General features: G+C 55.8%; 67 protein-coding genes (1 of these 67 only partly in view). 48 read left to right on the forward strand and 19 right to left on the reverse strand.

Features of this window, described 5'->3' with window-relative positions:
- From WA302_RS00330 to WA302_RS00385, 12 genes are all read left to right on the forward strand, one after another.
- On the forward strand, nucleotides 1-113 hold the end of the coding sequence (locus WA302_RS00330; protein ID WP_336062245.1) for an SAM-dependent methyltransferase. It extends 424 nt beyond the left edge of the window; 113 of the gene's 537 nt are visible here — the last part of the coding sequence; the start codon falls outside the window, past its left edge; its stop codon occupies nucleotides 111-113.
- Nucleotides 100-348, forward strand: coding sequence for a hypothetical protein (locus tag WA302_RS00335; RefSeq protein WP_336062246.1), 249 nt, complete (start codon nucleotides 100-102; stop codon nucleotides 346-348). Before WA302_RS00330 ends, WA302_RS00335 begins: the two co-directional genes overlap by 14 nt.
- A complete protein-coding gene (locus WA302_RS00340; RefSeq protein ID WP_336062247.1) occupies nucleotides 341-667 on the forward strand; it encodes a hypothetical protein in 327 nt (108 codons plus the stop codon). Before WA302_RS00335 ends, WA302_RS00340 begins: the two co-directional genes overlap by 8 nt.
- Nucleotides 660-905 carry a molecular chaperone DnaJ gene (locus WA302_RS00345; protein WP_336062248.1) on the forward strand — a complete coding sequence of 82 codons (246 nt, stop codon included), beginning with the start codon at nucleotides 660-662 and terminating at the stop codon, nucleotides 903-905. Before WA302_RS00340 ends, WA302_RS00345 begins: the two co-directional genes overlap by 8 nt.
- A complete protein-coding gene (locus WA302_RS00350) occupies nucleotides 902-1087 on the forward strand; it encodes a hypothetical protein (protein ID WP_260515173.1) in 186 nt (61 codons plus the stop codon). The genes WA302_RS00345 and WA302_RS00350 overlap by 4 nt, the downstream gene beginning before the upstream one ends.
- Complete coding sequence (locus tag WA302_RS00355; protein ID WP_336062249.1) at nucleotides 1077-1586, forward strand: hypothetical protein; 510 nt, start codon at nucleotides 1077-1079, stop codon at nucleotides 1584-1586. The genes WA302_RS00350 and WA302_RS00355 overlap by 11 nt, the downstream gene beginning before the upstream one ends.
- Before the next feature lies 1 nt (nucleotide 1587).
- Nucleotides 1588-1917 carry a hypothetical protein gene (locus WA302_RS00360; RefSeq protein WP_336062250.1) on the forward strand — a complete coding sequence of 110 codons (330 nt, stop codon included), beginning with the start codon at nucleotides 1588-1590 and terminating at the stop codon, nucleotides 1915-1917.
- A complete protein-coding gene (locus WA302_RS00365; protein WP_336062251.1) occupies nucleotides 1914-2708 on the forward strand; it encodes a hypothetical protein in 795 nt (264 codons plus the stop codon). Before WA302_RS00360 ends, WA302_RS00365 begins: the two co-directional genes overlap by 4 nt.
- Before the next feature lies 1 nt (nucleotide 2709).
- Nucleotides 2710-3018 (forward strand): hypothetical protein, encoded by a 309-nt coding sequence (locus WA302_RS00370; protein ID WP_336062252.1) that lies wholly within the window; start codon nucleotides 2710-2712, stop codon nucleotides 3016-3018.
- Entirely contained in the window at nucleotides 3005-3391 is a 387-nt protein-coding gene (locus tag WA302_RS00375; protein ID WP_336062253.1) for a hypothetical protein, read from the forward strand. Before WA302_RS00370 ends, WA302_RS00375 begins: the two co-directional genes overlap by 14 nt.
- A 108-nt stretch (nucleotides 3392-3499) precedes the next feature.
- On the forward strand, nucleotides 3500-4054 hold the full coding sequence (locus WA302_RS00380) for a terminase small subunit (RefSeq protein ID WP_336062254.1): 555 nt from the start codon (nucleotides 3500-3502) through the stop codon (nucleotides 4052-4054).
- Entirely contained in the window at nucleotides 4051-5523 is a 1473-nt protein-coding gene (locus tag WA302_RS00385) for a terminase (RefSeq protein WP_336062255.1), read from the forward strand. The genes WA302_RS00380 and WA302_RS00385 overlap by 4 nt, the downstream gene beginning before the upstream one ends.
- Before the next feature lie 78 nt (nucleotides 5524-5601).
- On the opposite strand, the gene WA302_RS00390 is transcribed toward WA302_RS00385, so the two are convergent.
- Entirely contained in the window at nucleotides 5602-5790 is a 189-nt protein-coding gene (locus WA302_RS00390) for a hypothetical protein (protein ID WP_336062256.1), read from the reverse strand.
- Between the two features lie 485 nt (nucleotides 5791-6275).
- On the opposite strand from WA302_RS00390, the gene WA302_RS00395 reads away from it, so the two are divergent.
- From WA302_RS00395 to WA302_RS00490, 20 genes are all read left to right on the forward strand, one after another.
- A complete protein-coding gene (locus WA302_RS00395) occupies nucleotides 6276-6605 on the forward strand; it encodes a hypothetical protein (protein WP_336062257.1) in 330 nt (109 codons plus the stop codon).
- Between the two features lie 73 nt (nucleotides 6606-6678).
- On the forward strand, nucleotides 6679-6882 hold the full coding sequence (locus WA302_RS00400) for a hypothetical protein (protein WP_336062258.1): 204 nt from the start codon (nucleotides 6679-6681) through the stop codon (nucleotides 6880-6882).
- 2 nt (nucleotides 6883-6884) lie between these two features.
- The gene (locus WA302_RS00405; protein WP_336062259.1) at nucleotides 6885-8570 is read left to right on the forward strand and encodes a portal protein; all 1686 of its coding nucleotides are present in this window, start codon (nucleotides 6885-6887) and stop codon (nucleotides 8568-8570) included.
- Entirely contained in the window at nucleotides 8567-8866 is a 300-nt protein-coding gene (locus WA302_RS00410; RefSeq protein ID WP_308331999.1) for a Bbp19 family protein, read from the forward strand. Before WA302_RS00405 ends, WA302_RS00410 begins: the two co-directional genes overlap by 4 nt.
- Nucleotides 8832-9098 carry a head fiber protein gene (locus WA302_RS00415; protein ID WP_336062260.1) on the forward strand — a complete coding sequence of 89 codons (267 nt, stop codon included), beginning with the start codon at nucleotides 8832-8834 and terminating at the stop codon, nucleotides 9096-9098. Before WA302_RS00410 ends, WA302_RS00415 begins: the two co-directional genes overlap by 35 nt.
- A gap of 10 nt (nucleotides 9099-9108) precedes the next feature.
- Complete coding sequence (locus WA302_RS00420) at nucleotides 9109-9819, forward strand: peptidase (RefSeq protein WP_336062262.1); 711 nt, start codon at nucleotides 9109-9111, stop codon at nucleotides 9817-9819.
- A gap of 6 nt (nucleotides 9820-9825) precedes the next feature.
- The gene (locus WA302_RS00425; protein WP_049234910.1) at nucleotides 9826-10809 is read left to right on the forward strand and encodes a major capsid protein; all 984 of its coding nucleotides are present in this window, start codon (nucleotides 9826-9828) and stop codon (nucleotides 10807-10809) included.
- A gap of 53 nt (nucleotides 10810-10862) precedes the next feature.
- Nucleotides 10863-11309: a Bbp16 family capsid cement protein gene (locus WA302_RS00430; RefSeq protein ID WP_197666671.1), complete on the forward strand. Its 447-nt coding sequence runs from the start codon at nucleotides 10863-10865 to the stop codon at nucleotides 11307-11309.
- An 11-nt stretch (nucleotides 11310-11320) separates the two neighbouring features.
- On the forward strand, nucleotides 11321-11614 hold the full coding sequence (locus WA302_RS00435; protein ID WP_336062263.1) for a hypothetical protein: 294 nt from the start codon (nucleotides 11321-11323) through the stop codon (nucleotides 11612-11614).
- A gap of 39 nt (nucleotides 11615-11653) precedes the next feature.
- Nucleotides 11654-11977 (forward strand): capsid staple protein, encoded by a 324-nt coding sequence (gene gp10, locus WA302_RS00440; protein WP_336062264.1) that lies wholly within the window; start codon nucleotides 11654-11656, stop codon nucleotides 11975-11977.
- Complete coding sequence (locus WA302_RS00445) at nucleotides 11977-12585, forward strand: hypothetical protein (RefSeq protein ID WP_336062265.1); 609 nt, start codon at nucleotides 11977-11979, stop codon at nucleotides 12583-12585. The genes gp10 and WA302_RS00445 overlap by 1 nt, the downstream gene beginning before the upstream one ends.
- Nucleotides 12585-15086 (forward strand): hypothetical protein, encoded by a 2502-nt coding sequence (locus WA302_RS00450; RefSeq protein WP_336062266.1) that lies wholly within the window; start codon nucleotides 12585-12587, stop codon nucleotides 15084-15086. Before WA302_RS00445 ends, WA302_RS00450 begins: the two co-directional genes overlap by 1 nt.
- Complete coding sequence (locus WA302_RS00455; protein WP_336062267.1) at nucleotides 15086-15568, forward strand: hypothetical protein; 483 nt, start codon at nucleotides 15086-15088, stop codon at nucleotides 15566-15568. Before WA302_RS00450 ends, WA302_RS00455 begins: the two co-directional genes overlap by 1 nt.
- Nucleotides 15553-16119 carry a hypothetical protein gene (locus WA302_RS00460; protein ID WP_336062268.1) on the forward strand — a complete coding sequence of 189 codons (567 nt, stop codon included), beginning with the start codon at nucleotides 15553-15555 and terminating at the stop codon, nucleotides 16117-16119. Before WA302_RS00455 ends, WA302_RS00460 begins: the two co-directional genes overlap by 16 nt.
- Before the next feature lie 6 nt (nucleotides 16120-16125).
- Complete coding sequence (locus WA302_RS00465; protein ID WP_336062269.1) at nucleotides 16126-18645, forward strand: hypothetical protein; 2520 nt, start codon at nucleotides 16126-16128, stop codon at nucleotides 18643-18645.
- Nucleotides 18642-20111: a hypothetical protein gene (locus tag WA302_RS00470; protein ID WP_336062270.1), complete on the forward strand. Its 1470-nt coding sequence runs from the start codon at nucleotides 18642-18644 to the stop codon at nucleotides 20109-20111. The genes WA302_RS00465 and WA302_RS00470 overlap by 4 nt, the downstream gene beginning before the upstream one ends.
- A 4-nt stretch (nucleotides 20112-20115) precedes the next feature.
- Nucleotides 20116-22590 (forward strand): hypothetical protein, encoded by a 2475-nt coding sequence (locus WA302_RS00475; protein ID WP_336062271.1) that lies wholly within the window; start codon nucleotides 20116-20118, stop codon nucleotides 22588-22590.
- Between the two features lie 17 nt (nucleotides 22591-22607).
- Entirely contained in the window at nucleotides 22608-22982 is a 375-nt protein-coding gene (locus WA302_RS00480; protein WP_336062272.1) for a hypothetical protein, read from the forward strand.
- A 21-nt stretch (nucleotides 22983-23003) separates the two neighbouring features.
- Complete coding sequence (locus WA302_RS00485; RefSeq protein ID WP_336062273.1) at nucleotides 23004-23609, forward strand: hypothetical protein; 606 nt, start codon at nucleotides 23004-23006, stop codon at nucleotides 23607-23609.
- A gap of 43 nt (nucleotides 23610-23652) precedes the next feature.
- A complete protein-coding gene (locus WA302_RS00490) occupies nucleotides 23653-23877 on the forward strand; it encodes a hypothetical protein (RefSeq protein ID WP_336062274.1) in 225 nt (74 codons plus the stop codon).
- 20 nt (nucleotides 23878-23897) lie between these two features.
- Here WA302_RS00490 and WA302_RS00495 read toward each other — a convergent pair whose 3' ends face one another.
- The 4 genes from WA302_RS00495 to WA302_RS00510 all read right to left on the reverse strand — a co-directional run bounded on the left by WA302_RS00495 (nucleotide 23898) and on the right by WA302_RS00510 (nucleotide 26692).
- Entirely contained in the window at nucleotides 23898-24749 is an 852-nt protein-coding gene (locus tag WA302_RS00495) for a hypothetical protein (RefSeq protein ID WP_336062275.1), read from the reverse strand.
- A gap of 3 nt (nucleotides 24750-24752) precedes the next feature.
- Nucleotides 24753-24974, reverse strand: a complete 222-nt coding sequence (locus tag WA302_RS00500) for a hypothetical protein (RefSeq protein WP_061796923.1) — start codon at nucleotides 24972-24974, stop codon at nucleotides 24753-24755.
- Between the two features lie 404 nt (nucleotides 24975-25378).
- Entirely contained in the window at nucleotides 25379-26080 is a 702-nt protein-coding gene (locus WA302_RS00505; RefSeq protein ID WP_336062276.1) for a Rha family transcriptional regulator, read from the reverse strand.
- A gap of 363 nt (nucleotides 26081-26443) precedes the next feature.
- Nucleotides 26444-26692: a hypothetical protein gene (locus tag WA302_RS00510; RefSeq protein ID WP_336062277.1), complete on the reverse strand. Its 249-nt coding sequence runs from the start codon at nucleotides 26690-26692 to the stop codon at nucleotides 26444-26446.
- Between the two features lie 188 nt (nucleotides 26693-26880).
- Between WA302_RS00510 and WA302_RS00515 the strand changes: the two genes are divergently transcribed.
- From WA302_RS00515 to WA302_RS00545, 7 genes are all read left to right on the forward strand, one after another.
- Nucleotides 26881-29154, forward strand: a complete 2274-nt coding sequence (locus WA302_RS00515; protein ID WP_336062278.1) for a hypothetical protein — start codon at nucleotides 26881-26883, stop codon at nucleotides 29152-29154.
- A 9-nt stretch (nucleotides 29155-29163) separates the two neighbouring features.
- The gene (locus WA302_RS00520) at nucleotides 29164-29463 is read left to right on the forward strand and encodes a hypothetical protein (RefSeq protein WP_336062279.1); all 300 of its coding nucleotides are present in this window, start codon (nucleotides 29164-29166) and stop codon (nucleotides 29461-29463) included.
- 24 nt (nucleotides 29464-29487) lie between these two features.
- Entirely contained in the window at nucleotides 29488-29793 is a 306-nt protein-coding gene (locus tag WA302_RS00525) for a hypothetical protein (RefSeq protein ID WP_336062280.1), read from the forward strand.
- Entirely contained in the window at nucleotides 29790-30305 is a 516-nt protein-coding gene (locus WA302_RS00530; protein WP_336062281.1) for a lysozyme, read from the forward strand. The genes WA302_RS00525 and WA302_RS00530 overlap by 4 nt, the downstream gene beginning before the upstream one ends.
- On the forward strand, nucleotides 30290-30667 hold the full coding sequence (locus WA302_RS00535; RefSeq protein ID WP_336062282.1) for a hypothetical protein: 378 nt from the start codon (nucleotides 30290-30292) through the stop codon (nucleotides 30665-30667). The genes WA302_RS00530 and WA302_RS00535 overlap by 16 nt, the downstream gene beginning before the upstream one ends.
- Nucleotides 30664-30921: a hypothetical protein gene (locus WA302_RS00540; protein WP_336062283.1), complete on the forward strand. Its 258-nt coding sequence runs from the start codon at nucleotides 30664-30666 to the stop codon at nucleotides 30919-30921. Before WA302_RS00535 ends, WA302_RS00540 begins: the two co-directional genes overlap by 4 nt.
- 366 nt (nucleotides 30922-31287) lie before the next feature.
- Entirely contained in the window at nucleotides 31288-31506 is a 219-nt protein-coding gene (locus WA302_RS00545) for a TM2 domain-containing protein (RefSeq protein WP_015376761.1), read from the forward strand.
- A 50-nt stretch (nucleotides 31507-31556) separates the two neighbouring features.
- Here WA302_RS00545 and WA302_RS00550 read toward each other — a convergent pair whose 3' ends face one another.
- Nucleotides 31557-32087 carry a hypothetical protein gene (locus tag WA302_RS00550; protein ID WP_049295107.1) on the reverse strand — a complete coding sequence of 177 codons (531 nt, stop codon included), beginning with the start codon at nucleotides 32085-32087 and terminating at the stop codon, nucleotides 31557-31559.
- 482 nt (nucleotides 32088-32569) lie between these two features.
- Between WA302_RS00550 and WA302_RS00555 the strand changes: the two genes are divergently transcribed.
- Nucleotides 32570-33685, forward strand: a complete 1116-nt coding sequence (locus WA302_RS00555) for a hypothetical protein (protein ID WP_227257842.1) — start codon at nucleotides 32570-32572, stop codon at nucleotides 33683-33685.
- 17 nt (nucleotides 33686-33702) lie between these two features.
- Here WA302_RS00555 and WA302_RS00560 read toward each other — a convergent pair whose 3' ends face one another.
- The 5 genes from WA302_RS00560 to WA302_RS00580 all read right to left on the reverse strand — a co-directional run bounded on the left by WA302_RS00560 (nucleotide 33703) and on the right by WA302_RS00580 (nucleotide 39330).
- On the reverse strand, nucleotides 33703-34407 hold the full coding sequence (locus WA302_RS00560; protein ID WP_167324856.1) for a hypothetical protein: 705 nt from the start codon (nucleotides 34405-34407) through the stop codon (nucleotides 33703-33705).
- 16 nt (nucleotides 34408-34423) lie between these two features.
- Nucleotides 34424-35599: a hypothetical protein gene (locus WA302_RS00565; protein ID WP_025301679.1), complete on the reverse strand. Its 1176-nt coding sequence runs from the start codon at nucleotides 35597-35599 to the stop codon at nucleotides 34424-34426.
- On the reverse strand, nucleotides 35596-36882 hold the full coding sequence (locus WA302_RS00570; protein WP_025301680.1) for a hypothetical protein: 1287 nt from the start codon (nucleotides 36880-36882) through the stop codon (nucleotides 35596-35598). Before WA302_RS00570 ends, WA302_RS00565 begins: the two co-directional genes overlap by 4 nt.
- A 53-nt stretch (nucleotides 36883-36935) precedes the next feature.
- On the reverse strand, nucleotides 36936-37460 hold the full coding sequence (cybB, locus tag WA302_RS00575) for a cytochrome b561 (protein WP_080271280.1): 525 nt from the start codon (nucleotides 37458-37460) through the stop codon (nucleotides 36936-36938).
- A gap of 268 nt (nucleotides 37461-37728) precedes the next feature.
- Nucleotides 37729-39330, reverse strand: coding sequence for an ABC transporter substrate-binding protein (locus WA302_RS00580; RefSeq protein ID WP_025301682.1), 1602 nt, complete (start codon nucleotides 39328-39330; stop codon nucleotides 37729-37731).
- 174 nt (nucleotides 39331-39504) lie between these two features.
- Here WA302_RS00580 and WA302_RS00585 point away from each other — a divergent pair, with 174 nt between their 5' ends.
- Nucleotides 39505-40086, forward strand: coding sequence for a flavin reductase family protein (locus tag WA302_RS00585; protein ID WP_043135548.1), 582 nt, complete (start codon nucleotides 39505-39507; stop codon nucleotides 40084-40086).
- Here the strand turns inward: WA302_RS00585 and WA302_RS00590 are convergent.
- Entirely contained in the window at nucleotides 40083-40463 is a 381-nt protein-coding gene (locus WA302_RS00590) for a winged helix-turn-helix transcriptional regulator (RefSeq protein WP_261456712.1), read from the reverse strand. The genes WA302_RS00585 and WA302_RS00590 overlap by 4 nt on opposite strands.
- Nucleotides 40464-40547: 84 nt before the next feature.
- Here WA302_RS00590 and WA302_RS00595 point away from each other — a divergent pair, with 84 nt between their 5' ends.
- Nucleotides 40548-41315 (forward strand): NAD(P)H-dependent oxidoreductase, encoded by a 768-nt coding sequence (locus WA302_RS00595; RefSeq protein WP_049208678.1) that lies wholly within the window; start codon nucleotides 40548-40550, stop codon nucleotides 41313-41315.
- Here WA302_RS00595 and WA302_RS00600 read toward each other — a convergent pair.
- Nucleotides 41312-41560, reverse strand: a complete 249-nt coding sequence (locus WA302_RS00600; protein WP_019454278.1) for a hypothetical protein — start codon at nucleotides 41558-41560, stop codon at nucleotides 41312-41314. The genes WA302_RS00595 and WA302_RS00600 overlap by 4 nt on opposite strands.
- A 193-nt stretch (nucleotides 41561-41753) precedes the next feature.
- On the opposite strand from WA302_RS00600, the gene WA302_RS00605 reads away from it, so the two are divergent.
- Both WA302_RS00605 and WA302_RS00610 read left to right on the forward strand, forming a co-directional pair.
- Nucleotides 41754-42158, forward strand: coding sequence for an Exc2 family lipoprotein (locus tag WA302_RS00605; protein ID WP_060447666.1), 405 nt, complete (start codon nucleotides 41754-41756; stop codon nucleotides 42156-42158).
- A 108-nt stretch (nucleotides 42159-42266) separates the two neighbouring features.
- Nucleotides 42267-42908 (forward strand): DsbA family protein, encoded by a 642-nt coding sequence (locus WA302_RS00610; protein ID WP_043135553.1) that lies wholly within the window; start codon nucleotides 42267-42269, stop codon nucleotides 42906-42908.
- A 35-nt stretch (nucleotides 42909-42943) separates the two neighbouring features.
- Here WA302_RS00610 and WA302_RS00615 read toward each other — a convergent pair whose 3' ends face one another.
- Nucleotides 42944-43666 carry an acid phosphatase gene (locus tag WA302_RS00615; protein ID WP_060447665.1) on the reverse strand — a complete coding sequence of 241 codons (723 nt, stop codon included), beginning with the start codon at nucleotides 43664-43666 and terminating at the stop codon, nucleotides 42944-42946.
- A gap of 222 nt (nucleotides 43667-43888) precedes the next feature.
- On the opposite strand from WA302_RS00615, the gene feaR reads away from it, so the two are divergent.
- Nucleotides 43889-44788, forward strand: a complete 900-nt coding sequence (gene feaR, locus WA302_RS00620) for a transcriptional regulator FeaR (protein ID WP_323712059.1) — start codon at nucleotides 43889-43891, stop codon at nucleotides 44786-44788.
- Nucleotides 44789-44821: 33 nt separating this feature from the next.
- Here feaR and WA302_RS00625 read toward each other — a convergent pair whose 3' ends face one another.
- On the reverse strand, nucleotides 44822-46321 hold the full coding sequence (locus tag WA302_RS00625; RefSeq protein WP_025301690.1) for an aldehyde dehydrogenase family protein: 1500 nt from the start codon (nucleotides 46319-46321) through the stop codon (nucleotides 44822-44824).
- A gap of 159 nt (nucleotides 46322-46480) precedes the next feature.
- The gene (gene leuE / locus WA302_RS00630) at nucleotides 46481-47119 is read right to left on the reverse strand and encodes a leucine efflux protein LeuE (RefSeq protein ID WP_004940625.1); all 639 of its coding nucleotides are present in this window, start codon (nucleotides 47117-47119) and stop codon (nucleotides 46481-46483) included.
- Nucleotides 47120-47356: 237 nt separating this feature from the next.
- Here leuE and ada point away from each other — a divergent pair, with 237 nt between their 5' ends.
- Together ada and WA302_RS00640 are read left to right on the forward strand one after the other, a co-directional pair.
- On the forward strand, nucleotides 47357-48412 hold the full coding sequence (ada, locus tag WA302_RS00635) for a bifunctional DNA-binding transcriptional regulator/O6-methylguanine-DNA methyltransferase Ada (protein ID WP_099817533.1): 1056 nt from the start codon (nucleotides 47357-47359) through the stop codon (nucleotides 48410-48412).
- The gene (locus WA302_RS00640) at nucleotides 48409-49122 is read left to right on the forward strand and encodes a 2OG-Fe(II) oxygenase (RefSeq protein WP_261456714.1); all 714 of its coding nucleotides are present in this window, start codon (nucleotides 48409-48411) and stop codon (nucleotides 49120-49122) included. The genes ada and WA302_RS00640 overlap by 4 nt, the downstream gene beginning before the upstream one ends.
- Here WA302_RS00640 and tehB read toward each other — a convergent pair.
- Nucleotides 49117-49980, reverse strand: a complete 864-nt coding sequence (tehB, locus tag WA302_RS00645; RefSeq protein WP_025301693.1) for an SAM-dependent methyltransferase TehB — start codon at nucleotides 49978-49980, stop codon at nucleotides 49117-49119. The genes WA302_RS00640 and tehB overlap by 6 nt on opposite strands.
- A 145-nt stretch (nucleotides 49981-50125) precedes the next feature.
- Complete coding sequence (locus WA302_RS00650; RefSeq protein WP_197827877.1) at nucleotides 50126-50539, reverse strand: GNAT family N-acetyltransferase; 414 nt, start codon at nucleotides 50537-50539, stop codon at nucleotides 50126-50128.
- Nucleotides 50540-50668: 129 nt separating this feature from the next.
- Between WA302_RS00650 and WA302_RS00655 the strand changes: the two genes are divergently transcribed.
- Nucleotides 50669-51772 carry a DUF1615 domain-containing protein gene (locus WA302_RS00655; RefSeq protein WP_315903105.1) on the forward strand — a complete coding sequence of 368 codons (1104 nt, stop codon included), beginning with the start codon at nucleotides 50669-50671 and terminating at the stop codon, nucleotides 51770-51772.
- A gap of 53 nt (nucleotides 51773-51825) precedes the next feature.
- Here WA302_RS00655 and WA302_RS00660 read toward each other — a convergent pair whose 3' ends face one another.
- Entirely contained in the window at nucleotides 51826-53505 is a 1680-nt protein-coding gene (locus WA302_RS00660) for an alpha-keto acid decarboxylase family protein (protein WP_197827875.1), read from the reverse strand.
- Nucleotides 53506-54040 lie beyond the last annotated feature (535 nt).

The raw sequence follows: 54040 nt of genomic DNA on the forward strand, positions 1-54040 counted from the left end.
CAGACCAGAAACCCGCATTCGGGCATCCGTCAGGAAAGCGGGCTAACACCCACTGGATTGCGTTCTTCAAAGACAGCTTTAGCGAATTGGAGGTGCGTGATGCCAGCAAATGAACTGAAGCAGCAAGCCGCCGCACTCGGCATCGGTCTGATATTTGATGAGAACTTCTGGGGGATGGGCCAGTGCGTCATTGCCACCTTCCCAACCCATAACGGTACCGGCTGTGATTCGGCTCTGGCATGGATGAAGTATTTCAGCAGCCGAGATGATGCAGAATCCTATGCGCTGAAGGTTGCCATCCGCAATGCAAGACCAGGTGACAGCGCTAGGGAGGTGGAGCGTGGGTAGATTACTCAATAAACGCGAGCGTGATTTTCTTAAGCCGGCGATCGTCCATTTCTGGGAAATAGAGATTTCACCCTGGCGTAAATCGGCGCTATGGGACGGTGACGCATTGTTGCCGGTGCGTGTAGGGAAAATGGCGGATTCGCTAATTGAGCGCGGGTATCTTGAGCGCGTAAGCCTGGGTATGGGATGCGAAACAATTCGCGCTACCGCCAAATCTAAATCCCTCCGCTGTTATCGCTGCTCGTACGGTCGAATAGGCGACAACAAATGCCCGCATTGCGATGGCGGGATTTTGCCAGAGGAACAGAGCAATGGCTAAGCGTAAGAGCAACAACGCAGAGTTAACCGCCTGCCCGCATTGCGGCGGCGAGAACGGCTATCACACGAAAGAGATCGTGGACTTCAAGCAGTTCTATGACTGGTCAGGCGAGTTTCAGGAAGGTCAGCACACCAGCGGCATCAGAGGCGGCAAGGCGTTCTACTGCTGCGACTGTGGCCGGAACATCACAAAGCACGTCAAGGTGCAGCAGGCCGAGGCCCAGGAGCAAGCATTATGAGCATATTCATCGGTGTGATTCGCACACTAATTTTTGTAGCAGCAGTGCTTCTGGTTTCTGCCATGAAAGTCACTGTGACAGGGCCTTTCGGTTACTTCATCGCTGGCATGTTACTCAGCTTCTACTGCTGGTTAATTCTGAAGGCACTGGACTACATGAAGGAATACCGGCATGGACAATAAGCTGAGCGAACTGAAAGATGCCTTGGAGTTTCTGGAAACAACTGAATTCGACGGTGAATGGGACAGCGCACTGGTCGGCGGAGAAAACGGAAAAAATTATCACGCCGTTATCAACGCCAATGATGTGGTTGTTCGTGCGGCTGACGATAGCCGTCATACGTCGTGGTTGTGCGACTACCTGGAGGCCGTGTCGCCAGTAAAAATACACGCCCTGCTGGCAGAGCTGGAAGCGAAGGATAAGCGCATCGCCGAGCTGGAGAGTGGCAATGAGTTGCTAACGAATCAAAGAGATCTCTGGTATGGGAAAGTTCGGGATTTGGAGGCCAAGCTGGCTACGCCGGTGCGGTTGCCTGCATTGTTCCATCCTGAAAGCGATGCTGTAAATGGGATGATTTTCGCCAATGGTCGGAATGATGCTATCGCTGAATGCTCCGTTGCTATCCGCCAGGCTGGATTCTTATCTGAAGCATCACCAATGACCGTAGAGGGGGATGAGTAGGATGGTCGATTACAGCAAAATGAGCGACGGTGAAATCAGCGTAAGGCTGGCCTATTACCTCAAGCCAAAATACAGCGCGGTCATCAATCCAATCGACAAGACTGGCGCACAGCTTTCATGGAATTGGTTTAACACAGTGCAGACCACTGGATTCTTCCCGCTTCGGCGCTCAGAAGAACTATTTCATGTCATGAAGAAGCACAAAATCGGCCTGTCACCGGCAGGGAAAACGGTATGGCAAGCGAGCCATGAATCGGGAGCGAAAGCTACGCACAGAAACCCGCTGCGGGCAGTGGCGATTGTATACCTCATGATGAAGGAGAGAGCATGACACTAACGACTGACGAGCTACGTCAAATCGTAGAAACTGACCACGTACAGTGCGGCGATGCGGCCGCAATGGCTCGCGAACTCCTGGCTAACCGGGAGGCGCAGCCAGTGGCGATTGTTGGGCCGAGTGATTACGTTACAGCTGCGCAGCTTGTTGGCGAGGGGCCAGCCAGGAAGGCGGTACATGAGCTATACGAAGGTGCGCTGGTTATCGGCCAGCACCTATACACCTCCCCGCCAGCGCCCGCGCTACCGGTTCAACACTGGGAGGAATTATGCCGCCAGCACCCAAACATGAGCATTGGTGACGCTATCATCAGAGCCGCGTGGTGGAATCACTGCCGCGAAGAACTGCTGAACAACGGAGCCCAGCCAGCGCCAGCAGTGCCGGACGAGTCAGACCCGCGCGATGCATTTGAGTCTGTATTCCCGATGCCAAAGTATGTAGTTCGTTGCGGTGCTGGATATGCCGTTACGGCTTACTCCGCTTGGGGTGCTCGTGATTTCAATGAAAGATGGGTTGGCTGGAACGCCTGCCGCGCCGCGATGCTGGCAGCAGTGCCTGAATATGACATCCTTGAAGACTATCGCGCTGAGATGCTTAAGCGCGTGACCTTTGGCGGGGATGGCAAATCATCTTGTAATGCGAACTATCCGGAAATCCCGGAAGGTTGGAAGCTGGTTCCTATAGATGCGACACGGGCTATGATTGACGCGGCTCAAAGGGTGGAAGAAGACGGTTACGACGCCATGCACAAAGCAATGATTGCAGCAGCGCCGGAGGGGAAATGACGTGAAAATAATTAACCGGAAAGATTTTCTATTACTACCAACTGGCACTGTGTACAAGAAAGTTAGCGATGATCGAGGCCTAATGATCAAGCATGACACGCTGCCAAATGGTAATGACTTTTTCTACTTCGATCCTCTTTTTGATGGGGAAATATCAGAAGAGGGAGAGTGCGTTCCTTTTACCATTCATCAGTTAAGGGATGGCATGTTTGATTATGGTGATATGTTCCTGGTTCTTGAGACTTCTGAGGCTAAATGTTTTGCTAGTTGGCTCATGACCGAAGTGAGAGGCGACAATGACCAAGACTGAAGATAAGCGCCGGGCCGACGCCAGAGACCGTAAGCGCGCCCAGCGCCAACGCGAAAGAGAAGCGGCGAGCAGCGCCGCTGTAAGCGGCCGGCGCCGGATTACGTTCGAGGTTAGCGATCACATCTTCGAGCAGATCCAGGCTAACTGCGTGGCGCGGCGCCCAGGCAAAGATCCGTACAGCGTTGATGAATACTTCGAATTGCTGGCGGTGCAGGACATCAATCAACTGAAGCGCCAGCTTGCGGAACTGGCCAGCCATAAATGCCAGTGCGGCGAATCGATGCCGGGGCCATCCGGTGGTTGTTTCCGCAATGGGGAAGCAGCATGCGGTCAAACGCAGATTTGGCGTGACCTGATGCTAAAGACGTTGTGACGTGTCACATGATAAAGCGTGACGAGTCACGACAGGCCACACAGCACAACGTCCGCCGCTTGGCGGTTTTTCACTGCGTGTTATGATATTACCCAGGAGGTAATTTTTATGGCGAGAGACGGTAAGCTTAACGCGCAGATGGAACGCTTCTGCCAGGAATACATCAAGAACCCGGACAACCAGACCGCGGCGGCGGCGGCGGCCGGTTATAAGAATGCGTCCGTGTCGGCGTCCCGCAATATGGATAGTCCGAAGGTGCAGGAGCGCATCGCAGAGCTGATGAAGCAACGCAACAAGCGAACTAAGATCAGCGCTGACTATGTGCTTAACCGGCTGATTGAAATCGATCAGATGGATGTGCTGGACATCTTGAATGATGACGGTGGCCTTAAGCCTATTAGTGATTGGCCAAAGGTTTGGCGCACAACGCTCAGTGGGCTGGACATCTCAACGACGATCACAAACTTCGATGAAACCACGCTTGAGAACATGCTTAAGAAGATCAAGTGGCCGGATAAGGTGAAGAACCTCGAGCTGATCGGTAAGCACGTGGACGTAATGGCATTCAAGGAGCGACTTGAGGTTTCCGGCGCTATAACTATTGCCGACCGCATGGCCGCCGCGCGCCGCCGGGTCAAAGAGCAGGCTGGTGGTGAAGAATGACAGCCGCAGCTATGTCGCCGGAAGAGCAGCTCGTCGAGGATATCGCCTCATTCACTTATGACCCGCTGGGCTATGCGCTCTATGCGTTCCCTTGGGGGGAGGATGGTACAGAGCTTGCGCACGCTACCGGTCCGCGCAAGTGGCAGGAGAAGACATTCAGAAAGATTGGCAAACACCTGCAAAACCCTAAAACCAGACATCAGCCGCTGATGATTGCCAGGGCTTCCGGTCACGGTATCGGTAAGTCAGCTTTCATCTCGATGCTGATCAACTGGGGTATGGCTACATGTGAAGACTGCAAAATTGTGGTTACCGCCAACACCGAAAACCAGCTGCGTACTAAGACCTGGCCTGAAATTACAAAGTGGTCACGCCTTGCCATTCACAGCGACTGGTTTAAGCCTACCGCCACCGCGATATACAGCACAGACCCAGGCCACGATAAGAGCTGGCGCGCTGATGCCATACCGTGGTCAGAGAACAATACCGAGGCATTCGCAGGTCTGCACAACGAACGCAAGCGCATCATTCTCATTTTTGATGAGGCATCGAACATTGCGGATCTGGTATGGGAAGTGGCAGAGGGTGCGCTGACGGATAAAGACACGGAAATCATCTGGGTGGCTTTCGGTAACCCGACTCGAAACAGTGGGCGTTTCCGCGAGTGTTTCCGTAAATTCCGTCACCGCTGGGATTGCGAGCAGATTGACAGCCGTACCGTTGAAGGTATTAACAAAGACCAAATAAACAAGTGGATTGAGGACTACGGCGAAGACAGCGACTTCGTGAAGGTCCGTGTGCGTGGGATATTCCCTGATGCCTCGGATGCGCAGTTTATCCCTACTGGACTCACTGATGCAGCGCTGGCGCGGGTGGTTACCGAGCGAGATGTGGCGCACGCTCCGACAATCATCGGTGTCGACCCGGCATACTCCGGCGCCGACGATGCGGTGATCTACATGCGTCGCGGGCTGCATGCGAAGCTTCTCTGGCGCGGCAATAAAACCACCGATGACCTGATCATGGCCAAACGCATTGCCGACTTCGAAGACCAGTATCACGCGGATGCTGTGCATATCGACTTTGGCTATGGCACTGGCCTGCACTCAATCGGTAGCGGCTGGGGGCGCTCATGGACACTGGTGCCATTTGGTAGCGCATCGAGCGACCCGCAGATGCTGAATAAGCGCGGAGAGATGTACAACAACGCCAAGACCTGGCTAAAGCTCGGCGGCGCATTAGATGAACGCGAGACGGCAGAGGATTTATCAGCGGCTGAGTACAAAGTTAGGACGGATGGCAAGATAGTGTTGGAGCCGAAGGAAGACATTAAGGAGCGACTCGGGCGCTCCCCAGGTTGTGGTGATTCCTTTGTGCTGACGTTCGCTTATCCGGTGACTAAGCGCCAGCACGCATTGCCCGGCGAGAAGCGAGGCGGAGCGGTAACAGAATATGATCCCTATGCGTGATGTTTTTACAGAATATCGAACTACCTAAATTTCTCAGGTAGTTGCCATAAAAAATCCCGCATGCGCGGGCTGTTGTCACTACAGCTTAATCTTGTCGAACGCTGCGCTGATGTTTTCGGCGATCGCTTCCAGGTTTTGTTTGCTCTCACAGATATTGCAGTCGATCAGCACGCTGCGCAGGGTTTCAAGCTTGGCGTGATATCGCGCCATAGCCTCTTGTTGCTTGTCGTGGTGGTCTGGGGTGAATTCGATTAATGCTTTAGTCATGGCGGGCCTCGTTAAAAAAATGCCCGCGCAAGGCGGGCTAAATCCTACACACAGCATTCCAGGGTGATAACGGTCGCGGCTATCGTGAAACACCATCCACCAAGTTCCGACACCCCCTACAAGTGTTTGCACCTGATTAAGTTCGGATGATGCTTCGCGATAGCGGTTGTGGTGGCCGGTACTGATCTCCGGCATGAGGCGCCAAGTCATACCATCCCTCACGCATTGCGATATTGGTCAGTCTTTCAGGTAGCAGTTAAGCACTCCGTATCTAAGCGGCACATCAGCCTGTGCATTCACCACAACCGGTTGGCTTCTCCCAGTCACCATCCTGGCTTGCCGAGGCAAGGTGGAATCGAACCACCCGAGAAGACATTCGTGTTGTGTAGCCCGTAACGTGGGCTAGGCGGCACTGTTCAACCGTGTTTATCGAGCAGCAGGCTTGCCCGTTTACGCGCATCGGTCGGTATAAGCATTGACTCTCTATGCTTTCGGAAAACACACCCGCCTACGGAAACCGTTGTTGGGTGGAGAGCGTTTCAAATCTTCACAACGGTGAGAGCATTCAACCTGATGCGGCTTATCGCATCCCTTATCCCTTGCGGGTGGCGCTTGGCGCTCTGGCCCAGTTAAATGCTCTTACCTGTTGTGTGCTGGTCGCTACCCAGCTGATCTCTTGGTTATCCTCGGGCTTCCACCGTGGCTGCAGCGAGTTAATCATCGAGAGCACCGATACCAGTTTTATACTGTGTGGAGTGATAGAAGCTGGCTCGGCTTATGCTCTCAATGATTACCATAAAGGTAATTTGTTTTGATTATAACGTCAACAAATTAGTCAAAATAATTCTCATGTGGTTTAATTGGTAATTATTTGGGAGGGTTACGCGCATGTGCATGAGTACGCCGAAGGTTTCAACGCCACCGCAGCCACAGGCAGCGCCGCAAGCGCAGGATGCTGCAGTGATTGATGCTGCCGATAAGGACAAGGCTCGACGCCGTGCAGCAGCTGGCCAACAGTCAACAATCCTTACTGGTTCACAGGGCGCCACAGGCCAAGCCAGCACCACCGGCAAAACTCTGTTGGGTGGCTGATCATGGCTGAGCAGGAATCCCGCAAGCAGTTTCTGGAAAAGCAGCTATCTCAGCTCGTAACCGCGCGGACGTCATATGACTCGCATTGGAAAGAGCTGAGCGATTTCATCCTGCCAAACTGCGGGCGATTCCTTACAACCGACGCCGGCCGTAATAAACGCAACACCAAGGTTGTTGACCCTACCGGCGGGCTTGCTTCGCGCACTCTTGAATCTGGCATGTTGTCCGGCATCACCAGCCCGACGCGCCCGTGGTTTTCTCTGAGCACTCCCGACAAGCAGTTGATGGATAGCTGGCCAGTCAAGATGTGGCTTTCTCAGGTCGTCGAATTAATGAACGACGTGATGAACAAATCTAACTGGTATCAGTCCCTGACGGTGCTCTATCGCTACCTTGGCACGTTTGCCACCGGTGCGATTTCCATCCTGGAAGATGAAGAGGATGTGATCCGCACGCACGTGCTGCCGATCGGAAGCTACTACATCTCGAACAGCGATCGCCTGCAGGTCGACACCGTCTTCCGCAAATTCTCCATGACCTGCCGCCAGCTGGTTACCAAGTTTGGAAAGGAGAACGTGAGCGATGCCGTGGCATCCGACTGGGATAACGGTTCGTTTGAAACGTGGTTCGAAGTCGTGCATGCCGTATTGCCGAACACCAACCGTGACACTGGAAAACTGAACGCGAAGAACAAGCGTTTCAGCTCGATTTATTACGAACCAGGCGGCTCCGGTGACAAGCTGCTGAGCGAATCTGGTTTCGATGAAATGCCTATCTTGGTGCCGCGCTGGGACATCAACGGCGAGGATGCTTACGGATCATCGTGCCCAGGCATCCTTGCGCTGGGCGGCGTTAAAGCGTTGCAGCTTCAGCAGAAACGCAAGGACCAGGCGATCGACAAGCTGGTTAATCCGCCAATGATGGCGCCAAGTTCGATGAAGAATGAACGCCTGTCGTTGCTGCCTGGCGATGTTTCCTATTACAACGGCGCCGGCGACACGGCTGGATTCAAACCGGTTTACGAGATCAACCCCCGCATTCAGGAGCTGCTCGGCAGTATTCAGGACGGTCGCCAGCTTGTTAATGAGTGCTACTTCGTTCCTCTGTTCAACATGTTCAGCAACGTAAACACCCGCAGCATGCCGATCGAAGCGGTCAACGAGATGCGCGACGAGAAGATGCTGCAGATCGGCCCGGTGCTCGACCGTCTGAATGATGAACTGCTGGACCCGGCTATCGACCGTATTTTCAACATCATGATGCGCCGAGGCATGTTGCCACCGCCACCGGATGAATTGCAGGGACAGCCTCTGCGCGTGGAATACACCAGCGTGATGGCTCAGGCGCAGAAGTCTGTTGGCATTGGCTCAATTGAGCGCTTTGTCGGATTCATCGGGAATATGGCTGCAGCAGGGTTCCAGCAGGCCGCTGACAAGCTTGATGTTGACCAGGCGATCGATGAGTACGGCGACATGCTTGGCGTGCCGACAACGATCACCAAGTCCGATGAGCAGGTGCAGGCAGAGCGCGAGCAGCGCGCGCAGCAACAACAGGCAGCACAAAGCCTGCAGATGGGCGCCGGTGCAGCGGATATCGCGAAGACTCTCAGCCAATCAGGAACTGCAGACCCTAACTTACTGACCAGCATTCAGCAGGCTATGCAGCAAGGCCAGGGGGCGCAGCAATGATGACTCGCGAGCAACTCCAACAGCGCCACGCTGACGACGTGAAGAAGGTGATGGCAACAGAGAGTGGCCGCCGTTTTGTGTGGGGGCTTCTTGAACAAGCAGGCGTGTTTCAAACCACGTTCCGTACAGACACAAACACCACGATGTTTCTTGAAGGTAATCGTAACGCAGGACTGGCTTTGTTCAATGACGTGTTCGGCATCTGCCCGGACTTGTATTTAAAGATGGCCGCCGAGGCCGAGAAAGACAGAGAGGCTAATCATGGCAACACAACGCCAGAAAGTGATCCGGAATGACGGCGGCGTGCAAGTCGTTAAGGTTCTGAGCGGCGGGGGTTCATCCGTTGCGTGGGGTGATATCACCGGTAAACCAACCACATTTGCACCGCCGGCGGCAACTGCTTCGGTAGTCGGCGGCGTCAAGCAGGCTGCAACACAAGCTAACTCAACCGCAACAGATACGGCTGGGATGGTAACTGACTTTAATGCTCTGCTGGCCAAGTTGAAGGCCGCGGGGATCATGGCTTAAGAGGCAACGCATGAACTTGTTCGAACGTTTGATGTATCGCCGCCTGTGCTCTGAAGCTCCGCCGGAAGGTGGTGATGGTGGCGCAGCCCCTGCAACAACCGGCGATAACCCGGCAGCAGATGCCAATGCAGATAATCCGGGGGAAGGTGAAAACCCGGAAGGCGAAGGAAAACAGGAAGGTGGCAAGACGGCAGAAGAACTCGCGGCAGAAAAAGACGCGAAAGAGAAAGCCGATAAGGAAGCGGCGGAAAAAGCGGAGAAGGAAAAGAAACCTGCCGCGCCTGAGAAATACGAGTTCACTCCGCCTGAAGGCCAGGAACTGGATGCCAATGCTCTGGCTGTGTTTGAGCCGATCGCCAAAGAACTGGGATTGAGCCAAGAGCAGGCGCAAAAGCTGGTCGACATTTACCCGCAGATCCAGCAGCAGCAGGCGGAAGCCTGGAGCAAGCAAGTTGCTGATTGGGGTGAGCAGGTCAAGGCCGACAAAGAAATCGGCGGCGACAAGTTCAACGCCAGTGTAGGCGCCGCGCAGCGCGCGCTGGATCAGTTCGGCAACACAGAGTTGCGCGAATACCTGAATGCGAGCGGCCTGGGTAATCACCCGGCACTGGTTCGCTTCTGTGCAAAAGTCGGCAAGGCGATGGCTGAAGATACCTTCGTCGTGCCAAATCAAGGCGGTCAGCGTAGCGCGGCCGACATTCTCTACGGCAAGAAGGAGTAACACCGAATGGCTATTAAAAGCACCAACGCGCTGACGCTGGCAGACTGGGCAAAGCGCACTGATCCTGATGGTAAAGTGCCAACCATCGTAGAACTGCTGTCGCAAACCAACCCTGTGTTGACCGATATGCTGTTTGTTGAAGGCAACCTTCCAACTGGCCACCGCACCACCGTGCGCACCGGTCTGCCTGCAGCAACCTGGCGCCTGCTTAACTACGGCGTTCCATCAAGCAAATCAACCACGGCACAGGTAACAGACAGCACTGGCATGCTGGAAACCTATGCTGAGATCGATAAAGCCCTGGCTGATCTGAATGGCAATACGGCAGAGTTTCGCCTGTCTGAAGATAATGCCTTCCTGGAGGCAATGAATCAGACGATGGCAGAAACCATCTTCTATGGTGACACGCGTATTAACCCTCAGCGATTCACCGGCCTGTCGGCACGTTATAACGACAAGTCTGCCAAGAACGCGCAAAACATCGTTGATGCCGGCGGCACCGGGTCAAACCTGACCTCTGTATGGCTGGTGGTTTGGGGTAGCAATACCGTTCATGGAATTTTCCCCAAAGGGCAGAAAGCAGGTCTGAACCATCAAGACCTTGGCGAACAAACCCTGAAAGATCCGAATGGCGGCCAGTATCAAGGCTATCGAACCCACTACAAGTGGGACAATGGCCTGACTGTTCGCGACTGGCGTTATGCAGTTCGCATTGCCAACATCGATACCACCAAGCTGGGCGCCGACGACGGCCCGAATCTGGCCAAGCTGATGGTGCAGGCTTTGCACCGCATCCCTAACCTGCAGATGGGTAAGGCTGTGTTCTATATGAACCGCGATGCAGCTGAATATCTGGACATTCAGGCAACTGAAAAAGCCTCTCTGGCGATCAGCGTTAAAGAAACCGAAGGCGTGTGGTGGACTTCGTTCCGCGGCGTGCCAGTGCGTACCTGCGATGCTCTGCTGAGCACTGAATCACAGGTTCAATAATCCCGGCTGAGCCGCCGGGTGCGGCTCTCCTTTCTCACTGATGGAGAGACAAAATGATCCTCGACTATCTGAATATGTTCTCGCAGGCGCAGGCTGTTACGGCAACCGCACCTTCTACTGACGTTATCGACCTCGGGCCGCTGTATGCCGGCAATGATGTACGCGATATCGGTCCTGGCTACCCGGTTGAGTTCCTCGCCCAAGTGGCTTCCACTGCCGCAGCTGGCGGTTCCGCTACTGTAACGATCAGTCTGCAAACCTCCAAGACCAGCGATTTCGCCAGTGCAACCACGTTGCTGCAGACCGGTGCAATCGCAGTTGCTGACCTGAAGGTTGGTTATCGCTATGTGGCCACTGTTCCACATGGTGTGCAGCGTTATCTGCGCGTCAACTACACCGTGGCTACGGGCCCGTTGACCGCCGGTACTTTCACTGCTGGCCTGCTGCTGGATGCTGATGCACAACGCAGCTATGCAAGCGCCTTCAACATCACTGTTTAACGGGGCGTGACATGTCACAACTGAAAATGTACCGCGTCACACGGAAGTCATTCATCAACGGGCATCTACTGGAAGAGGGCGACACAATCGAATACGGCGGCAAGGCTGGCGACAACCTGCAGCTGATCGATGGCGAAGGCAATCTGCTGGAAGAGGTCGGCGGCGACAGCGACGACAGCGCGAAGCTGGCCGCGCTGCAGCAGCAGTATGAAGAAATCTTTGGCACCAAGCCGCACCACAAAGCGGGGATCGCCAAATTGTCAGAAGAAATTGAAGCCAAGCGCAAAGAGTTAGGCATCAACTAACAAAGGGGCTTCGGCCCCTTTCTTTCCTGGAGTCCTCGCATGAAAACCGTAAACCTCAAGATCGGCACAGACACCTACGAAAGCGAAGGCGGAAAGCCGGAGACTCGCGACGAATATCCGTGGGGGCTTCGCTTCACGCTGAACAATGACACATTGGAAAAGCTGGGGATCCCACTGCCAAAGGTTGGCGAATCACTGACAATTGGCGGCCTGGCTAAAGTGCTGTCTGTTTCCACCCGCACAGAAGGTGATAAAGCGGAAAGCAGTGTTGATCTGCAGTTCACCGATATTGGCATCGAGCCGGCGGCCGCGCCGCAGCGTTCTGCTGCTGACACACTTTATGGCGATGCGGGAGGCGAGTGATGGCATCTGTTATCCAGATCTGCAACGTGGCGCTTGGTCGGCTTGGCAACAGCCGAGTGATTGCCAGCCTGACGGAAAAGAGCAAAGAAGCTGCGGTTTGCTCGCTGTTTTATGACGACTGCCGCGACGCGGTGCTGGCTGATTTCCCTTGGAGGTTCGCCACAAAGCGCGTGGCGCTCGCCGATCTGGATATCGAACAGCCTGATTGGCAATACAGTTACCGCTACCCGGTGGACTGCCTGCGCATTGTTGCGATCGTCTCTCCAGACGGTGAGCGCTTTATTACGCCAGAACGGCGCGTGCCGTATGAGGTCGGTTCTGATGAGGATGGCACTGGCCGTTTGATATTGACTGACCTGCCGAAAGCATGGCTGCGCTACGTGACGCGCGTCACCGACCCCAACATGTTTGACGCAGAGTTCCGCGACGCACTTAGCTGGCGCCTGGCCGCCGAAATCAACATGCAGATCACTGGCGATGCCAGTCTTGGTAATCGTGCCGAGCAGAAATACCAACTCACCATTTCATCTGCGTCAACGCTGAGCATGAATGAAACCCAGGAGCCGCCGGCGCCGTGGTCTGAGGTTTCCGACGCGAGGGCATCATAATGACAACCAGCCTCATTCAACCGTCCTTTGCTGGTGGCGAAGTATCGCCAAGCCTTTACGGCCGTGTTGACCTGGAGAAATACCAGACGTCACTGCGCCGTTGCAGGAATTTCATCGTCCGCCAATATGGCGGCGTTGAGAACCGCCCGGGAACGCGCTATGTGGCGCCGGCAAAGTTCCCCGATCGCAAATGTCGCCTGATCCCGTTCCAGTTCAACACGGAGCAGACCTATGTGCTCGAGGTCGGCGATCATTACTTCCGCGTGTTTATGGATGGTGCACAGGTTGTCTACTCATCCGGCGCCAGTGTCGGCCAGCCTGTCGACGTAACAACGCCGTGGGCCGCTGCAGATATCGACCTGCTGAAATACACGCAGAGCGCAGACGTGATGACAGTTTGCCATCCGAATTACCCACCTATGGAAATCCAACGCTATGCGCACGATGACTGGCGCACTGCAGAGGTGTCCACTGTCAGCGGTCCATTTGCTAACGTGAACATTGACGAGTCGATCACTGTCTACGCCAGCGCGACAAGCGGAACGGTAGACCTTACAGCCAGTTCATCGATCTTCAAAAGCTGGCATGTTGGCAAGTTATTCTACATGGAGCAGAAGAACGTCGACACGGTCGGGCGTTGGGTTACCGGTGAGCAAGTTAGCGTTGGGAATATCTGCCGATACCAGGAGAACTATTATCGTTGCGTTGATGCCGGCGAGCGAGGGCATACTGGCCCGGTGGCGCCAACTCATACAACTGGTGATAGTTGGGATGGCTGGGCTGTAGCCGGTTCTGATGCCTATGGCGTCAAATGGCGTTATTTGCATTCCGGCCGAGGTATTTGCCGCATTACGGCCGTAAGCGGAGACGGGATGACCGCCACTGCCGAAGTGGTGATCCGCAAGGATGGAGAGATTGAGCTACCCGGCCAGGTGGTGGGCGCCGAGTCAGCAACATACAAGTGGGCGCATTATGCCTGGAATGGTGACGCCGGCTACCCTGGCACCGTCGTGTACTTCCAGCAGCGCTTGATGTTTGCCGGATCACGCAGTCAGCCGCAAACAGTATGGACCAGCCGCAGCGGTGACTACAAGGACTTCGGCACATCAAACCCGACCGTTGATGATGATGCGATCACCTATACCTACGCCGGGCGCCAGCTCAACCAAATCCGTCATCTTATCGACGTAGGCTCGCTCGTAGCGCTAACCAGCGGTGGCGAATACAAGGTTAACGGGAACCAGCAAGGTACGCTAACCCCGTCGGCATTCCAGTTTTCCAGTCAGGGGCAGAATGGCGCCAGCCACGTGCAGCCTATTGCGATCAGCAACGTCGCGCTATTCATCCAGCAGAAGGGCGGCGCTGTGCGCGACCTGGCCTACTCGTTCGACGTCGACGGCTTCCAGGGCTCTGACCTGACCATCCTCGCTAACCACTTCTTTATCGGATACCAGATTACCGATTGGGCGTTCTCCATCACGCCTATGTCGATCGTTTGGTGTACACGCAATGACGGCGCTCTGTTGGGATTAACCTACCTGCGTGATCAGCAGGTAGCTGCATGGCACTTACACCCAGGAGCCGGCAACTATGAATCAGTGTGCAGCATCGCCGAAGGAAACGAAGATGCGCTCTATTGCGTGGTTGAACGCTCTATCAATGGCCAGCAGCGACGCTATATCGAGCGTATGCAGAGCCGCCTATACGATGTGATGGATGATGCCTTTTTCGTTGATTGTGGCCTGACGTATGACGGCAGGAACCGTGACGCAAGCAAAACCATGACGCTTACCGGTGGCACAGGTGACTGGCCATACGACGAAGAGATGACACTGACGGTGGCCGGCGCCAGTTACTTCACGACAGGTGATATTGGCAGTGAAATCCACATGCCGTATGTCGAGGATGATGTGAGCAAGGTGCTGAAGTTGCTGATCCGTTCGGTCGCAAGTGGAAACCAGGCAGCCGTTACCAGTAACCGAAATGTGCCGGCGCAGTTCCGCGGTGTGCCAGTCAGTGACTGGAGCATGGCGCGCTCTACATTCGCAGGACTTGATCACCTCGAAGGCCAGGCCGTGAGCATTTTGTCAGATGCCAACGTTGAGCCGCAGAAGGTTGTCAATGCTGGCGCCATTACGCTGGAGAAGGCTGGCGCCGTAGTGCATGCAGGACTGCCGATCGCCGCGGTCATTGAAACGCTGGACGTTAACCTGAACGGCAACGAAACACTTCTCGATAAGAAGAAACTATTCACGGCCGCATCGTTGCTTGTGAATGAGTCGCGTGGTGTGTTTGCCGGCACTCCAGGCGGCGAGATGTACGAATACGCCCAGCGCTATGACGAATTTTATGATGACCCGGTCGAACCGAAGACGGGAACCATTGAATTACAATTGGATGCCAACTGGAGCAAGAACGGCCGGCTAATTGTGGAACAGAACGACCCGCTGCCGATGACCATTCTCGCAGTTATCCCGCGCGTAACCGTAGGAGGAATTTAGTGCGCAAGGTTGAAGTTGTTGAAGCCACTCTTGAACACGTTGCGGCGCTCCTGCCGCACGTTCGCCAGGCTGACGCCGATGAGTTCGATGCGATGAGCGGAAAGACCCCGGCTCAGGTTCTTGAACTTGCGCTGCGCACTTCTGCATTTGCTTTCGCTGGGCTGATCAATGGCGAGGTGGTGACCATCTTCGGTGTGGCGCCGCGGTCAATGATTACCGGCTCCGGTGTTCCGTGGCTTGTGGGGTCTGACCTGCTTGAACAATACCAGGCCACTTTCCTCCGCCGGTGCCGGCCAGTTCTGCGTCTTTTCCTGCAGCACTATCCGGAGCTGGAAAACTACGTCGACACGCGCAACACCGCGGCTAAATGCTGGCTGCACTGGCTGGGGTTCACCATTCATGAAGCCCAGCCCGTTGGACGTGCCGGGCTTCCATTCCACAGATTTGAAATGAGACGAGGTGATATATGTGCGGACCATTAGCTGTACCAATTGCAATGATGGCTGTCGCTGCTGTCAGTGCATACGGCCAAGTTCAGCAGGGAAGGGCGCAGGCAAAAATAGCTAATGCCAATGCTGACGCACAAGAGATCGCCGCCAAGGACGCCATAAATACCGGTAACGCCAACGCCGCACAGCAGCGCCAGCAAACTCGGCGGTTACAGGGCCAACAAGCGGCGGCCTTCGGTGCCGGCGGAACCGACATGACCAGCGGCAGCGCGCTGAACATCTTTGGCGATACGGCGGCCGGCGGCCAACTGGATGCACTAACCACGATCAATAACGCAGAACGCCAGGCGGCTGGACTTAACTTCCAGGCCGGTGTTAGTCGTGCTCAGGGGCAGATAGACCGCAACGCGGCAAACCTTGGCGCGGCAACGACAATCCTAAATTCGTCGCTTAGCGCATATGGCGCTTATAAATCTTCTGGCGCGCTGGATAAGCCAGCTTCCAAAGCCGGTAGTGGTTCCAGCAACAACATGTTTAGCAATGCCCGCAGCAGTCGCTACGGCTCTAACGCATTCACGTTTTAAGGGGGAATGATGCCTACAGTACCGGTATATCAGCGCCAATCGCAATCACAAGCGGCGCCGGTTAATCAGGTTGATATTCGCGTACCGCAGACTGGCGCAGGCGAAGCTTTGGCACAGGTTGGTGGAAACTACCTTCAGGCTATTGGGCAAGAGAAGCAAAAGCAGGATCTTGCCGACATGCAGGACAAGCTCAACCAGTTTTCCGTGTATGCCGATGACCTCTACAACAACCCGCAGAACGGCCTGATAACCCTGCAGGGTAAAAATGCCATTGGCCAAGGTGAGGCATTCGCCGGACAAATTTCCGCTAAAGCCACGGAGCTGCGCGACTCAATTCCTGAATACATGCGTCAGGCATTTGACCAGCAGATCCAACCGCTTGGGCGTAGTTATGGCAATCGCGCTCGACAGTATGAAGTTGGGCAGAAGCAGCAGTTTGAGCGGCAGGCTTATTCATCTGGGAACGAGCTTGCAATTAGCCAGTCCCGAGGTATGTGGGGAGATGATGCTGCCTTCGGTGGCCTGGCTAAATCTCGTTTCGATGCGACTGACCTTTATGCAGATACCTATGGAATGCCAGATGAATGGCGGATATCTGAGAAAGTAAGAATAAAAGAGAGCATGGCCGCATCTGCGATTGACGACTGGATAGCGAACGATCCTCAGAGCTTTATTTCTCGCAATGGAGAACCTTCAGACCTTGGCGGCGTGTCTCGCTTCTCTGCTCATGGTAATTCGTCTGCGGCGCGCGGGCTGCGCAATAACAACCCTGGAAACATAGAGGCCAGTGATAAAAACCCATGGGAAGGGCAGATAGGAAGCGATGGGCGATTTGCCAAGTTTGAAACACCTGAACATGGGATTCGCGCGCTGGGTAAGAACCTCCTTTCATACCAGAGGCAGGGTTATAACACAGTGGCAGAGATCGTGAACCGTTGGGCGCCACCATCTGATGGGAATAAACACAATGATAACTATATCAAAGCATTATGCGATGCACTTGGCGTAGGGGCGGATGACCAGATTGATGTCAGTAACCCTCGAACCTTGGCGGCTCTGTGTGCTGGAATTTCCAGGCAGGAAACTGGTGCAAAAATCCCAGATGAGCAGATCGGCGCCGGCGTCAGTGCCGCGCTTGGCCTTTCTGCGCTGGAGTCGCAAAAGCGATATACCGGCAACACTATCTATGATGCCGCCAGTCCGCAATCACAGATGAAAGCCAATCGATATTCCATGCAAGTTGTCGAAAAGCAGCGAGCTGAATTCAGGGTTGGTTTAGAGGGTAGAGTAAAGGATGCTGAAGCAGCCTACCTTATGGGCAAGGATGCGCCAAATGCACCAAGTTTTGGTGAGTTTATAACGGCATATGGAGAAAAGAACGGACCTATTGCGTATGAACAATTCAGGGATACGCAGCAGCTTGGATCAGACATAGCGGCAGTTCAGCAGTTATCACCTTCTGCGCAACAGGCGTTGTTGGACATGCGAGAGCCATCACCAGGCGATGGTTTTGATGCTGCCACGAAACGCCAGCGAATTTTGAGACAGGCAGTAGACACTGTTAATGCCGCACGCTCCGCTGATCCGATTCAATATGCAACATCATTAAGTCAGGTAGATCCAATCAATATTGGCAACCCTGCGGCGCTACAGGCAGATCTGGTAAAGCGTGCATCTTCGGCTGTTGATGTGTCTCGCAAGTACCAAACTCCACTCACGATGTTCTCGAAGCAAGAGGCTGCACAACTCGGTGAAATGTTGCGTACAGCCCCGGCTTCGCAGTCAGTATCATACCTGGATGCAATGCGCCAAGGGTTGGGTACTGGTGCTCAGTACTCAGCTGCAATGCAGCAGATAAGTAGCTATGCCCCATCCGCTGCTGTCGCTGGCGCTATCATGGGTAAAAGCGGCAATGTGATCGGTAAATCCGGATGGATCTCAGACTCTATGGTAAACCCCGATGATGCGGCAAAAACAATCATCGAAGGAGCTAATGCACGGGCTGGAATCGCCTCAAAAGTGAACGGGGTTGAGAATAGAACTAAAGGCATTGAGATACCGAAGGATTCCGATCTGCGTCCTGATTTCGTTGATGCAGTCGGTAATGCCTTTGCCGGAGATGCGGCCGGCGCCGCACAGGCCTATGAGGTTGCCAAGGACTACTACGCCGGGTTGATGGCAAAGAAAGGCGATATTTCTGGCGAGTATGACCGTGACGCATGGACGCAGGCGGTAAACGTAGCCACTGGTGGCGTATACGATTACAACGGTCAGGGTGAGGTTTTACTGCCATGGGGAATGTCAGAGGGGCAATTTGATTCTGCTGTAAACACCGCATGGAAATCTCAGATTGTCGATGCTGGCATAAAAGCACCACCTGGCCAGTATGGTCTGCAGAGCTTTGGCGACAGCCAATACCTGATAAAACTTGGAGCTGGCTACTTGCTCGGAAAGGATGGTAATCCGGTTGTGCTCCACATCAACGCTGAGCGCGTTCGCCTCGGAAACGGAGGGATACCGCAGTGAGTTATTTCGGATTCAACCAAGCGCAGCAAAACAGGGAGCTGGCAACGGCAGCAGAAAACCCGATCGGATCCGCCAGCTCTGATGCTGATTTTTTTGATGGCGCATTCACTGCCCCTTTCAAGGGGATTTACGCCGGGGTTACACAGGCCGATCAAGTTGCTTGGTCTGGCGTGGATGCCGTTGTGTCGCCGATCTCGCGGGCTGTTAATGATGCGTTCGGGGTAAACGACACCTCTGAAAGCTTCATCAAGAATCAGCGAAAGCTGGCGGAACAGCAGGTGCGAGCGTTAACTCCTGATGCCGGAACCACCGGCACCGCCGGTCAGGTGCTTTTCTCTCTGGCTGAGGTGGGCGGGCAGGCGGCGGCTGGCACTTTGTTGGGTGGGTTGCCCGGAGCCGCGGCAACAGTTGGCGGCTTGCAGGGTTTTTCCGATTACGAGAAGTCTCGCGCTGATGGCGTGGATTATGGAACCGCTGTAGAAAAAGCGCTGGTTACTGGTGGTACTGCGGCGCTTGGAGCCGTGCTTCCTATGTCTCTCGGTCTTCGTGCTGGTGGTGCAGTAGCTGAAGGCGTTGGCGCTGCTCTTACTACCGGTGGCACGGCAGCGGGCGCAGTTGCCGGTGCTGTTGCTCGGGCTGCGCCGGATCTGCTTTATTCAGCTGGCACCAACGTCGCCATGGGCATGGCACAGCGCGGTTTATCAGCGGAGATCCTCCGACGCGGTGGCTATGAGGATATGGCACGCCAGTACGATGTTTTCGATAACCAGGCGTTGGCGGTAGATGCTGTGCTCGGCATAGCTTTCGGCGGTCTCGGTCGATTTATTAATAGCCGGGGCGAAAGCGTGGCGGTGCGTAGCGCAGAGCCGGCAGAGATCGACGCGGCGCTTACTTCAAGCTCTCACCTCAACTATGAGGTTACGGCATCGCCTGGCGTTCCTGTAAGCGTCCTATCACGCAATGCGCATTCCCGCGCCATGGATAAAGCCATGACTGATGCGCTTGCTGGCCACCCGGTAGACGTTGGTTCATTGATGGATGGCGCCGAGTTTATTCAGCGCCGACCGCGCGTCAATCTGGCATCGCAAGAGGTGCGTAAGGCGATGGGATTACCTGATGTCGTAATTCGCGATGCTGACGCGGCTCGTTTCGACGATGTGGCCGGCGCCAATTACCTCGCCACACCGAAACCCAGAACGCGAGATCAGATCCAGCAAGATGAAATTGCGGGCGCGGAGCGCGCCATACGAGGGGATGATTCCCGCGCAGCGGAGGCCGATACACTGGAGGCACAGCGCGCCATTTCCGACAACCCAGATCTGCAGGTTCATGTCGTAAACCCAGATGACAGCACGACAGTGGTAAGGGCTGCCGATCTGATGGCTGAGGCCGATCGCGATGTGGTCAATGCCCAACATGATGCAAATTTATTTGATGTGGCCGTGAGCTGCTTCCTGAGGAGATAATTTCATGAGAGACGAGTGCATTCAGGCGATCACCGCCGCATCACAGCGACCACTTACCGCCGCAGAAATAAAAGGGATTGAAGATCGCATCGTGAAAAATATGCGCAACCTCGCGCGTAACGATCCAGCATCATGGCGTAATCTCAGCGAAGCGGAACGCATGCAGCGCGCCGGGCAGATGGCTGCTGAAGAATTGCAGCGAGAGGCAGCGATGAAGAAGCGACGTGTTGCTTTAACCATTGCTGCGCGCCAGCGCCTCGATAACTACATCAACAGCTATCAGGGAAAGGATGGAAAGCTTGAGGCTCTAAACCGCACCATCGCTTTTCACGCAGACGGCAAGGCTAATTTCCTATCTGTTGAATCGAGAACCAAGGCAACCCGCGATTATGCTCTTAGCCAGCTCGAGGAGCTTTTCGAGGCTATCGATCCGCGATTCTTCCAACTGTTCGAAGATAATCAAGGCGTGCGCGATCTGGTCTACGAGATGCGAGGGCAGGAAACTGGAAATCAGCGTGCGAAAAGAGGTGCCGAAGCATGGCGCCGCATTGCTGAGCTGCTGCGCCAGCGTTTCAACGATGCCGGCGGCGATATAGGCTTCCTGGAAGATTGGGGGCTGCCGCAACATCATTCCATGGAGAAGGTAGGAAAGGCGTCACAGGATGAATGGGTTAGCTTTGTTATTGGGAAGCTTGACCGAAATAAGTATGTGAAAGAAAACGGCGAGATGATGAGTGATGCGGAGCTTGCCGCGTTCCTGGGTGAGGCCTACAAAACGATCGCTACTGGTGGTATGAACAAGCTGGGCGACAGTGGGCTGCGCATTTCAGGCGCGCGGGCGAATCGAGGTAGTGCGGAACGGCAGATTCATTTTCGTGATGCTGAGAACTACCTCGAATACCAGCAGCGCTTTGGCGAAAAATCGATGTGGGACATTTTGGTGAATCACATCGATGGCATCAGCAAAGACATCGCGCTGGTGGAAACCTACGGCCCTAACCCCGATCATGTATTCCGTTCGCTCCTGGATCAGCTGACCAGCGAAACAGCAAAGGCAAACCCGCAGCGGTCAGGGCGTGTTAATCGTCTGCGCAACAGTACCGAGAGCCTTTACAACTTTGTTGCCGGGAAAACGCAACCCGTCGCTAACCCACATATCGCGCGCTGGTCGGATAATGTCAGAAACTGGCTTGTTGCAACTCGGCTCGGCTCGGCGCTGATCTCTTCACTTTCGGATAACGGCACTATGTACCTTACCGCCAAAGTGAACAATCTGCCCATGGCGCAGCTGTTGCGTAACCAACTGGCAGCAATGAACCCGGCTAACAAAGAAGAGCTGAGACTAGCGCGTGGCGCTGGTTTGTCGATGGAAACGTTGATCGGCAGTGTGAACCGCTGGGCGACCGACAACATGGGGCCGTCTGCGTCTCGCTGGACAGCCAACGCTGTAATGCGTGCCAGTGGATTGTCAGCCTGGTCAGATGCCCATAAACGGGCGTACGGGGTCACCATGATGGGCGGCGTGGGTAACCTGGTGCGCCAGCATGTCAGTCTTGGAAAGATCGCTGCCGAAGATAGCAGAATTATCAAAAGCAAAGGAATTACCGATCGTGACTGGAGTATCTGGCGACTGGCGGAGCAAGAAGATTGGGGGAACGGTAACACAACGATGCTCACCCCGGAAAGTATCATGCGTATTCCTAACGAAAAACTTGAAGCATTTGGCAACCCTGAACGCGTGAAGTTCGAGGCAATGCGCAAGCTGCTTGCCACCGTATCCGAAGAAGTCGATATGGCGGTGATCTCGCCTGGCGCGCGCGAGCGGATGATCGCCGGGGCCGGCATGCAACGAGGTACTGTTTCGGGAGAGCTTTGGCGCAGCCTGTTCCTTTTCAAATCCTTCCCGATCTCTGTGATGATGCGACACTGGTCGCGCGCCATGGGAATGCCATCAGCTGGCGGCCGAGCCGCATACCTCGCGACGTTCTTGGCCAGCACAACAATACTTGGCGCTATGTCGCAACAGATTAGCGATCTGATCTCTGGGAGAAATCCTCGCGAAGCCTTCGGAGAAAAGGCGCCGCAATTCTGGCTAAACGCCCTCCTAAAAGGCGGTGGCTTAGGGTTGTATGGGGATTTCCTTTTGTCAGACCATACGCGTTATGGGTCAGGTGCGCTCGCCTCAATGCTCGGCCCGGTAGCTGGGTTGGTTGATGATGCGATCAAGCTGGCGCAGGGCGTTCCGTTAAATGCTGTCGAAGGAAAGCCGGAACAGACTGGCGGGGATACGGTTAAATTCGTGAAGGGACTGATCCCCGGTCAAAACCTGTGGTACACAAAAGCCGCGCTTGATCATATGATATTCAACCAGATGCAGGAGTATTTCTCTCCCGGATATTTGCGCAGGATGGAGAAGCGCTCCCAGAAAGAGTTCAACCAAACGTACTGGTGGCGGCCTCAAGATAGGCTTCCAAGATAATATATAAGGATTTTCTAATGTTTAAGTATCTGATGTTGATTATATTATTTTTATCTAATTTTTCGTTGGCTGAAATTAATTACAAGATAACAAAGGCAGAAATCAAACCATACACAAGCGACTCATTTGGTAGTGGATACATGGGGTTGCAAGAAAAACCAAATGAGCCAGGATATGGTTTATTCTACGATATTAAGCTCTCGTCTAATGACGATGCCGAGATATGGAGGTTTTTGTCTGATAAAAACAGCTCAATAAACACAATGACTTGCAATAACAAGGCTATAAAATCTCTTCTAGATGGCCTTTATACTATCAACATGACATTCTATAAAGAGAATGGTGATGTGATAATAGGTCTGCTAACTAATAAAAATTCATGCAATAGGTGACGTATGGGATTTCTTAGTAATATGATCGAAGGTGCAGTTGTAAAAAAAGTGACATCAAAAACTGTAGATGAGTTCTGTGCATTGGAGTGCAAGGATAGGGCTCAGGCATTGCTATGCGCAGCTGAACTAGCAACAAGTGAACTTGCTGGAAAAAACAGCCATGAATCCATGCTTGTATCTCAGATAATGATTTCACCATTTGCTGCATCAGCGAATGACTGTATGGCTATTTTTGATAGATTCCTTGATGACTTTACAAAAATTGAACGTATTTCTAAAGGGCAGTTAAGAGATTTTGAGCGTTCTGTTGGTGATGTGCAGTTTAAATTCATCAAGGAATCAATGCATTGTAGGCTTATGGCAATGCGTATAATTCTTTTTATTCTTGCTGATGGGGCTGATAAGATTGGTGGCGATATTGGGAAAAGATTTTATCTTAGCCTACATGAAAGCAATAAAGTTACCACGATGATTGACGCTGCAAATGTTTTTATTGAAAGGAAATTAATTGAGAATAGTGCTATCTCTGATGAGTCGTGTTCATATGATGAAGATGTGTTTAGATATAAAAACATTATCACTTCATGGGATGCGTCAGGAATAGTAAAACACATTCAGCAAGGATAAATCATCAATCCAATTATGGCTTGTCGCAATAAGGAGTGCCCCCATGACACAGAAAGCCAATGCAAAAAAAGGCAGGGAAAGGCCCAGCCGACAGGCGATTCGGCGTTCTGCTGAGTATAAAGCAAAGCTTAGTGCTGCATCAGATCTTCTTGCTGGTAGGTTAGACTGGATTGGGATAACCAAAGAAGAGTCAATATCTTTATCTCGACAATTGTATGCTGACCTAAAAGACTCCACCTCATCGGATTTCGTTTGCATATCTGAATAGCACACCACCCACCAAGCCCCTCATGGGGCTTCTTTTTTGTATTTTGGCAAACCAAGTCTGATTTGCTTCTCTGGCTTTTTGACCGCCGATCCATTCGTTTCCATGAACAGAGGGAAATCAAACCAAGATATGCTTGATACTTCCTCAGATGAAATAATCAAATCCATATCATTAATCTGCTTTTTCTTCATCGTCCTTGTTGATGGTGCAGACCGGGTTTTAAATTCACTAGGGTAGTTGTTTGTGAACTCTATTGATAACGTTGAGCTATCTCTGTAACCAGACATGATCGGGAAAAGCGATATGTATTGATTAGGCTTTTCACTTTCAGTTGGCTCATCAAGACCGTTAACGATTCCGACATAAACCTTCCTAGAGGATAAGCTTATCAGCACCGGCCTCTTAGGGGTTTCTTCCATTGCGTCAAGAAGCATGGCATCGAAGGTTCCATGGTTAACAGTCTTCCTCAGAACCCGTAGTTTCATTGCATGCATTATGCTGTAATGACATTCCTTTTCATACATAAACCCTCTGAATAGATTTTTTATGAAAACTAAAGAAACCCATGCGAGAGATATTGCAATAGCCCCAACAGACAACATAATTAGCCATGCATATATTCTATCTGTATCTTTCTTTTTTGTTACCTGAAAGCTTCCTGAAACGTCTGTAATTAGGTGGAAGTCGGGGAAGAAAAACTTTATTACTGCTGCTGATGCCGCTGCCCCTATAACGCAAAAGGCACCAAAGCTGGCAACCTTTAAATAAAGAAGCTGACCATCATATCTATGCAGTTTGTAATAATGAAATAAATCAGCGGTTACAATTATATAACCGCTGACTAAAATTGGAATTAATAGCAGAGCAATCAATCGTCACTTCCTAACGGTAGCAGCCTTACTGTTGACTATCATTGCAGCCATTCGCTGCATTTCTTTCACTTCCGGAAGTTGTGCGATCTCCTCGGATGGTATGTAGGCAGCTCCGCGACCAACAATGCGCATCTGAGCGACTTGGCGCTCATCATTTCTGGACGAAGCTTTCGCCTGACCATAACGCTTTGTCTTGTCTCTTAAGTCACCCCAGAACCATTTCATACACCCTCCTTTCGATTACCAAACTGGTAATCAGCACGGTCAGTATACAACTTCTCCCACTTTTTTATCAAATTTGAACATAGTTTTTAGAAGCAAAACAGAACTGAAAATTTTTCGGTTTTTGTATTGGATTTTTCAATGTGAAAATTTTCGTTTTAAATCATAATCATCAAACGATGACAACGGGGCTTGCGCCCCGTTTTTTACATCTTAGCCAGATCGCTCATGGCCTTCTTATAGCGTCGAAGTCCGTGACTAAGTGCTTTCATAACCTGATCGCTACTTGCGTTATCTTCCCCGCGGGGAGGGCATGAAACCGACCTGTCGCGTGGTTGGATGGTTATTTTTTCATCTTGACTCCTTTTCCACCGTTGGTGGCAAAGACTGCTTGAATCCTGTACTGCTCACATCTTCCCAATCTGATGATCTATGTAGCGGGCGTGGGTCTGGATGTCACCCAGAGCGCGGCGCATGCCGCCGACGTAGCAGCGGATAATGTCCAGTTCCCGATCGGCTGCTGACACATCGAAGCCATCGGCGCGCAGCCATTCCAGCAAAGTGAGCAGGGTGCTGCTGTCGTCCTTACTCAGGAAGTCGCGGATGATTGTCGCTTCATGCTTCCTGTTCGCCGGCAGGCTGTAGTTCGGTCGCTTGCCCGCGGGGATAAACTCGCCTTCATGAATGATCTGCTGCAGCTTGTCGACCAGGGCAGACAGATTGGCGGTGCCGGTAAGATCGCCAAGCGTGTTGTGGCCATAGCGCTGGCTGGCTAACTCGCTCTCCATCCGGTCGAACTCCGCGATATACGCTTCCTTGAACTGCGCCGCTTTCTTGCCGGTGAAGCCCATCACCAGGAAGACGAAGCCGTTCTTGGTCATATCGTAAACCTTGGATTTACGCACGGCGCCATTCCCGATGGTTACTTCTTGAACATGGGCTGAAAAGTTAGCTGATGCAAATTGTTCTGAGCAGTCAAGCGTCTCGATCTTCTGCAACACGTTCTTGTGCTCTCTGCAGAAAAAGTTTGCCACACTTTGGGATGTGGTGATTGCTTTGCCAGTGCGCACGAATACTTCTGGATATGAGGACATGATCGGATGTGCCATAGTGATTCTCCTTAGTTTGGATTATCACCACCTCTGAGACCAATCAGGCTGGTGGTGAGCTGTGCAGGGTTGGTCTTGCCGGGGAGAATCAACCGGTGAGCCTTTCGGCTCCCCCACACAGCCCACCATTGATAGGGGTGTAGCTGAATTGAACGCATAAAAAAACCGCTTTCGCGGCTATTGCGCGACTCTCTCAAGCGGGAGACCAATCCCGGCATCAGATTTTGCTGATGCGCTATCACTGTGGCGCAGGTTTGCGAGAAAGTAAATGTACCAATTTGGTAACTATTTTGCGAGCGGGATTGAGAAAAGATTACCTGAGCAGCAGCCGGGCTAGGCCCGGCGAGGTATTGACGATGGTAATTATTGTTCCAACTGGTGAGTAATAAATTGCGAATGTGTTTTGATTTTTTCCTTCATTTTTTCATTTTGTGTGACATAGTTCACTAAAGCATTCAGTTCCAGCATAGCACCGCCGATCTCTGAACCGTCCTCATCGAGTTCCTTCAGCAGCGTTTCCAGTAGTGAAGCCTTAGCTAATCCCGCGATCCCTTCGCGCGTGTTAACGCTTTTCTCCAGCATCCTGCTGGCCGGGTAGCTGTACTTCTTCATTGCGTAATGCACCTCGCTCAGCTTGTAACTACTGTATAAATAACCATATATAAAAATGATTAGTTTAGCAATATGCGCAACACTAATTACCAATAAGGTAACAAAATTAAATATACCACATAATTAAATTCATGTATGGATTGACAGACGCTAGAATGGTCTTTATGTGAGCAAATGGGATTAGAGAGATGACCGTATCAACAGAGGTAAGCCGAGAGGAATACACCGGCAACGGGGTGACGACAGATTTTGACTATCGCTTCCGTGTGTTTTCTGCGGATGAGCTTGTTGTTACTGTCGCGGACACAACAGAAAACATCCGCACACTGGTGCTAAATACCGATTACACAGTTACCGGCGCCGGCAGTCGTAACGGAGGCAAGGTTAAGCTTGCCAGCGCGCTGGCCAATAACTGGCGGATCAGCATCGAGCGAGAGCTGCCTGTCACCCAGGAAACCGACGTTCGTAACCAGGGTAACTTCTTCCCTGAAGTGCATGAGGACGCATGGGACAAGCTGACCATGCTGATCCAGCAGGCGATTGGTGGCCTTGGCCTTGCGCTGCGTAAACCTAACTGGCTGGCAAAGTATTACGATGCTAAAGGCAATCGTATCGCTAATCTTGGCAACCCCATTAATGATCAGGATGCTGCAACAAAGAGCTACGTCGATAGTGTAAACGATGGCTATTACAAGCGAACGCTACGGGTTCCAGAGTCATCTGTAAACATGCTGCGCCCGGTGGCTGAGCGCAATAAATCCCTACTCGGTTTCAATGACCTTGGCCAGCCGGTTCCTATCTTCTCAATGACTGATACAGCGGATCTTGCCATCCGCTTGGCATCTTCCACAGGGGCCAACCTGGTCGGCTGGAAGGATAAGACGGTAGGCGAATATCTTGATCTGTTCGATCGCCGGGTTCCCTATGTTACCCCTGAAGAATTCGGCGCGGCTGGGAATGGCGTTATTGATGATACAGCAGCGTTCACTGCGGCTTTATCTACCGGCAAGAATGTCTACTGCTCTAGCACGGCAAACTATCGTATTACCGCACAGTTGGTGTGGCCGTGGATGGATTCTGGTCAGCAGAGCCTTTTCGGCAATGGGGCAATTATCACAGCCCCAAATTTGCGAACTACCGTTTTTGCCCAGCGATTGGCAGATGGCAGCATTCAGAAAACGACAATTCGTAAGCATTACCTTGAGTTGACGCTGCAGGGGCCGGTAACAACAAGGGATATCTATGCGAGCGTAAACGGTACTGATGGTTTTTATATCAGCCATGGCAACCTTGTCCGTTGTAAAACTATTGGCTTCACAACGGGCGCATCAATCATGGGTCATACGACAGTGCAGGCGTTCTATGCAGATAACATGCGTAACGCCGCGCTCAGGTCAGAAGGCGAATTGAATAGGGTGTTCGGTCTTACCGCTGGGTGGACTGCCGGCGACACTTTAATTATCAAAAGTGACTTTAGCTATTATGCCGATATTTATGCTGAGTATGCAGGCGTAATTCCTAAAGATACCTTGGAGCCTGGACCACAACAGGGCAGCGCAATATCCTTCGCACAAGATGGACAGAATGCTGGTGGAAATGTCGTTAATGGTGTTTCGTGTCGCTACTATGGCGCTGGTGCAATTACAGTCAACGGCACAGAAAACCATGTTGGTGGCGTCCTCCACATCGGCCGACCAGCTGATACGTCATTTGCTGCCGTTGACCGTTATGATCCGGCAATTTATATCGGTGGAACTAACTGTTCAATAGGAGATGTGAACGCTGATTTTGTATATGGTGGAGTCCATTTGCACAATGGTTCCGTTAACTGTCGAATTGGGCAGGTTAACCTGGGTAATGTTTCTGACCTTAATTCATATTGCCAAGCATTCGTTGCTTCTGGGGTGTGCACCCGTTGCAAGGTTGATGGGATTTATGCAAATGGCGTGGCTAAAAATGATAGCGTTTATATCTCCATGTCTGATTTGTACGTAGGGAATATTTCAATAACCAATTTAAACCTGCCAACTTCAGCAGGTGGGTTTAGCATTAAAATATTGGGAGCATGCACGATTAATAACATTAATGTGTCTGTTAATGCAACCAGCCCAAGCGCAATAAATACTATCTACATTGGTGGGGCTGCAAAAATTTCCAATCTTGAAATGCATAATGCGTTTGGTACATCTGTAATTACTGCTAATAACATTTCACCAATCCTTGGCAGAGTGCTTCTTAATCCAAGACCTGATAATACAACTCGTTGCATTGATCTTCCCAGTTCTGACGCGTCAGCTACTCGATACATTGGATCCCTTACGGTGACTGGAACCACGCAGCCACGAGCTAACGGCACTGTTCATATCGGTGCATATCGCGGAAGCGCTTGGCTGCGTAGTGATTTATCCAAAACATTATCCGTATGGTATCCGGTAGCCACTGAACAAGTAGTAACCAGCTAAGGAGAGAACATGTCTTTTAATAAAACAATCGAAGCCGATAGAGTAAGGCAGTTAACAAGCAGTATGGCAGTAATTCGTGGTGATAATGTCGTAGTTACATTTACGGCTGATGCGATGAATTTTTTTAATGCAATTGAAAATGACCCTAATTATTTCATGGCAAGCGTTAGGGTAAAAATAGTTATTCCTGATGATGATGCTGAATATTTTGCGAACTTTGAGTGCATTGTTACTTTGAGTGGAAATCCATTATTGCAAGCAGAGGGAGCGTATTCATTATACCTGGACTCATTGGGAAACCATAATTAATGCCGCCGCGCGCGGAGGTGGAGCATGAAAATGGGAACAGGAAATAGCGGGTGGTGGTCATATTTTTGGGGTGCGATTACTGGATTGCTAAGCACTCTCACGCTTCAAGATGTCGCCTTTGCGGGCGGCGCATTTGTGACTGCAATTTTCACGTACCTGACTTATCGATCTAACGATAGAAAAAACAAGGCCGCTATTGCAGCTGAGCAGGAACGCACTCGCCTTTATGCTGAATGGATAGATTCGCAGAAGTCTAAACCGGTATCTTCTCAGGCAGCAGCGATCGATGTCATTGGCCACCAGGTTGAGAAAGTTGAGGCAGAAGCATGAGCAACTTAAAAAAGACGGGCGCCGCCGGCGCGGTCTGTTCTGTCATGGTCATCATAGGCCTGGTGCTATCGAGTGGCGAAGTTAAAACCAGTACGGCTGGTCTTGAGCTGATTGGTAACGCTGAGGGCTGCCGCAGGGATCCGTACAAATGCCCGGCAGATGTATGGACCGATGGCGTTGGCAATACGCACGGCGTTAAACCTGGTGTGCGAAAAACTGATCAACAGATCGCTGCGGACTGGAAAAAGAACATCCTGGCGGCTGAGAAGTGCGTTATCCGCAATGCGGCAGGTGACAAGCTTCGGCAGGGGGCATTTGACGCGGCTGTTAGCCTGACGTTTCGTGTCGGCTGCGGCGCCGCTCAGAAATCTACGCTGTTCAGGTTGTCTCGCCAGGGAAAAATAGACGAGGCATGTGAACAGTTTCCGCGCTGGGTTTATGCCGCTGGCAAAGTTTTACCTGGATTGGTGACAAGAGCTGGCAAGGAGCGTGCTTTATGCCTGGCAAAATGATAGCCACCATCGTGGTGATCCTACTGGCGCTGGCGTCCGTTGTCGGCGCTGGTGCCTGGATGGCTGGCCGACACTACCAACCAACGATTGACCGGCTCAACGATGCGCTGACGCAATGCCGCGATACCGGCAGGCAGCAGGCGGCGACAATCGACAGCCAGAACGCTGGCATAACGGCATTGCAGCGTGAACAAGCCGAGAGAGAGGCCAAGGCCAAGGCTAATCAGGAAAAAGCCCGCGAGCAGGCCCGTGGCGACTATGGGAAGGCAAATTCCGTTATGGCAGAGCGAACCACCGGCGAAGCGTGCGCGGCGGCGTCTGCTGCGTTTGACGCAGAGCTGCGCCGGGAGCGTGCCCAATGAAAAAGTTAATGCCAGCGATCTTATTGATGATAGGTGGGTGCTCGAGCGCGCCGTCGTCTCCGTCATATGTCGAAGTGAAAGTGCCGGTGGCCGTGCCATGCAAAACGGCAGACGTTGCGCGCCCGGCGTTCGCAGTTGACCAGTTGCCTATCGGTGCTACTATCGACGTCCAGATGCGAGCACTGCGTGCTGAGCGCCATCAGCGTATCGGTTATGAGCGTGAATTACTGGCTGCGAATGAGGCATGCAAATGACTGTGCCATCTTTGTGTCACGTATACATTTGCATGATTCATCAACATGCATGATGTGCCATCAACTAAGTGATTGTGAATGCGGTGATGGCTATATAAAACAGTTGGTTATGGTTGGTGCTTAGAATTCGTAATGCGAAGGTCGTAGGTTCGACTCCTATTATCGGCACCATCTCTCCTTCAGATTCCCTTTGCTTACCTTTTCGTCGGTTAAACAACCGTTTAATCATCCGCTGTTATAATTACCCCTGTTGAGCCTTGATGGGTGAATGTTTTCTCCTCAAGCATTGCGATGCGGCGCTCTGTGGAGCGGCATCCGTTTTTTGGACATGCCGGTGGTTCGGTGAGAAGTAAGGAGAAGTGCACTATGAGCAGAAAAGACAAGCTCGCGGCGGCCCTGCTGGCCATCTTCCTGGGTGGGCTGGGCATTCACAAGTTTTACTTAGGGATGAAATGGTGGGGGCTGTTCTACCTGCTGTTCTGCTGGACGGGGATCCCGGCGATTGTCGGCTTTATCGAAGGCATTATTTATCTGTTCCAATCGGAAGAGAAGTTCAACCAGAAATACAATCCTGGTCTGATTTAAGGCTTTGCTGACGGCGCTTCCTGTTGCGGGAAGCGCCGTTTTTCATTCCGCTACTGTTTCTTCATCATCTTGCCGCGCATCTCTTCACTCATCATTTTATTCGAGCTGGAGATCACGCAGTTATATTGCTTGCCTTGGTTGATGACCATAAAGGTGCTGACCGGATTTTTAAAATCTTTGTCGATGGTGAAATAAATATAGGCCTGCGGCAACGCGGCCGGTTTAAAGGCGCCGAAGGCATACACATCCGCCAGGCCCAGCGCGGAGAGATCGACCGTCAGTTCCATCGGCTGTTTGTCATTTGGCGATGGGAACATCGATTTGGCCGACATCATCATGGTGCTGCTGTTGATGCTGTAATCGGTTTTAACCTTCATGCCGATATATTTCGATACCGGCATGGAAAGTTCTTTTTGACAGGCGGCGTCGTGCTGTGGCGCCGGGCTGCCGTTTTCCATCACGGCGTGCACGTGTTCCAGCGTCACTTCCGCGCTGCCTGTGGTAGGCTGCGCATCGGCCGCGTAAGCCGCGCCGCTGAAGGCGGCCACAGAGGTAAGGATAATGCCCGTAACGATTTTCATTGTCGGTCTCCGGAATGCTAATAATGATATTAATTGCGGTGTGTAGCCTATTGGCCAGATAAAATGCAAAGTGACCTGTTCCGTGGAGATAAAATATCCTCGGAATTTTTATAATTAATAGTGTTTCACCCACGCGGTATGCGAGGTTTGTTTAATTATATTGGGAGCCTTTCTATTTTTTTAGTCTATTTACCTGCATATAAAGAGTATGTATAAACATAGTCAATGTTTAGAATATGCACAAATTACTGCAGTTTTTTTTCCCTTTTATCTTTTGGTTTTTAATAGGGTTGCGAATATTGCATTGAGATACAGGGAGTTGTCTTTTCTACGTTCAAATCACTCTTTGAAGCGTTATTTATGTGATCTTTGTAGTCACAGAAATAACGCTGAAATTATTATCTTTCTATTTAACGGCTAATTATTCATGGCATAGGCTTCAACCCTTTGCGTTTCCTGCGCTAGAATCAGGCGGTTTTCTCGTGGAAAAGGATATCGCCATGGCCGCCTGGGCCTTTTTGATCGTCGGTTGGGGGTTGATTTGGCAGGATCACCCGATTTTCGGCGTGCTGTGCATCGCGCTGTTTGCCGTGCTGCAATGGGCGAAGCACGCCGCTAAAAGCGGGCAAGAACCCGAAGCGGCGGCAGAGTGGCGCAAGACCGACTGGCGTTCGCAGCCGATTGAGATGGCGCACGCCGGCGACAGCGACCGGCAGATTGGCGGCGTGGGGGAGCTGGGCATGGGCGGCCCCAATTTTTGGACGCTGCTGCTGCGCGACGGGGCGATTGTGCATGGCGCCTGTGCCGCGCCGCAGGACGTGGACGACGGCAAGCTGCGCCTGATCCCGACCCGCGGCCGCGAGGGTGAGGGGCTGACGGTCTACGAGCCTGCCGCCCGGGCGATGTATGCGCTGCCTGCGTTGACCGATCGCGAGCTGGGAGCCTTGGCCGCCGGTTCCGTTGAGGCGCTGGCGCGGCTGAGGGCGACGTGTCGGCAGGTGGAGGCCACGCCGTTGCACCTTGTGCGCGGTCTGTGGGTGCCGCAGTGGGTAGCGGATCCGGCTGATCGGCTGGAGATCACGTTGCCCAGCGGCCGCGTGCTGGCGGCGCGCTCGATGTTGCCGGCGGATCTGCGCCAGGCGGACGATCCTGCCGCGCTGCTGCACACGCCGCCTTATGAACTGTTGCTGGATAACAGGCCGACCGATCGCTTCGTGCGCGATCTCGAACGCGTGGCGGAATCCCCGGCGGGTGACGGTTTGAGCGTCGGCGGCTGCCAGTTCCACGGCGAGCATATCGTCGATGGCCTTTACCATCTGTACTTCGCCGGCGAGTGGTTCAGCCTGCTCTCTTACGCGCATAAACCGGCGGGCGGGCGCGGTTCGGACACCACCTTTTTCGTCGAGCGGGTCGAGCCGCAAGACGGCGGGGTGTTTGTGATTGAATGGGATGCCTACAGCGTGGGGCCCGACGGGCGTGAGCCGCGCGTGCCGGCCCCGCCGGTATTGGTTATCGCGGTGAGTTGGCAGGAAACGCCGCTGCAGTTGCCAACGGCCAACAACCGCGTGACCGTGCGCTTGCCCAACGCTACGGCGTAAGGCTTAAGGCTTAAGGCTTAAGGCAGCACCCTGACTTCGCCGTTGTGCAAGGTCAGCACCGCGATCGGGCTGCCGGAGAAGCACTCCCTAAAGATCCAGTCGCTGGGCCGAAACGCCGCCGCTGGCAGCCCGGCCTGCCACTCCTCCCACTGCGGGGTCGGCTTATCCGGCGGTAAAGAGAAAGAGACCAGCCAACCCGCTTCGCAGTGCACCCTTTGGCCGCTCGGGCGGGTAAAGGTGTGCGCGCTCGCCAGCTCCATCACCGGCGGTAAAACCTCGAAGGCGATGATCGGCACGCCGGCCACGCTCTGCGGCTGAGGAAAACGCACGGCGGTCACGCCGTTCATCGTGATAGGGCTGTCTTCGGTGCCGGGCAGGCGTGGCTCCTGGCGGTTTACCCAACTGCCTTTCGGCAGCGTCGTTTCACCGAACGGCTTTGCCTCGTCGAGCGTCAAGTAGCTGCGTTGATTCCAACGATCTTCCGCCCGCTGGCTCTTGATGTCCTGGATGGCCATGCCGATCAGCATCAGCGCGAACGCCACCGGGTAGATCGCCAGCGCCGAGGCCAACAGATAGCCGCCCCAGGAAAGCGGCGGGCGCGGGCGGCCGCAGCGGGCGGCGGCGTATCGCCAGCCCCACCAGGCGAGCAGGATGCCGGCGAGCAGCAGGGCCAATAACAGCGCCAGCAGGCCGGCGGCGCCGGCGCCATAACCTAACAGCATGGCAAGTTCCTTATGTTCACGGCGTGGTGGAGCGATAGCGAACGAAGTAGGGCAGCGCCGGGGTCTCCCTGTCATCGTCATAGTGGCTTTCTGGTTCGATCACGGTTTGGCGCGCGTCGTCGCGCCCGTTGTACCGGTACTCCAACGGCTGTCGGTAGTGCACGTCGGATGAGCGCAGATCGAAAATCAGCGAAAGACGCGCATCGCCGTTATCCGTTTGGGCGACCAGCTTATCGTTGCCCGCCCAGAGCTGATACAGCGATTTATCGCCGGTCTCCAGCAGCACCTTCAACTGCCCGTCGGATTGATAACGCAGAAGCTGATACAGCCCTCTGTCCAGCGTTTGTGCGATCAGGTAGATGCCGCCGTCCGGGGCTTGCGCGCTTTCCTCCACGCGCACCAGCAGCCAATGCATTTCAATCACCTCGCCGGTTTTACCGTTAACGGCGATGTGTAACGCGCCAGATCCGAGCACCGGGTTCATCCAGAAATGCACGCGGTCGCCATCAATGGCGGTGAATATCTCGGGTACGGATTTGCGCTTACCGGAGGCGTAAGCCGTCGGTGACTCCTCCTCGCCGCGCTCAAAGCCCAGCAGTTGCCGTGCGTCCAGCAGCGCCGGCAGATCCAGCGTCTGCCGCCAATGGGCGCCGAAGTCCGGGCTGTAGAATACGCCTTCGGTGCTGATGAGATACAGCGCGCGTTTTCCCGGTTGCGCCACCAGTTTGCCGCCGACAAAGGAAGGCCGGTTGTCGTCGCCCTCCGGCCAGGGGATCAGCGCCCCGATGGTACCCCGTTGCACATCAACCAGCCTGCGGCCCTCAGAGAGAAAAAGCACGCACTCCTGCTCGCCGCAAACCGCATCGTGGATCAAGTCGTCGAGTTCCCCCAGCATCTGTAACCCTTTTGGGCCGGCAAACAGCACCTGGCTGAGGTAGTTGGCCGCCCAACCGTAAAAGCTGTTGTACGCGCGGTCTTCACTTCTTTTGCTGGTGAGCAGCAGGGCGCCGTCCTGCGCCGGGTAGCTATGGATGAGATCGTACCGGGCTATCGTCGGCAACGCCTGGTCGCCCCGAGTCCATTGCCACTGCGCATAGCGTTGCTCAGGGGCGAGCAAATAGACGCCCAGCGCGCTGGCTAAAAACAGCGTCAGGATAATAAGGGGTCTTTTATAAAGCGCTAACGTCATCATTTCAGCTCCGTCACCTGAGCCTGCCGCCACAACCTGCGGCGCAGATTTCGCAGGTATTTAAACGTTTTAAACGTGCGGTGCTGGTCAAAAGAGTACAGGCGACAGATCTGGGCGAAACCCTCGATCAGCAGCGCCAGGCCGCTGACCATCAGCATCAGCAGCAGAATAATCGGCGGCAATTCACTGCCGAGGCGCTTCAGGGTCCAGGCATCCAGGTAAAAGCCCGCCGGGGTATCGGCGTTATCCACCACCGTCATGCCGAGCACAAAACACGCCACGATTGCCCCAAAAATGAAGACAACGCGCGCGCACAGGTTAAGGCCGGCTTCGGTGAAGTAGCGGCTGCCGCCGATGAGATAGGTTTGGCGATCGCGATGATTGATGATCCCACGCACCGTCGGCAACTCGGGGACGGTGTCGTTTTCGCAATACAGCACCTGCAGCGGATCGCCTTTGGCGATGAAAAGCGGATGTTGCCGACGAAATACCGGGTGCAGTTTGGTATTGGGGACGTTGAGCGCGCGGGTCGTCAACGCGAAGTGCGTCTCCTTCTGACGCCACGCATAGGTGTCCAAATACTGCACCTGCCGCGGGATCTCATAGTGGCAGAGTTCGTAGCTCAGGGCGTTGACCGTCTCTATGCCGGAGGCCTCGACGCCCTCGGGGAGGGGGAACTCGGTTTGTGGCGTTGCGGGCACTGGCGCGGCGTCTGCGCGGACGGCCCGGTATCTGATGCCGGGGATTTTCAGGCTGAGCGAGCCGGGCGGCGTGACGTCTTGCCCCTGCAGCACGCGATCCAGCGCTCTGAGCAGGCGCCTGCGGCCGCGGTGCGCAATCAACAGGAGCTCCGAACCGACGAACAGCACCATGCCGATGCCGATAAGGCCGGCGATGATGGCGATAAAGAACAGGACGATGGTCAGCCAGGAATCTTCCCGGTCCATGATGAAAAAGGCCGCCGGGAAACCGCCGGCCAGCGCTGCGCCCAGCAGCAGCAGGGCGAAGTATTTCAGCTTATATTTCAGCGTTCTGTCAGGCTCCAGCCGGCCTTTCGTGCCGTGCAGCAGCCAGTGCAGCCAGTAGCTGCCGTCCCGCAGGCGGTGGGCGCCGATCTTCACCCGATCGCCGGCAGCGAGCCTGGCCAGCAGATTTTCGCTGTCGCTGAAGTCATCGCGATAAAAAAAGAACGTCTGGCCGGAGGCGATGATCCTCACCAGATTGTCGGGCGCCGTCTGTTGGCAAGCGCATTGCTCGACGGTCACATGAAAAAATTGGGTTTGCATATCATTCCCTGTCAGCAGGCGTGGTCCGAAAATTCATCCCTGGCGCCGGATGGTCAGCGCTTTTTCATCAGTGGCAGCATACGCACCAGCGCATTGTCCTTGACGATATAGTGGTGGAATAGTGCGGCGGCGGTATGCAGGCCGATCAGCCAGTAGCCGAATGACGCCAGCGTTTTGTGCCAGCCGATAATCGCCCGCGCCTGCGGCCGATCGGCCACGTCGGCGAACGGCATCGGCAGGCCGAATAGATACCACTCTTTGCCCCCCAGATAGCGCGAATAGACCCCCAGCACCGGCAGCGTCAGCAGCAGCAGGTAGATCAGGGTGTGCGTCAGGTGCGCCAGGCCGGTTTGCCACTTCGGCGGTTTGGGCGCGATGGCGGGCGAGGGGTGGCGCCAGCGTAGGAACAGGCGGGCGATCATCAGCGCAAACACCGTTACGCCGCAGCTGAAGTGGGTGACAACCAGCACGTACCAAGGGGCGCTGCCCGGTTCGGCAAAGCCGCGCAGCTCGATGGTGACACAGGTGATGACCAGCAGGATCGCCACCAGCCAGTGCAGGCGAATTTGCCACGGCATGTAGGTGTTCTGCACCGGGTTACCTTTTGATGTTAAAGGGTCTGTGCGTCGATGGTAACGAAATGTTACATCGGAGGAAAGCGCGTGCGCGCAATTTAGGCAAAACGCCAGGTTCAGCTCGCTTATTAAGCTATTGGTTTAGTGGGATATGCGTCTGGTGATAGGTGAGCGCCGTAAGTTATGAAGCTAATAATGATAGGTTTAGAGGCTGGCAGCTTATTAAGCGATGAAGCGGGTTGCGCCGCAGCCCTCGCTGCGGCGCCTAAGATCAGTTCAATTTGGCCTTGGCGAAATCGCTGCCGTTCACGTCCACCACATAGCCGCTCAGGTTGCTGCGGGTGGCGTAGAACACTTTGCCGGTGGCCAGCGGCAGCCACGGCGCCTGTTTGGCGAAGATCACCTGCGCCTGTTGATACAGCTTGGCGCGCGCCTGCGGCTGGTTCTCCTGGATCGCCTGCTGGATCAGCCGGTCATAATCCTTATCGCACCAGCGTGCCACGTTGGCGCCGCTCTGCACGCCGGCGCAGCCGAGCAGGGTGGCGAAGTTGTCCGGATCGCCATTGTCCGACACCCAGCCGTACAGCGCGCTCTGTTGCTCGCCTTTGCGCAGCCCGGCCAGATACTGCCCCCACTCCCAGGTGACGATCTTGGCCTTCACGCCCACCTTCGCCCAGTCGCTCTGGATCATCTCGGCGATGCGCTTGGAGTTCGGGTTGTAAGGGCGCTGTACCGGCATCGACCAGATGTCGGTTTCAAAGCCCTGTTCCAGCCCGGCCTGCTTCAGCAGCTCGCGCGCCTTCTGCGGATCGTAGGCGTACTCCGGCAGTTTGTCGTTGTAGCCCAGCATGCCCGGCGGCAGCAGTGAATTGGCCGGCGTGCCGCTGTCTTTGAACACCGCGGCGACGATCGCTTTCTTGTCCACCGCGTAGCTCAACGCTTGGCGCACCAGCAGGTTGTCGAACGGTTTTTTCTGGGTGTTGAACGCCAGATAGCCGACGTTCAGCCCGGTAATGTCGTGCAGCTGCAGGTTGCCGTCGGCCTTGATGGCGGCGAACTGTTCCGGCAGCGGCGCGGGGATGATCTGGCATTCGTTGGTTTTCAGCTTGGCCAGCCGGGTTTGCGGATCCGGCGTGATGGAGAAGATGAGGTGCTTGCTGGCCACTTCGCCCTGCCAGTAGTGCGGGTTGGCGATGTAGCGGATCAGCGAATCCTGCTTGTACTGCTGCAGCGCAAACGGCCCGGTGCCGATCGGCCAGTTGTCGACGTATTCCGGCGTGCCCTTTTTCAGCATGGCGTCGGCGTATTCGGCGGACAGGATCGAGGCGAAATCCATCGCCCAGTCAGCGACGAAGGCGGCGTTGGGCTGGCTCAGCGTGAAGCGCACGTGATGCTCGTCCACCGCTTCCACCTTGGTGATCAGCTTATCCAGGCCCATGTCGGTGAAGTATTCATAGTTGCCGCCGGAGACCTTGTGATAAGGGTTAGCGGGATCCTTCTGCCGCATCACGGTGAACACCACGTCTTCGGCGTTGAAGTCGCGTGTCGGGGTGAAGTATTTGTTGCTGTTGAATTTCACGCCCTGGCGCAGGGTAAAGGTATAGGTCTTGCCGTCCGGGCTGACGCTCCACTCGGTGGCCAGCGACGGGGCCGGGGTTTTATCGCTTTCACGCAGCGTCACCAAGCGGTTGTACAGCACCTGCGAGGTGGCGATAAAGGTCGGCCCGGAGCTGGAGAGCTGCGGGTTGAACGATTCCGGCGAGGCGACGGTGCAGTACACCAGCGCATCGGAAGCGGCCAGCGCGCCGCCCGCCGACAGCAGGCCGCAGCCGGCCAGCACCAATCCGGCGATAGGGTGTTTTAAAAACGTCAAGGCAAGATCCTCAGGTGGAGTGGGCCGTTACCGGCGAATTGATCTAACTATAGATAACGGATGGCGAGACGGGGAACAAGCGTCTCACCTGCGCATTCTGTGCGCCCCGCGTTGCCTGCCGCCGCAGCGCAGATCTACACTGCGGGACAATCAGTCACTCGCAAGGATTTCCCGATGAGCCACTTTCGTCCTGTCGCCCTCGAACACGCCAGCCGCCTGCTGAACCACGGCCCGACGGTATTGATCACCAGCCGCAGCCACGACGGCGCCAAACGCAACGTGATGGCCGCCGCCTGGTCGATGCCGGTGGAGTTCAGCCCGCCGCGCATCGCCATTGTGGTGGACAAAGGGGCGCACAGCCGGCAAATGATCGAGGAGAGCGGCGCATTCGGCATTTGCGTGCCGGCGGCCATGTTCATCGACGCCACCTACGCGGTTGGCAGCGTGTCCGGGCTGGATGAAGACAAGTTTGCCCGCTTTCACATCGCCGCAGCGCCGAGCGCCACGCTGCAGGTGCCGCTGATCGAACAGGGTTGCGTGGCGTGGCTGGAGTGCCGCTTATTGCCGGAAAGCGGCGCACAGGAAAAATACGACACCTGCTTCGGCGAGGTGTTGAGCGCGGCAGCGGACGAGCGGGTGTTCCAGCAAGGGCGCTGGAACTTCACCGCCGCCAATGCGGATCTGCACACCATTCATCATCTGGGGGCCGGCAACTTCGTGCGCAGCGGCGAGACGCTGCGGGCCAAACCGCTTTAATCGGTCTCGCGCCCGCGGTCGGCATCATAGCGCTCGCGGGCGGCGTCCAGCTCGGGGAAATGGTATTCCGCCCATCGGTCCAGCGCCGCCAGCGTCTCGACCAGCGAGCAGGCGACGGCGCTGAGCCGGTATTCCACATGCGCCTGATTCTTTTCACTTAAATCTAGCCGTTCGAGCAGCCCGTTGCGTTCCAGCTGGCGCAGCGTTTGCGTCAGCACCTTCTGCGAAATGCCGTCGATGCGGCGCAGCAGCTCGCCGTTGCGCATCGGGCGCTGCGCCAGCGCAGGCAGGATCAGCATCACCCACTTGCCGGAAATCAGCGTCAGCGCATCGCGTGCGGAACACTTGCTCGAATAGACGTCGCCGGGATAAGCCATTGGGGGTTACCTTCAGGTGCGTAATTGCCAAGGGGACGATAAAGCCACAGCATAACAGCACCACCTTACAACGGGAGACACAGGATGAACGTGCTGATTGTGCTGGCTCACCCCGAGCCGCATTCTTTCAATGCCCATTTGGCCGAACAGGCGCGGCAGGCCTGGCTGGCGCAGGGGCATCAGGTGAAAACGGTCGATCTGTATCAGGAGGGGTTTGATCCGCGCGAGGGCGCCGGCCATTACCCCAGCAGAAAGCAGGTGGACCGGTTCGATGCGATGCAGGAGCAGCGCCATCACTGGACGATCCAGGCGCTGCCGGCGGAGATCCGGCGGCATATCGAGCTGTTGCGCTGGGCGGATACGCTGGTGCTGCAGTTCCCTTTCTGGTGGTTCGGCGCGCCGGCCATCATCAAGGGCTGGATGGATCGGGTGTTCGTTTACGGCGGGATCTACGACAGCCGCCACCGCCATGAGAACGGCGTGATGTGCGGTAAGCGGGCGCTGCTGACCGTGACCGCCGGCGCTTCCGCACAGGCCTGCGCGCCGAACGGGCGCGACGGCGATATGCGGCTGATGCTGTGGCCAATCATGCATGCGCTGCACTATATCGGCTTTAGCGTGCTGGAGCCGTTCCTGGTCTATGGCGTGCGCGGCGGGTTGGCGGGCGAAGCTCTGCAGGCGCAAAATGCCGCTTTGGCACAGGTGACACAGACGTACCGGGACGGTTTGAACGCGTTTTCCACCTGGCCGGCGGTGCCGTTCAATCGCAATGAAGATTTTGACGCCGATCTGGCGTTGAAGCCCGGCGCGCCGGTCTACAGTCCGTTCGTGCGGCACCGCGATCCGGATTAGAACCCGGCCTTCAGCAGTTCCTCGCGCAAATCGTCGATAATCGCCGGTTCGATGTCGGGGAACTGTTGCTGAATATCGGCGATGGCTTCGGCCACGCTGGGGCCGGCGAAAGTGCCGGAGAAGGGCAGCAGCGGCAGATTGGCGTCGCTGTCCGGCAGTTCGCCGCGGATGGTGCCGGTGATCATGCCCGCTTTTTTTTCCGCCGTGAGGTCGTACTCCCCCACGTTTTTGTCGATCGGTTTCATTGGCCGCCTCGCTGTCGGTGAGTGTTTACCCTGTTCTGTTAAAGCATAGTGTTTCAGGCAATGAATACCAATCAGTGTATATAATATTAATATAAAACAATGTGATGCGTTTTTTGTCGTTTGACGTTTGCCGGGTGGCGGCGCTATGCTCGTGGCGCTAAAGGAACCTTCCTCACTGACAGGGACAGACGACATGAAAAGACTGAAAAGCGCGGCGTTGTTGTTGCCGCTGTTGGCGCTCAGCGCCTGCACCCATCACCTCAGCAGTGCCGAGCAGCATGCCAAACACTACGTTTATCAAACTCGCGACGATTTTGATCCGCAATTCCGCACCGATGTGAACGGCAGTATTAAGAACGCCGTGCCGATGTTCGAACAGTTCTACCAGCTGGGGAAAAAGGATCGCGCGGCAGGCGTGGCGCGCAGCGAGGCGCAGAAAAAGGCCGATTACCTGGCCAGCGCGGAGTTCCAGCAGAACATGGAACACAAAACCATTTTCATTAATCGCGCCTACAGCAGCGCCGACAATCCTAAGCGCCGCCAGGTGCTCTCACAGGAAGCGGTAGGTGCGTACTGGGACGGTTACGAAGGTCGCTGAACATAATCCCTCACAAATAGAAGGTAATAAAAACTGGTCTTCTGGCGGTTATTTGATTATAAAAACCGCCGCTAAGGACGATGTTCATAGATGAAACCAGGAGTGTTTATGTTGGCAAAAGTTAAGCGTTCGTTCGCCGCCGCCGTCGTATTGATGTTGGCGCTGCCTGCGGTTCAGGCCGCGGATTACCGTGCGGGCGAGCAATACACCCGGCTGGATAAGCCGGTGGCCGCCGCGCCGGCGGTGGTGGAGTTCTTCTCCTTCTACTGCGGCCCTTGCTATCAGTTCGCCGATACCTATCGCGTAGGCAGCACCGTGGCGCAGGCGCTGCCCGCCGGTGAGAAAGTCACCAAATATCACGTCAGCCTGATGGGCAAACTGGGCAATGAGCTGACCGAAGCCTGGGCGGTGGCGACGGTGCTGGGCGTGGAAGACAAGATTGAAGGGGCGATGTTCGACGCGGTGCAGAAACAGCGCGCCGTCAACGGCGCCGACGATATTCAGCGGGTGTTTACGGCGGCCGGCATCGATGCCGCTACCTATGAAAACGCGCGCCACAGCCTGCTGGTCAAAGGATTGATCGCCAAGCAGAACGAAGCGGTGAAAGCATTCGAGGTGCGCGGCACCCCGTCGTTCTACGTGGCCGGCAAATACAAGATAGACAATGCCGGCATGGCCAGCACCAGCGTTGAAGGCTACGCCAAAGAGTACGCGGCGGTGGTGCGTTACCTGTTGGACAAACAGCCGTAAACCGGGCCGTCAGGGCCCGGTGCTAGCCGCCGGGTCTATTTCGCCGCGGGTAAATCCAGCGCCTGGCGCAGCTCGTCGCGTGCTTGCCGGTACTGCTGCTGGAAATCCTGCTGCTGTGAAAGCTGCTGGCTGATCACACTGCCGGCGATGCGGCCCATCTCGATATCGGAAGGGTAGTGGATCCCCGCCACCACCCGGTTGTCGCCGTATTGCCAGGCGCGCGTCATGATGGCGGCACGCTTCTCCGGCACCATATTGGCCAGGGTGATGCCCATCAGCGTGCCCAGCGTGGTGTGGCCGGAAGGCCAGGAGCCGGAGCTGGAGCGCTTGACGATCGGCTCGATGCGGCTGTCCAGCATATGCGGGCGCGGGCGCTTCCAGAAATCTTTCGCCGGATCGACCACCGCCGCTTCGGTTGCGACGATGCGATCGAAGAAGGCGCTCACGGCCGGCAACGCTTCGGCGTTGAACTTCGGCCCCATCACGTTGCTGTATACCCAGACGTTCTCTTCCGCATCCGCCTTAGCCTGGCTGGCCATTTCCGGCGTGCGTTTCTGCTGCATGTCGAGCACTTCCCGCAGTTCGCGCTGGGTCTGCGCCGAGTCGTTGGCCGGCGGCGGCGGCAGGATGTGGGTCAGATCCACCTGCTGCGCGGTGGTGAACGGTTGGGCTTCCTCTGCCGCCTGCGCATGGAACGCGGCCAGGGCGCTGGTGGTAAACAAACACAGCGCTAAAATGGATTTCTGCAACGATTTCATCGGGTCATGTCCAGGGAGTCAACGTGAAGGGGGAACAGCCTGTATTTTTGGCGAGGCCTGTGACGATGAGATGACGGTTTCGTGGCGGATTGATGACGGGCGCCCGATGATCTGTGATCGCGGCGCCAAATCCCCCGCTCGCCATTGATTGTGTGTTAACGGATTGTTATGGTGTTTTTCTGTTCAACGGCGCAGCACCGCTGCTGTTTGAAGGGAGAGATCATGACGGCATTGGCAACGCTCCGGGACGTCGGCTTCGAAGAGTGGCTGGGGAAAATCAACACCGCCTGCGGCCGATTCTGCGCGAAAACGTTGGGGCCCGGCTTCAGCGGGGCGATGCAGGAGTTTCGCGCCCATGCCCTGCGCCTGAGCGTGGTCGATGTGTCCCAGGCTCGGCTGTACCGCACGCCGCGTGAAATTGCCCGCAGCGACGGTGCGCACTTTTTCACCGTCATCCAGCTGCGCGGCAGCGCATTGATGGAGCAGGGCGATCGCCAAACGGTGCTCTCTCCCGGCGACATGACGCTGATCGATGCCTCACAGCCCAGCAGTTTCACTTTCCAGCGCGATTCGCGCCAAATCTCCCTGTTATTGCCGCGCGGCTGCTTGCCGCTGCCGCCGCCTTGCGCTCAGCATCTGGGAGCCGAGCTCAGCGCGGTGCGCCTCAGCCGCCAGCTGGTGCTGAGCAGCATGCAGGATCCTCAGCTTGCCGCGGCGGAAAGCGAGGCGGTGCTGAATGCGCTGGCGGCGCTGCTGCGCCCGGCTCTGGCGCTCGAGCAGGCGCGGCCGGAGGGGCAGCAACCGGTCTTTGACAAGGCGCTGGCATTGATCGACAGGCATATTCAGTCGGCGCAGCTGCGCCCTGAGTGGGTGGCGGCCGAGTTGGGGGTGTCGTTACGCAGTCTGTATCGGGTGTTCGCCCGTCAGGGGCTGGTGGTGGCGCAGTACATCAGGAACCGCAGGCTGGATCTGTGCGCGCAGGCGCTGCGCAGCGCCGCCGGGCAGGAAAAACTGGCCGGCGTCGGCCTCGACTGGGGTTTCACCGATCACAGCCATTTCTCGACCGCTTTCAAGCAGCGTTTCGGCATGTCGCCGAGCGAATACCGTCGTCAGTATCAGTAAATCAGGGCGCGGGCCAGGCCCGCGCCGCTTCACTCAATAGCGGATGCAGACCGATTTCGATTCGGTGTAGGCATCCAGCCAATCCGGGCCGAAATCACGGCCGCTGCCCGACTGTTTGAACCCGCCGAACGGCATGTTCGGGTCGATCAGCGTATGGGTGTTGACCCACACGGTGCCGGCCTGAATGCGCGGCGTCAGCGCCATCGCCTGTTGCAGGCTGGTGGTCCACAGGCTGGCGGTCAGCCCGAAGTCGGTGTCGTTGGCTTTGCTCAAGGCCTCTTCGGCGCTCGCCACCCGAATCAGGTTGACCACCGGGCCGAACACTTCCTCGCGCGTCAGGTTCAGCCGATCGTCCGGGTTGATCACCAGGGTCGGCGGAATGTAGAAGCCGTTGGCGTCCGGCCCGGCCGCGCCGCCGATAAGCTCAGCGTTTTTCGCCCGGGCGTCGTCCAGGTAGGCCGCCACCTTGTTGCGGTGCGCGAGCGACACCAGCGGGTTGATTTGCGCGCCGGTATCCATCCCCGGCCCGACCGACAGCGATTTCACCGCCTGTTCGAATCCGGCCACCAACCGATCATAAATCGGCGCTTCAATATAAATTCGCGAGCTGGCGGCGCATACCTGCCCCTGATTGAGGAAGCTGCCAAGCATCAGGCCTTCGATCACCTGCTGCGGATCGGCATCTTTCAGCACGATGGCCGGGTTTTTGCCGCCCAGCTCCAGCGTCACGCGGGTCAGGCGATCCGCCGCCGAGCGCGCGATGCTTTTGCCCACCGGGGTGGAGCCGGTAAAGCTGACTTTGGCGATCAGTGGATGTTCGGTCAGCGCTTTGCCGCACACGGTGCCGCGGCCGGTGACCACGTTGAACACGCCCGGCGGCACGCCGGCTTCGCTCGCCAGCTCGGCGATGCGCAGCAGGGTGAGCGGGGTGGTTTCCGACGGCTTGATGACGATGGAGCAGCCCGCGGCCAGCGCCGGCATCACTTTCCACATGCCGATCATCAGCGGGAAGTTCCAGGGCACGATGCCGGCGACCACGCCGATCGGCTCTTTACGGGTATAAACCTGATATTTGGCGCCCGGCGGCATCGGAATAGAGACGTCCAGCGTTTGACCGGTGATTTTTGTCGCCAGCCCGGCGGTGTAACGCATCCAGTTCAGGGTGCTGCCGACTTCGAAAGCGCGGGCGATGTTGATGGATTTGCCCTGCTCCAGGGTTTCCAACTGCGCCAGCTCCTCGGCGTGCTGCTCCACCAGATCGGCGAAGCGCAGCAGGATACGCTCGCGCTCGACCGGCAGACGCTGCGCCCAGACGCCTTCGCTGAAGGCTTTGTGGGCGGACTGCACCGCCAGTGCGACGTCGTGTTCATTGGCGTCGGCGGTGGTGGCGATCTGCTGCCCATTGGCGGGGTTATACACCGCCAGGCGGCCTTCCGCGGCGGACGCGCGCCACTGGCCGTCGATATACAGCCCATGCTGACGATCGAGAAAACGCGATACGCTATCCAGCACGGCTACGGTATTGTCAGACATACATCCTCCGATCAGGCTCATCAGGTTATCGTTAACCCTGCAAGTCTAGATCAGCGGGAAAGCGGCGGCTTTGGTCTGCCTGACATTCGGTTTGTCCTGCGTGTCATTTTGCCGTGACGGAAGGGTAAACCGAGGCCGGCGGGCGCCGGCCGGGAGGGATCACGAGCTCAGGGTCGCCAGACGGGTGGCGAAACCAAGGAACAGCAGGCCGATCAGGCCGTTGCCGAGCTTCGCCAGGCCTTTCTTGTGATTGAAGAAATGCGCCAGCATCGCGCCGGAGAAGATCAGCGTGCTCATGTAGATAAAGCTGACGGCTTCGAGGATCAGCGCCAAAATGGTGAACGACAGCCCGGTGTGCGCATAGTTGAAATCGATGAACTGCACGAAGAACGACACGTAAAACAGGATCGCCTTCGGGTTGGTCAGGCTCAGCGTCAGCGATTTTCGCAGAATGCTGTGGCCGCCCTCAATCTGCTGCTGTTGCGCCTGCGCCTTCTGCACGAAGGTGGCGTAGAGGATTTTTGCGCCGAGGAACAGCAGGTAAATTGCGCCGAGAAAACGCACCAGGGTAAACAGGAACGGCGTGGTGCGGATCAGCGACGCCACGCCGATATAGGCGCAGAAGATCAGGATCGCATCGCCGATAAACACGCCCAGCGCGGCGGTATAGCCGGCGCGCACGCCGCGCGATATGCCGGTTTTCAGCACGTACAGCGTATTCGGCCCCGGCAGAATGATGATGAAGACCACCCCGGCCAAATAGGTCCATAAATTCAGGACGCCAAAACTCTCTAACACAATAACCTCTCCATGCGCGCAACTAACAGGCAAAAACACTGGCCACGCCCGTGGCCGGCCGCGATCCTAACGCCGTGCAACCAGGTTGGCAACGTAATAAACTTCATGTTGTTGGTTAAAAATTGTCGAAACATTGTTGAAAACGTCGGCGTCGAATTAAAAAGCAAGAGTCGGCGTGTTTCGCCAACGGCCCGTCACTATGCTGGTTAACATCGAAACCGCAGTGAGGAACGTATGATGAAAAACGTAATCGACAGCGCCGATCCGCGCTGGCTGGCGATCGTCAGCCGCGACAAGCACGCCGACGGCCGCTTTATCTACGCGGTGAAAACCACCGGCGTGTATTGCTCGCCTTCTTGCCCGTCACGTCAGCCGAATCGGCAAAACGTGGAGCTGTTCGACGATGCCGAACAGGCGGAAGCGGCGGGTTATCGGCCCTGCAAACGCTGCCGCCAGGGGCTGACGCCGTTGACGGAACAGCATGCGCGGCAGATAGCCGAGGCCTGCCGCTATATCGAACGGGCGGAGAAAGCGCCGTCGCTGCAGACGCTGGCGCGCCACGTTGGGTTGAGCCAATACCATTTCCACCGGCTGTTCAAAGCGATCACCGGCCTGACGCCGAAAGGCTACGCCGACGCGCAGCGCAGCCAACGCTTGCGCACCGGCCTTACGCAGCAGGAAACGGTGACCGACGCGATCTTCGACGCCGGCTATGGCGCCAACGGCCGCTTCTACCAACAAGCCAACGCCGCGCTGGGCATGACGCCGAAGGCCTACCGAGCCGGCGGCAAAGGCATGCGCATTCATTTCGCCGTCGGGCGCTGTTCGCTGGGCGAGATCCTGGCGGCGCAGAGCGAGGTGGGCATCTGCGCCATTCTGCTGGGGGACGATGCGCAGCAGCTGGTGCAGGATCTGCAGGACAAATTCCCCAACGCCGAGCTGATCGGCGGCGACGCGCAGTATGAAGCGCTGATGGCGCAGGTGGTGGGCCTGATTGAAGCGCCGGAGAACGGGTTGGCGCTGCCGCTGGATATTCGCGGCACCGCGTTTCAACAGCGGGTCTGGCGGGCGCTGCAGGCGATACCGGTCGGCGAAACCGTCAGCTATGCCGATATCGCTCGGCGCATCGGGGCGCCCAAAGCGGTGCGCGCGGTGGCCGGTGCCTGCGCCGCCAACGTGCTGGCGGTGGCGATCCCCTGTCACCGGGTGGTGCGCAACGACGGCGCCTTGTCCGGCTATCGCTGGGGCGTCGAGCGCAAGAAAGCCTTGCTGGAAAAAGAGGCGCAGCGATGAGCGGCGCGCTGGCGGCGCGGCTGGCCGAATTGGACTGGGCGGCCATCGAGCGCGAACTCGATGCGCAGGGTTGCGCGCGGTTGCCCAGCGTGCTCAGCCAAGAGCTGTGCCGCGAGCTGGCGGCGCTCTACCCGCAGGATGCGCACTTCCGCAGCCGCGTCGTGATGGAGAAGCACGGTTTTGGCCGCGGCGAGTACCGCTATTTCACCTATCCGCTGCAGTCGCCGGTGGCCGAAGCGCGCAGCCTGATGTATGCGCGGCTGGCGCCGGTGGCCAACCGTTGGAACGCCTTATTGGGCCTGGTGGTGCGTTATCCCGCCGACCATGAGGTTTACCTGGCCGAATGCCACCGGGCCGGCCAACGGCGGCCGACGCCGCTGCTGTTGCGTTACGAAGCGGGAGATTACAACTGCCTGCATCAGGATCTGTACGGCGAGCGGGTGTTTCCGCTGCAGGTGGCATTTTTGCTCTCCGTCCCCGAGCGGGATTTCACCGGCGGCGAATTCGTGCTGACCGAACAGCGGCCGCGGATGCAGAGCCGGCCGGAGGTGGTGCCGCTGCAGCAGGGCGACGCCGTGGTGTTCGCCGTGCATCATCGGCCGGTGGCGGGAGTGAAAGGCTACTATCGGGTCAATCTGCGCCACGGCGTCAGCCGGATACGCGCCGGCCAACGCCACACGCTGGGGGTGATCTTTCACGACGCGCTATAGCTTGCGCGCTAGCAGGGTGGCGAAGCGCAGCGAGATGCGGTTGCCGTTGGCGTCGGTCTTGTGCAGTTGGCCGACGTCCTCGTTGTATTTGAGGATCTCCCAGTCGCGATAATAATGCTTCAGCTCACCCGGGCTGAAGGTGAACGGGAACGGCAGTGGGCAGGGATAATCCTCGGTATCCATCGCCGCCACGATCAGGTTATGGCCGCCGCGCACGGTGCTGTCCTGCATGTTTTGCACGATAGGCGGGATTTGCTGCCGCTCGAGGAACATCATCACCACGGTGGACAGGATGAAGTCGTAGTCACCGCTGAAGCGGTGGGTATTGAGATCCTGCACCCCGGCATTCAGGCGGGTCAGCTGCTCGGCGTCGACGATCTGATTGAGGCGGGCTATCGACGGCGCGTGCTTGTCCCAGGCGGTGACGTCGAAACCTTTCAGATTGAGATAGAGCGAATTGCGCCCGCCGCCGCAGCCCAGATCCAGCGCCTTGCCCGGCGCGATGCGCGCCGCCGCTTCGATCACTTCGGAGTGGGTGCGCGTCAGTTCGTATTTCTTGTGGTAGTAATCTTCCGGCGTGCAGTAAAACGCCAGCCGGCAGGTCATGTCGTCCGAAAAGGAAACGATGCGATGCCACTGCTGCGGTGCGATAAACGGCGGCTGGCTTTCGGGGCTGAACTGCCAGGTCTCGGTGGTGGCGCCGTCTTCGGTCATCATGGCGAACGTCAGGTTGCCGCTCAGTACGGTGAGCTTCGCCCAGGTGCCGCTCTGGGTGTTGTGGCGCTGGCGGAAGGCCGCCGGCAGCGTGTCGCTGTTCCATTCTGGCAGGGTTTTATAGCAAAGCAGCTGCTGCTCCATAGGGGGCTCCTTTGGCTGGGCAAGCAAAGTGATTTATATGATGTATGTAAAATACATCTTTATGCGTCATTTGAAAATCCCGAGCTTCGCAAACCTATTGCTACAAACGGCGGCGCATACGGGTGGTGACAGCATCGAAACCTAACTAGGAATACAGGCGCGCGGCCGTCGGATTATCGTTGAACACCGTCAGTTCGGCATATTCCGCCCCCTGTGCTCTCGCCGCGTCCAGCACCGCATTTAGTACCCGCTCGCCATAGCCTTTGCCACGCCAGGCGTGTGTCACTTCAAAATCATAGATAAACAGCTGCTTACCGAAGGTTCGTTGCTCAATGGCGTACCAGACGGTGGCGATGCTGTCCTCGACATTCGGCAGCCTCGCGCATACCAACCGTTGGCCGGGCATCGCCAGCCCTCGTTTGAAATTGGCTTCGGCCTCGATCAACGCGTGTTCCTGGCTGAGCTGAAACGAACGCGCCAAATCGTCTGCGTAAGCCTTTACCCCGTATTTACGGTAGTGATCCAGTTCCTGCGCCGTCATTTCTTTGAGTTCGATCATTTTGTTCTCCCTGCGTTGTTGGGTATTTCCCGGCCCACCTGTGCGGCGGAACGGGTATATTTATACTGGATTGTGCGCGGCGGCTGGGCTAATTTCAGTGCTGTTCATGTCATCACGTTCAGGGAAAAGATGCCGATACTTCGTTTATTCCACCCGATGCCCTTCCGTTTGCTAAGCCTGGCCGCGCTGCTGGCGCTGGCGGGCTGTACCAGCAAAACCACCACCACGGCACCGGCGGCGCGCCCCGCCGACGTCAAAGCCCGGCTGATGATGCTGATCCCGGCCAACGCCGGCGATCGGCAGGGCTGGGCTACCGATATTACCGCCGCCTTCGCCGCGCAGGGCATCGAGCCTAGCGATGAGAACCTGTGTTCGGTGCTGGCGGTGACCGAACAGGAGTCGACGTTCCAGGCTAACCCGCAGGTGCCGGGGCTGCCGAAGATCGCTTGGAAGGAGATCGACCGCCGCGCCGATCAGATGCACATCCCGAACTTTTTGGTGCACACCGCATTGAAGATTTCGTCGTCGAACGGCCAGAGCTACAGCGAGCGGCTGGATAAGGTGCGCACCGAGAAGGATCTGAGCGATATCTTCGATGACATGATCGACCGCGTGCCGATGGGGCAGAAGCTGTTCGGCCATTTAAATCCGGTACATACCGGCGGCCCGATGCAGGTGAGCATCGCCTTCGCCGAGGTGCACGCCAAAGGGTACCCTTATCCGGTCGACGGCTCGATTCGCCGCGAAGTTTTCAGCCGGCGCGGCGGTATGTACTTCGGCATTATGCATTTGCTGGGGTACCCGGCCGATTACAGCCGGCCGATTTACCGCTTCGCCGACTTCAACGCCGGCTGGTACGCCAGCCGCAACGCGGCGTTCCAAAACGCGGTCAGCCGGGCGAGCGCCATTCCGCTGGCGCTGGACGGCGATCTGATCGACTTTGGCAGCGACAAGCCCGGTTCGACCGAGCTGGCGGTGCGCACGCTCGGCAAGCGCCTGAACATGAGCGACAGCGCCATTCGCCGGGCGCTGGAGAAAGGCGACACGGCCGGCTTTGCCGACACCGAGCTGTATAAGAAGGTCTATGCGCTGGCGGGCGGCAAGCTGCCGCGCGAGATGCTGCCGGGTATCCAGCTGGAGAGCCCGAAAATCACCCGCAAGCTGACCACCGCCTGGTTCGCCAAGCGGGTGGACGAACGCCGCCAGCGCTGCATGGCGCGCGCCGGCGGGTAACGGCATAAAAAAACGCCGCCGGTTTCCTGAACCACCGGCGGCGCGATCGCGCATCAGGCGCTGCGACGCGGGTTGGTCAGGCCAAAGTTAAAGCTGTTGCAGCGGTTACAGAACTCTTTCATCACCGGTGGCGTGTCCATCATCGGCACTTTCACCTCGATAAACGCCAGCCGATCCTGCCGCGAGGCGTGTTCCAGGGCCATTTCCAGCTGTTGCGTGGTTTCCACCGCCACGCTGAACGGCTGCGCCTGGGTATTCAATACCGCCGGCAGTTTGGCGTAGTCCCACGGGCTGATGTCGTTGTAAGACGAGTTTTCGCCGAGGATATAGCGTTCAATGGTGTAGCCGTCGTTGTTGATCAGGAAGATGATCGGCTTTTGCTCGCAGCGCAGCAGGGTAGACACTTCCTGCGCGGTGAGCTGGAAGGAGCCGTCGCCGATGAACAGCAGGTGGCGGCGCTCCGGCGCCGCCATCAGGGTGCCGAGCAGCGCCGGCAGGGTATAACCGATCGAGCCCCAAATCGGTTGGTTGACCACCTTGACGCCCCCTGGCATGCGCATGCCGCCGATGGCCGCGCCTGAGGTGCCGTTTTCCACCACTACCACGTCATCCGCCTGGATGAAGCGTTGGATGCGTCGCCACAGATAGGCCTGGTCGATAGGCGCGTCGCTCGGCGTCGCCAGCTTCTCACGGGGATCGGCCAGCGGTGATAAACACTGCGCCGGCGCGTCTTCGCTCAGATCCAGCAGTGCCTGCAGCAGATCCGCCGTCGCTACCGCTGGGTAGGAGGTGTTGTCCAGTTTCATCGAAAACGGCTGAATATCCACCTGAGCGGCGGCGGGAATTTGCTGCGAGAAATAGCCGGTGGTGGAGTCTACCAGACGTACGCCGAAGCTCAGCACGCAGTCCGAGTGGGCCATGTGTTCATACAGTTCGGGGCGCGACAGATTGCCGCTGTAGCCGCCCATCCAACCGGCGGTGTTTTCCGGGATAATACATTTGGCGGTGGGCATATTGGTCAGCGGAATGGCGAAGCGGTGAGCGACCGCGATGACCAACTGCTGCAACTGGTAGCGATCCACCATTTGATCGACCAACATGATTGGGCGCTGTGCGCGTTTGATTTTGGTTAACAGCGCCATCGCCGCTAATTGCACATTGTATTTATCGCTGGCCGGTAATTGCGGTGCCGTCGCCGCCGCGGCGATTTCAATTTCCACATCGCAAATATCCGACGGCAGCTGTAAATACACCGGTTTCTTCTCTATCCAGGCGCGGGAAATAACGCGTGGTATTTCTTGTGCGGCATTTTCCGGCGTGATCAGAGCCTGAGCGACGGTGAATTGTTTAAAGCAGTTCATGACGTTGTCGAAATTCCCATCGCCCAGGGTATGGTGCAAGAGCTGATGATTCTTCATCGCATGCAGCGGCGGCGTGCCGGCGATGCAGATAACCGGCGAAGATTCGGCATAGGCCCCGGCGATGCCGGACAGCGCGGCCAGATCGCCGACGCCGTAGGTGACGATCAGCGCGCCGGCGCCTTTCATGCGGGCGTAACCGTCGGCGGCGTAGGAGGCGTTCAATTCATTGCAGTTGCCGACAAACGCCAGCCGCTCGTCGTTTTCCAGCAGCTCCAGCAGGCTGAGGTTATAGTCGCCGGGCACGCCATAAATACGATCGACGTTCAGGGCGTGAAGCTGTTGCAGAATGAATGACCCGATAGTTATTTTCATTGATTGCTCCGGATTATTTATCTTTATTTTGTCAGGCGAAAATCAGCAAAAATAAATTGCTGGCGATGTTGTGTCGTTAGCATTAACAGTTATTTAAAGTCTCAGCTTGTTCAAGATAAGGGGGGCGGCCGGTGAATAGGCGGTTTGTATTCGGCGCTTTACGCGATTGAGTAATACATAAAAAGTAGGGGTATTGGATATTGGAAAGAGACGGTATTTTTCATTGTCGGTATATCGCTAGAGAAGCGGCGGCGCATTGGCATTTATCGTGATGTAGGGTGAGTCATCCGGTACTTTTGACGCCGCGTTAAATCCCATCGGGTGGCGTAACGCTTTTTGCCTGGGAAAGAAAAGCAGAACCTGGCGTAAAGGGGGATTTTGGTGATCCGCCGCACGCTTATTTCATGAAACCACCTTGTAACCAATCAAAAACAAAAAATTAACAACGATCGTTTTTTGTCCGCCTTTTTCCGTCAGCTTTGCTTTACGGGCACTGTAGTGCGCGCCACGTCGGGCCGGCGCTAAAATGTGCCGT

The organism is Serratia sp. 201 (genome assembly GCF_037027545.1).
GTDB classification, from domain to species: domain Bacteria; phylum Pseudomonadota; class Gammaproteobacteria; order Enterobacterales; family Enterobacteriaceae; genus Serratia; species Serratia bockelmannii.

Coding starts and splice junctions, on each gene's coding strand:
- WA302_RS00335 (WP_336062246.1), top strand. CDS start 100: ATGCCAGCAAATGAACTGAAGCAGCAAGCCGCCGCACTCGGCATCGGT.
- WA302_RS00345 (WP_336062248.1), top strand. CDS start 660: ATGGCTAAGCGTAAGAGCAACAACGCAGAGTTAACCGCCTGCCCGCAT.
- WA302_RS00350 (WP_260515173.1), top strand. CDS start 902: ATGAGCATATTCATCGGTGTGATTCGCACACTAATTTTTGTAGCAGCA.
- WA302_RS00355 (WP_336062249.1), top strand. CDS start 1,077: ATGGACAATAAGCTGAGCGAACTGAAAGATGCCTTGGAGTTTCTGGAA.
- WA302_RS00360 (WP_336062250.1), top strand. CDS start 1,588: ATGGTCGATTACAGCAAAATGAGCGACGGTGAAATCAGCGTAAGGCTG.
- WA302_RS00365 (WP_336062251.1), top strand. CDS start 1,914: ATGACACTAACGACTGACGAGCTACGTCAAATCGTAGAAACTGACCAC.
- WA302_RS00375 (WP_336062253.1), top strand. CDS start 3,005: ATGACCAAGACTGAAGATAAGCGCCGGGCCGACGCCAGAGACCGTAAG.
- WA302_RS00380 (WP_336062254.1), top strand. CDS start 3,500: ATGGCGAGAGACGGTAAGCTTAACGCGCAGATGGAACGCTTCTGCCAG.
- WA302_RS00385 (WP_336062255.1), top strand. CDS start 4,051: ATGACAGCCGCAGCTATGTCGCCGGAAGAGCAGCTCGTCGAGGATATC.
- WA302_RS00390 (WP_336062256.1), bottom strand. CDS start 5,790: ATGACTAAAGCATTAATCGAATTCACCCCAGACCACCACGACAAGCAA.
- WA302_RS00395 (WP_336062257.1), top strand. CDS start 6,276: ATGCTTTCGGAAAACACACCCGCCTACGGAAACCGTTGTTGGGTGGAG.
- WA302_RS00400 (WP_336062258.1), top strand. CDS start 6,679: ATGTGCATGAGTACGCCGAAGGTTTCAACGCCACCGCAGCCACAGGCA.
- WA302_RS00405 (WP_336062259.1), top strand. CDS start 6,885: ATGGCTGAGCAGGAATCCCGCAAGCAGTTTCTGGAAAAGCAGCTATCT.
- WA302_RS00410 (WP_308331999.1), top strand. CDS start 8,567: ATGATGACTCGCGAGCAACTCCAACAGCGCCACGCTGACGACGTGAAG.
- WA302_RS00415 (WP_336062260.1), top strand. CDS start 8,832: ATGGCAACACAACGCCAGAAAGTGATCCGGAATGACGGCGGCGTGCAA.
- WA302_RS00420 (WP_336062262.1), top strand. CDS start 9,109: ATGAACTTGTTCGAACGTTTGATGTATCGCCGCCTGTGCTCTGAAGCT.
- WA302_RS00425 (WP_049234910.1), top strand. CDS start 9,826: ATGGCTATTAAAAGCACCAACGCGCTGACGCTGGCAGACTGGGCAAAG.
- WA302_RS00430 (WP_197666671.1), top strand. CDS start 10,863: ATGATCCTCGACTATCTGAATATGTTCTCGCAGGCGCAGGCTGTTACG.
- WA302_RS00435 (WP_336062263.1), top strand. CDS start 11,321: ATGTCACAACTGAAAATGTACCGCGTCACACGGAAGTCATTCATCAAC.
- gp10 (WP_336062264.1), top strand. CDS start 11,654: ATGAAAACCGTAAACCTCAAGATCGGCACAGACACCTACGAAAGCGAA.
- WA302_RS00445 (WP_336062265.1), top strand. CDS start 11,977: ATGGCATCTGTTATCCAGATCTGCAACGTGGCGCTTGGTCGGCTTGGC.
- WA302_RS00450 (WP_336062266.1), top strand. CDS start 12,585: ATGACAACCAGCCTCATTCAACCGTCCTTTGCTGGTGGCGAAGTATCG.
- WA302_RS00460 (WP_336062268.1), top strand. CDS start 15,553: ATGTGCGGACCATTAGCTGTACCAATTGCAATGATGGCTGTCGCTGCT.
- WA302_RS00465 (WP_336062269.1), top strand. CDS start 16,126: ATGATGCCTACAGTACCGGTATATCAGCGCCAATCGCAATCACAAGCG.
- WA302_RS00475 (WP_336062271.1), top strand. CDS start 20,116: ATGAGAGACGAGTGCATTCAGGCGATCACCGCCGCATCACAGCGACCA.
- WA302_RS00480 (WP_336062272.1), top strand. CDS start 22,608: ATGTTTAAGTATCTGATGTTGATTATATTATTTTTATCTAATTTTTCG.
- WA302_RS00485 (WP_336062273.1), top strand. CDS start 23,004: ATGATCGAAGGTGCAGTTGTAAAAAAAGTGACATCAAAAACTGTAGAT.
- WA302_RS00490 (WP_336062274.1), top strand. CDS start 23,653: ATGACACAGAAAGCCAATGCAAAAAAAGGCAGGGAAAGGCCCAGCCGA.
- WA302_RS00500 (WP_061796923.1), bottom strand. CDS start 24,974: ATGAAATGGTTCTGGGGTGACTTAAGAGACAAGACAAAGCGTTATGGT.
- WA302_RS00505 (WP_336062276.1), bottom strand. CDS start 26,080: ATGGCACATCCGATCATGTCCTCATATCCAGAAGTATTCGTGCGCACT.
- WA302_RS00510 (WP_336062277.1), bottom strand. CDS start 26,692: ATGAAGAAGTACAGCTACCCGGCCAGCAGGATGCTGGAGAAAAGCGTT.
- WA302_RS00515 (WP_336062278.1), top strand. CDS start 26,881: ATGACCGTATCAACAGAGGTAAGCCGAGAGGAATACACCGGCAACGGG.
- WA302_RS00520 (WP_336062279.1), top strand. CDS start 29,164: ATGTCTTTTAATAAAACAATCGAAGCCGATAGAGTAAGGCAGTTAACA.
- WA302_RS00525 (WP_336062280.1), top strand. CDS start 29,488: ATGAAAATGGGAACAGGAAATAGCGGGTGGTGGTCATATTTTTGGGGT.
- WA302_RS00530 (WP_336062281.1), top strand. CDS start 29,790: ATGAGCAACTTAAAAAAGACGGGCGCCGCCGGCGCGGTCTGTTCTGTC.
- WA302_RS00535 (WP_336062282.1), top strand. CDS start 30,290: ATGCCTGGCAAAATGATAGCCACCATCGTGGTGATCCTACTGGCGCTG.
- WA302_RS00540 (WP_336062283.1), top strand. CDS start 30,664: ATGAAAAAGTTAATGCCAGCGATCTTATTGATGATAGGTGGGTGCTCG.
- WA302_RS00545 (WP_015376761.1), top strand. CDS start 31,288: ATGAGCAGAAAAGACAAGCTCGCGGCGGCCCTGCTGGCCATCTTCCTG.
- WA302_RS00550 (WP_049295107.1), bottom strand. CDS start 32,087: ATGAAAATCGTTACGGGCATTATCCTTACCTCTGTGGCCGCCTTCAGC.
- WA302_RS00560 (WP_167324856.1), bottom strand. CDS start 34,407: ATGCTGTTAGGTTATGGCGCCGGCGCCGCCGGCCTGCTGGCGCTGTTA.
- WA302_RS00565 (WP_025301679.1), bottom strand. CDS start 35,599: ATGATGACGTTAGCGCTTTATAAAAGACCCCTTATTATCCTGACGCTG.
- WA302_RS00570 (WP_025301680.1), bottom strand. CDS start 36,882: ATGCAAACCCAATTTTTTCATGTGACCGTCGAGCAATGCGCTTGCCAA.
- cybB (WP_080271280.1), bottom strand. CDS start 37,460: ATGCCGTGGCAAATTCGCCTGCACTGGCTGGTGGCGATCCTGCTGGTC.
- WA302_RS00585 (WP_043135548.1), top strand. CDS start 39,505: ATGAGCCACTTTCGTCCTGTCGCCCTCGAACACGCCAGCCGCCTGCTG.
- WA302_RS00590 (WP_261456712.1), bottom strand. CDS start 40,463: ATGGCTTATCCCGGCGACGTCTATTCGAGCAAGTGTTCCGCACGCGAT.
- WA302_RS00595 (WP_049208678.1), top strand. CDS start 40,548: ATGAACGTGCTGATTGTGCTGGCTCACCCCGAGCCGCATTCTTTCAAT.
- WA302_RS00600 (WP_019454278.1), bottom strand. CDS start 41,560: ATGAAACCGATCGACAAAAACGTGGGGGAGTACGACCTCACGGCGGAA.
- WA302_RS00605 (WP_060447666.1), top strand. CDS start 41,754: ATGAAAAGACTGAAAAGCGCGGCGTTGTTGTTGCCGCTGTTGGCGCTC.
- WA302_RS00610 (WP_043135553.1), top strand. CDS start 42,267: ATGTTGGCAAAAGTTAAGCGTTCGTTCGCCGCCGCCGTCGTATTGATG.
- WA302_RS00615 (WP_060447665.1), bottom strand. CDS start 43,666: ATGAAATCGTTGCAGAAATCCATTTTAGCGCTGTGTTTGTTTACCACC.
- feaR (WP_323712059.1), top strand. CDS start 43,889: ATGACGGCATTGGCAACGCTCCGGGACGTCGGCTTCGAAGAGTGGCTG.
- WA302_RS00625 (WP_025301690.1), bottom strand. CDS start 46,321: ATGTCTGACAATACCGTAGCCGTGCTGGATAGCGTATCGCGTTTTCTC.
- ada (WP_099817533.1), top strand. CDS start 47,357: ATGAAAAACGTAATCGACAGCGCCGATCCGCGCTGGCTGGCGATCGTC.
- WA302_RS00640 (WP_261456714.1), top strand. CDS start 48,409: ATGAGCGGCGCGCTGGCGGCGCGGCTGGCCGAATTGGACTGGGCGGCC.
- tehB (WP_025301693.1), bottom strand. CDS start 49,980: ATGGAGCAGCAGCTGCTTTGCTATAAAACCCTGCCAGAATGGAACAGC.
- WA302_RS00650 (WP_197827877.1), bottom strand. CDS start 50,539: ATGATCGAACTCAAAGAAATGACGGCGCAGGAACTGGATCACTACCGT.
- WA302_RS00655 (WP_315903105.1), top strand. CDS start 50,669: ATGCCGATACTTCGTTTATTCCACCCGATGCCCTTCCGTTTGCTAAGC.
- WA302_RS00660 (WP_197827875.1), bottom strand. CDS start 53,505: ATGAAAATAACTATCGGGTCATTCATTCTGCAACAGCTTCACGCCCTG.